Below are 45,846 nucleotides of genomic sequence, written 5' to 3'. Positions count from 1 at the left end.
GGGTGGGGGCTGGGCGCGCCCCGCGGCGGAGCCGCAAATCGACACAGCCCCGCGCCCCTTTGGGGCGCCCCCGTCACCGGCGTTTTTAGCCCTTGGTGCCGCCTGCCGTCAGGCCGGTTACCAGGTTCTTCTGTACCAGGTAGAAGAACGCAGCCACCGGTATCGCGATCAACACTGCCGTCGCGGCCATCAGGTTGCGTTGCGCGTCGTGTTCGCTCACGAACGTCTGCAGGCCGACCGCGAACGTGTACTTCGTGTCGGACAGCATGAACGTCGAGGCGAACGCGACCTCGCCGAAGGCCGTGAGGAAGCTGTAGAACGCGGCGACCGCCAGGCCCGGCTTGGCGAGCGGCAGGATCAGTCGCAGGAACGTGCCGAAGGGGTTCAGCCCGTCGACGCGTCCGGCCTCGTCGATCTCGAACGGGATCGTGTCGAAGTAGCCCTTGAGCAGCCAGGCGCAGTAGGGCACGGCGGTCGAGCAGTAGACGAGGATGAGACCAAGGTAGCTGTCGATGAGCTGCAGGTCGGCCAGAATCTGGTACATCGGCACGATGAGTACCGCTATCGGGAACATCTGGGTGACCAGCAGCACCCACATGAACTTCCGGTAGCCGGGGAAGCGCATGCGCGACACCGCGTAGCCGGTGCTCGCGGCGATGGTCACGCCGATGACCGTGGTGCCCAGCGAGACGATCAGCGAGCTCTTCAACCAGTCGAAGAATCCGGTGTGTTGGAGGACGAACGAGTAGTTGTCGAACGTCATCTTCTTCCAGATGCCGGCCGGGTGGAGATAGTCGTCCGAGTCCGGGCCGAGGGAGAGGAAGACCAGCCAGGCGATCGGGAAGAGCGCGATCAGGCTCGCGACGATCAGGATGCCGTGCGAGCCGAGGGCGCCGGCGCGGCTCAACTCGCCCCGGCGGCGGGTCCGTTGCGGTGGTGTCGTGGTGCTCATGGGGACTCCTGCCTCAGATCGCGAGCTGTTGGTCATTGCGGTTCAGCCAGCGGCGGTAGAAGGAGGTGAAGACGATCAGGATGGCCAGCAGCAGGATGCCGTAGGCGGCCGACTGGGCGAATTCGCGCGGCTGTTGGCCGAAGCCGAGGAAGTACGACCAGGTGACCAGGATCTGGGCGTCGGGCGCGGTGTTGCCGAACAGCAGGAAGATCACGGCGAATTGGTTGAAGGTCCAGATCACACCGAGGAGTACGACGGTGGAGCTGACCGATCTGAGGCCCGGGAGCGTGACGTAGCGGAAGCGCTGCCAGGGGCTCGCGCCGTCCATCTCGGCGGCCTCGTAGAGCGAGGTGTCGATGGACTGGAGGCCGCCGAGCAGCGAGACCATCATGAACGGCACACCGCACCAGGTGTTGACCATGATGGCGGCGAACCGCTGCCAGAAGGTGTCCTCCAGCCAGTCGGGCTGGGGCAGATGCAGGCTGTGCAGCGCGGAGTTGATGATGCCGCTGTCGGCGAGCATGAAGCGCCAGCCGAAGACCGTGACGAAGGTGGGGACGGCCCACGGCAGGATCAGGATCAGGCGGTACAGGGTGCGGCCGCGCAGTTTCTGGTTCAGCAGCAGCGCCAGCGCGAGGCCCACCGTGTAGTGGAGGGCGACGCAGAGCGCGGTCCAGACGATCGTCCAGATGAAGTGCGACCAGAAGCGGTCGTACGACGTCGGGCCGAACAGGATGTCCTTGTAGTTGTCGAGCCCGATGAACTTGTAGGTGGCGTCGATGTGGTTGACGCCGATCGTGCGCGCGGTGTTGAGGCTGTTGGCGTCCGTGAGCGTCAAGTACAGGCCGTACGCCAGGGGGTAGAGCACGAGGACGCCGAGCACGACGACCACGGGGATGATCATCGCGTACGCGTACCAGTGCTTCTGGTAGGCGAACTTGAGGCGGCTGCCGGGGCCGGGTCGGGGGGCGCGGTCACCGTGGCGCTTGCCGGTCGCGCGGTCGATGGCGACTGTCATGGTTCGTTCGACACCTTCTGGAAGACCTTCTGGAAGTTCAAGCGGGTACGGCGAGTTCGCAAGCGGGTACGGCGAGTTCGCGGGCTACGGCGGCGCGTGCCGATGGCCGTCGGATCCGTCCCCCCAGTTCCTGATCCGGCGGATCCGACGGCCGTGCGGGGCTACTTGCTGAAGTCCGGGACCAGCTTGGCGATCGCCAACTCGGCGTTGCTCAGGCCCTTGTCGAGGGACTCCTTGCCGCCGGCGATCTTGGGCAGTTCGGTGTCCAGCGGGTTCCAGAGGGAGCTGTACTCGGCGAGCGCCTGGCGCGGCTGGGCGGAGCCGAGCACGCTCTGGTAGCCGGCGATGCCCGGGTCGGCCTTGACCGCGGCGGTGTAGGCGTCGTCGCGGGTCGGCAGCGTCGAGTTCTTCAGGGCGATCGTCGTCTGGGAGGCGGCCGAGGTCATGAAGTTCAGGAACTTCAGGGACGCCTTCTGGTGCGCGGAGTCCGAGCCGGCGTAGACCGAGAGGTTGTGACCGCCGGTCGGGGCACCGGACTTGCCGCTGGAACCGGCCGGGACCGTGGCGATGCCGAGGTTGGACTTGTCCTTGAAGGCCGAGCCCTTGTAGAAGTTCGTGATCTCCCACGGGCCCTGGATGATCGCGGCGACCTTGCCGGTGACGAACGCGTCCTGGATGTGGGCGTAGGCGTCCGCGGTGGTGTCGGCCTTGTGCAGGCCGGTGCCGGAGAAGAGGCTCAGCCAGGTGCCGTAGCCCTTCTTCGCGGCGGCGGAGTCCACGGTGATCTTCTTCGCGGAGGAGTCGACGGTGTCGGTGCCCTCGCCGTAGAGGAAGGTCTGCGCGTAGTAGGCCTGGGTGGAGCCCCAGTAGCCGTCGACCTTGGTCTTGGCCTTGACCTTCGCGGCGTCGGCCTTCAACTCGGCCCAGGTGGTGGGCGCTTGGGTGATGCCGGCCTGCTTGAAGAGGGCCTTGTTGTAGACGAGGGCCAGGGTGTCGGTGACCAGCGGCACGCCGTACGTCTTGCCCTCGTACTGGGCCTGCGTGATCAGGTTCGGCTTGAACTTGGCCTGGTCGGCGAGGGCTTCGGTGCCATCGAGCGGCAGGAAGTAGCCCTTCTTCGCGAAGGCGGGGGTCCAGCCGACGTCGGAACGCAGCACGTCCGGGGCGCCCTTGGAGCCGGCGGCGGTGTCGAACTTGTTCTGCGCCTGGTCGAAGGGCACGTTGACGTACTTGACCTTGATGTTCTTGTTGGCCGCCTGGAACTTGGCGATCAGGGCCTTGTACGTGGGTGCCTCATTGGTGGCGTTCGAGGTGTCCCACCAGGTGATGGTGACGGGCCCGTCGGACTTGCCGCTGTCACTGTCACTGCCGCCGCAGGCCGTCGCCGCGAGGGCGATGGACGCCACCAGCGCGGTGGCCGCTATGCCACGCCGCATGAGTTCTCCTTGAGGGTGAAAGCCCGTGAGGTGCAGGGCGGCGGTCCCGTCCGCCACCCTGTCGACTTGCCGACTGCGCCGTTGCGTCCGCCGGGCGTCGCCGAACGTAACAGCGATGCAAGCGCGGCGAAAGTCCTTGCTGCAAAAAACTGCAAGACGGTCTGAGAGTTACCCGTCCGTGACCTCTCCTCGACCCCCGCGAAACCCAGTACTGGTGCGGCTGAGCGGGCAGGGGGACACTTGTGCAAGACTCTGCAAGCTCTTGCCGCATGCCGTACGCCGACCAGAAGCCGGCCAGAACACAAGGGATCGCGATGACGCAGCAACCCGCAGCGCGCCGACGGCCGGTACAGTCCACTCCCGTGACCACACGGCTTGCCGACATCGCCGCCCAGGCGGGGGTGAGCGAAGCGACCGTCAGCCGCGTCCTCAACGGCAAGCCTGGCGTCGCCGCCACCACCCGTCAGTCCGTCCTCGCCGCGCTCGACGTGCTCGGCTACGAACGTCCGGTACGGCTGCGGCAGCGCAGCGAGGGCCTGGTGGGCCTGATAACACCGGAGTTGGAGAACCCGATATTCCCCGCCCTGGCGCAGGTCATCGGCCAGGCGCTGACCCGGCAGGGCTACACCCCGGTGCTCGCCACCCAGACCCCGGGCGGGTCCACGGAGGACGAGCTGACCGAGATGCTCGTCGACCGCGGGGTCGCGGGCATCATCTTCGTCTCCGGACTGCACGCGGACACCTCCGCCGACATGCAGCGCTACGAGCAACTCCGGGCGCAGGGCGTGCCGTTCGTGCTCGTGGACGGCTTCTCGCCGAAGGTGCAGGCGCCGTTCATCTCCCCCGACGACCGCGCGGCGATGATCCTCGCCGTCACGCACCTCGTCTCGCTCGGCCACACCCGCATCGGACTGGCCCTCGGCCCCAAGCGGTTCGTACCCGTACAACGCAAGATCGAGGGCTTCGTCCGCGCGATGCAGGACCAACTGGCCCTGACCGCCGACGATGTGGAGACCCGGCTGGTCCAGCACTCGCTGTACACGCTGGAGGGCGGGCAGGCCGCCGCCGCCGCGCTGATCGACCGCGAGTGCACGGCGGTGGTGTGCGCGAGCGACATGATGGCGCTCGGTGCGATCCGGGCGGCCCGACAGCGCGGTCTCGACGTACCCAAGGACGTCTCGGTGGTCGGTTTCGACGACTCCCCCCTGATCGCGTTCACCGATCCGCCCCTGACGACGATCCGCAAGCCGGTGCCGGCGATGGGACAGGCGGCGGTGCGGACGCTGCTGGAGGAGATCGGCGGGACGCCCGCGCCGCACAGTGAGTTCGTGTTCATGCCGGAGCTGGTGGTGCGTGGTTCGACGGCTTCGGCACCCGGGGACCGGAAGCGTCCCTAAATCATCCCCAAGGGGGAGGAAACGCGACCGCGTCCCGTGCGCTGGTAGTAGTCCGAGGCCTCTTCTCGTCGTAGAACATGCGAGCCGGACCCGACCAAGGGATGATCGGTCGCGGAAGCCTTTTCTGGCAGACTTCATGTCTATGGGTGAGACCACCGTGACGACATTGGAAGGCCGTGAAGAAGCCGTTCCGAGCCCCGTCGCGGACGCCGCGGGGCAGGGTTTTCTGCGCCGGTTGCGCACTCCGCGCCGGCCCCGGCTGTGGTTCGAGATCCTGCTGATCGCGGTGAGTTACTGGACGTACTCACAGATCCGCAACGCGGTTCCGGAACAGCGGGGCCAGGCACTGCGCAACGCCGACTGGATCTGGCGCGTCGAGCACCATCTCGGCATCGCCGTCGAGCAGTCGGTCAACCATGCCGTGAATTCGGTGACTTGGCTGATCGTAGGCATGAACTACTACTACGCCACACTGCACTTCGTGGTCACGCTGGGTGTCCTGGTGTGGCTGTTCCGCAGTCATCCGGGCCGGTACGCGGCGTCCCGCCTCGTCCTCTTCGCGACGACGGCCGTGGCCCTGGTCGGCTACTACTTCTTCCCGCTGGCCCCGCCGCGCCTCATGAACGGCAGCCACTTCGTCGACACGGTCATGGTCCACCAGACCTGGGGTTCGATGGCGTCCGGCGACCTGAAACACATGTCGAACCAGTACGCCGCGATGCCGTCCATGCACATCGGCTGGTCCCTGTGGTGCGGCCTGACGATCTTCACCCTGGCGAAACTCCCCTGGGTCCGCATCCTGGGCCTGTTGTACCCGGCGCTGACCCTGATGGTCATCGTCTCCACGGCCAACCACTTCTGGCTCGACGCGGTCGGCGGCATGCTCTGCCTGAGCTTCGGCTTCACGGTCTCCCGCCTCTGGTACGGCGCGTTCCCGTACGCCTTGCCGAGGACGGTGGGGGTACGGGGGGCGAGGGGGGCGTGAACGCTCCGCCGGCTGCGTGGATATGCGGCTGCGCCGCGGGGCCGCGCTGCGTCGTTCCGGTGCCGCGCCGTCGTGGCTGGTCGCGCCCGCGCGGCGGAGCCGCATATCGACACAGCACCGCGCCCCTTTGGGGCGCGGGGAACTGCGCGACCAGCCCCCACCGGCCCGTCAGCCGAAAAGCAACTCTCAGGCCCCGTAGAACAGCACGTCCACCACACCCCGCGCCCTACGAGTAGTACGCCGATAGTCATCCAGCATGTCCCCCACATGCCCGGGCCCATACCCCAAGTACCGCCCCACGGCAGCCAGTTCACGCGGATCGGACGGAAACGTGTCGCCCGCCCGCCCCCGCACCAACATCACCGCATTACGAACCCGCGTGGCCAACACCCAAGCCTCATCCAGTATCGAAGCGTCCTCAACGGAAATCAGCTCAGCCGCACAAGCCGCCGCAAGCCCCGCCCGCGTACGCGTCGTACGCAACCCCGGCTCAGCCCACCCGTGCTGCAACTGCATGAGCTGCACGGTCCACTCGACGTCGGAGAGCCCCCCACGCCCCAGCTTGGTGTGCAGAGTCGGATCCGCGCCACGAGGCAACCGCTCCGACTCCATCCGAGCCTTCAGCCGCCGAATCTCACGGACCGCGTCATCACCGAGCCCCTCCGCCGGATACCGCAGAGGATCGATCAGCTCGATGAACCGTCGCCCCAACTCCTCGTCCCCGGCGACAGGTTCGGCCCGCAGCAACGCCTGCGACTCCCAGACCAGCGACCACCGGCGGTAGTACGCCTCGTAGGAGTTCAACGACCGTACAAGCGGGCCCGACTTGCCCTCCGGACGGAGATCCGCGTCGATCAGCAGCGGCGGATCCGAGCTGGCCACCTGAAGCAGTCGGCGCATCTCGGAGACGACCTTGTTCGCCGCCTCGGAGGCCTCGCGCTCGGGCACACCCTCGCGGGGTTCGTGCACGAACAGGACATCCGCGTCGGAGCCGTAGCCCAGTTCGTGGCCGCCGAAGCGGCCCATGCCGATGACGGCGAAGCGGGTGGGGAGGGTGTCGCCCCAGCCCGCGCGGACCACCGCGCGCAACGTGCCGGCGAGGGTCGCGGCGGTCAGGTCGGAGACGGCGCCCCCGACCCGGTCGACGAGGGCGCCCTGGTCGGCCTCGACGGGCTGGGTCTCGGTGCCGTAGGAGCCGACGATGTCGAAGGCGGCCGTACGGAAGAGTTCACGGCGGCGGACGCCCCGGGCGAAGGTGACCGCCTGGTCGGCGTCGTCGGCGCGGCCGACCGCGGCCAGGATCTCCTGGTCCAAGTGGGCGCGTTCGCGGGGTTCGAGGCCGCTGCCACCGTCGCCGTCACCGAGGAGGGCGACCGCTTCGGGGGCGCGCATGAGGAGGTCGGGGGCGAGCCGGCCGGCGGAGAGGACGCGGGCGAGGTTCTCGGCGGCGGCGCCCTCGTCCCTCAACAGCCGTAGGTACCAAGGGGTTTTGCCGAGCGCGTCGGACACCTTGCGGAAGTTGAGGAGGCCCGCGTCCGGGTCTGCGGAATCCGCGAACCAACCCAACAGGACGGGCAGCAGGGTGCGTTGGATGGCGGCCTTGCGGGTGACGCCGGAGGCGAGGGCCTCGATGTGACGGAGGGCCGCCGCCGGGTCGATGTAGCCGAGGGCGACCAGCCGTTCGCGGGCCGCCTGCGGGCTCAACCTGGTCTCGCCGGGGGCGAGTTGGGCGACCGCGTCGAGGAGCGGGCGGTAGAAGAGTTTCTCGTGCAGGCGTCGTACGACGGTCGCGTGCCGCTTCCACTCGCGGTTCAACTCGGCGACCGGGTCGGTGCGCAGGCCCATCGAGCGGCCGAGGCGGCGCAGGTCGGCCTCCTCGACGGGGACCAGGTGGGTGCGGCGCAAGCGGTAGAGCTGGATGCGGTGTTCCATCGTGCGCAGGAAGCGGTAGGCGTCGTCGAGGCGGGCGGCGTCCTCGCGGCCGACATAACCGCCGGCGGCGAGGGCCTCAAGGGCGACGAGCGTGGTGCCGCTGCGCAACGAGGTGTCGGCGCGGCCGTGCACCAACTGGAGGAGCTGGACGGCGAATTCGACGTCCCGGAGTCCGCCGGGGGCGAGTTTCAGTTCGCGGTCGATCTCGGTGACGGGGATGTTCTCGACGACCCGGCGGCGCATCTTCTGCACGTCGGTGACGAAGTTCTCGCGCTCGGCCACCTTCCACACGAGGGGTTCGAGCGCGTCGACGTACTCCGCGCCGAGCGCGAGGTCGCCGGCCACCGGGCGGGCCTTGAGCAGGGCCTGGAACTCCCAGGTCTTGGCCCAGCGTTGGTAGTAGGCGAGGTGGCTGGCGAGGGTGCGGACCAGCGGACCGTTGCGGCCCTCGGGGCGGAGGTTGGCGTCGACGGGCCAGATGGAGCCCTCGACGGTGGTCTCGGAGCAGATCCGCATCATGTGCGCGGCGAGCTTGGTGGCCGCGCGGACCGCCTTGCCCTCGTCCGCGCCCTCGGCGGCTTCACCGACGAAGATGACGTCGACGTCGGAGACGTAATTCAGCTCGTGGCCACCGCACTTGCCCATCGCGATCACCGCGAGCCGGCACAGCGCGGCGTCGTCGGGTGCGGCGGCGCTCGCGATGGCAAGGGCTGCGCGGAGGGTGGCGGTCGCGAGGTCGGCGAGTTCGGCGGCGGTCTGCGCGAGGTCGGTGGTGCCGCACACGTCACGGGCGGCGATGGACAGCAGGCAGCGGCGGTAGGCGACGCGCAGGGCGACCGGGTCGGTGGCCTCGGCGAGCCCGCGCTCGAACTCCTCCACCCCGGGGTGGAGGTCACGCGGCTCGTACATCACGAGGGCGTGCCAGTCGCGCGGATGCCGGGCGAGGTGATCCCCCAGGGCGGCGGAGGCACCGAGGACGCCGAGCAGCCGGTCGCGCAAGGGCTTCGCCGCGATCAGGGTGTCCAGCAGCTCGCGGCGGGGAGTGTCCTCGGGCTGCGCCTCCAGCAGCCGTACCAGACCCTGAAGGGCCAGGTCGGGGTCGGCGGTGGCGCCCAGGGCCTCCAGCAGGACCGGGTCGTTCCTTATCGGCGCCAGCTCCGCACTCTCCAGGAGCCGCTCGGCGGCCGAGGGATCGGTGAAGCCGTGCCGCAGCAGTCGCGTGAAGGTGCTGCTCCTGCGCCCCAGCGTCGTCATCCTCGGCCTCCCTCGGATCAAGGTCGTTTGGCCGAGCCTAACCGGAGACGCTGACAGAAGCGCCGGGGCGGGAGAGGGGTTTCAGCGGGCCACCACCAGGGTGGCGGGGCGGGCCGGATCCACCAGCACCGTGTCGCCCGGCCCGCCGGGGCCGCCGTCCGACGGCAGCACCACCGCGGAGTCCGGGCGTCCGGCAAGCGGAATCAGGGCGCGGGAGACCGTGCCGCGCCGCCCGGTGCCGGGCAGGGAGGCGTACTGGACGTCGAGGCACTGCTTCCGGAGCCTGGCGAGTGCGGTCCCGACAGTCGTGCCTGCCTCCACCGCCGGGAGGACCACGCTGCGGTCGGTCCAGCGGTCGAGCCGTGCGCAGGCCCCGTCGTCGGGCGGCGGCGTGGGCTGTCCGGGCCGACCCCCGTGCGGTCCGGACAGGGTGAGCCGGGCGAGGTCTCCGGCGGCGGTGTTCGTGGTGTCGATCCGGAGCGTGGCGCGGCGCAGCCACTGCAACGGATGTCCGTCGAGCTCGGCCCGCACCCAGTCCTCGGTGTCGACGAGGAACCCGGTCTCGACCGCGGCCTCCTCCAGGGGCGGCATCCGGCGTGCCCGCCCGCGCGAGACCCGCTCCGTCCCGGTGTCCGGCCAGTGCCGCAGCACCACCAGCAGCGAGCCGGCGGGCCGGGTGAAGGGGTGGGCGCGGCCCGCGGTGACCGGGTAGGACCCGGCCGGCGTGATCGCCGTACGGGAGGGTCCGGAGAGCTGGACATCGCCGCGGGGGCCGAGCCGGAAGGCGACGGCGTCGAAGGTGGTGTCCTGCGCCGCTGTGGTGGCGGCCGGGCCGGAACAGCCGGTGGCGAGCAGGGTGGTGGTGAGGGCGGCGGCGCCCGCGACGAGGGCCGCGGCGCGATAGGGGCGTGGGTGGGCGCGTCCGTCATGGATGCGTGGATGGCGTGGGTGGCGTGGGTGGCGTGGATGGGAACGCATGAGCTGCCTCCGTGTCCTGCGCGGCCGGAGCGGCCGCCTGAGTCGACAGTGCGCGCATCAACGGGCGTAACCCATTCGGCATTTGACGAATCTCCGGCGCTCCGCGACCCGGCCGGGCGTAGATTCGCGACAGGCGAGAACCGGCCACCGGGAGGCTGCCATGACCCCACCGTTCACGACAGCCGAGGTCCATCTGCGGCGGATGGCGGACCTCCTGGACGAGGCCAGGCAGGACACCTCCGACGCCGTACCGCCGGAGTCCCTGCTGCTCGGTCTGCAACGTCTGGTGCCCTGCGACTGCGCCTGCTTCTCCGAGCTGGACGTCCCGACCCGCATCCACGTCAACGAGCAGGAGACGCCGTACGACGACTGGGGCGACGTGGGCGGCGACGCGACGCTGGAGGGCTACTGGCGCTGGCGGCACCAGCATCTTCAGTGTGTGGAGGTCGCGCGGGTGCACACCAGCCCCCAGGTCACGCAGATGACCGACTTCATGTCCCTGCGCGAGCTGGTGCGCCTGCCGATCTACACGGAGCACCTGCGCCCGTTCAAGTGCATCGCCGCCGTCGCGCTGCCCACCGCCCCGGGCCGTACCCGCGTCTACCAGTTCTTCCGCAAGGACCCGAAGCCGTTCAACGACCACGAGATGACCACGCTCGGTCTGCTGGCCCCGCACCTGTACGCCCTCTACCAGGAAGCCGCCCTCCGACACCGTTCCCCGGTGCGGCTGACCCGTCGCGAACTCGACGTCCTGCGCTGCGTCGCCCGCGGTATGAGCACCCCGCAGATCGCCGAGCAGCTCGTCGTGTCGACCAGCACCGTCCGCAAGCATCTGGAGAACGCCTTCAACCGGCTCGGCGTCTCCAGCCGCGTCGCCGCGGTGGCTCGCGTGTTCCCGGAGGCGGAGGCGGTCTGACCGGGCGGCCGACGGGTTCCCGCGCCGGGCGCGGTCCCTGGCCGGCGGTTCGGCGCTTTCGTGTTCTCTGTGGCGCCGCGCACGGTTTTCGGCTTCGGTAAGGGGGAGCCGTTCAGCCAGACGCGGTGGCGGTTCGAGCGACCCGCCTGACAAAGGAGTCAAACCATGGACATGACCCTCGAAGTGATCGTGCTGCCCGTCTCGGACGTGGACCGGGCCAAGGAGTTCTACCGCGACAAGGTCGGCTTCCATGTCGATCTCGACGGCGAGGTGATGGAGGGTGTGCGGATCGTGCAGCTCACACCGCCGGGGTCCGGGTGTTCGATCGCGCTGGTCGACGGGTTGCAGATCCCGACCGGGGCGCCACAGCCGGGGACGTACCACGGCATGCAGCTGTGCGTGCAGGACGCGAAGGCGGCCTACGACGAGCTGACCGCGCGCGGGCTCGAGGTGAGCGAGCCTGTGCAGTTCGCGCCGCAGGACGGGGCGACGTTCATGTACTTCAAGGACCCGGACGGGAACGGCTGGGCGATCCAGGAGTACCGCAAGCGGGCCGCCGAGCCGCTGCACCAGGTGCTGGCTCAACTGGCGGCGCTGCAGGAGTAGTTCACCAGCTGCAGCAGGAGTTCACCATCTGCAGCAGTAGTGGTTCACCACCAGCAGTAGTTCATCACTTCTTCATCCTCCGGGTTGGGAACGGTGGGGCGCGGGCATCTTGGCGTGTGCATGCTCAATTCGCACCGTCACCCCCGTCATCCCCCCACCCGGAGGTAGATGTGTCCGACAGTGAAGAAGTGTCCGGCGGTCCCAGCAGTTCCGGTAGTCCCAGCAGTTCCGGTAGTCCCGGCGGTTCCGTGTACCGCCGCAGCCGCGCCCTCGTGGCGTCCGCGCTCGCCTTCTCGGCAGCCGCCGTCGGGGTCTGGACCGGGTTCGGCACCGCTGCCACCGCGCATGCCGCGACCGGGGTGCCGACCCCGGACCACGTCGTCGTGGTCGTGATGGAGAACCACGCCTACAGCCAGGTCATCGGCTCCTCCAGTGCCCCCTACATCAACTCGCTCGCGTCCGGCGGCGCCGCCCTCACCCAGTCGTACGGGATCACCCACCCGAGCCAGCCGAACTACTTCGCGCTGTTCTCCGGCTCCACCCAGGGCATCACCGGCGACAGTTGCTACACGGCGGGCTTCTCCTCGGCCGCGAACCTCGCCTCCGAGGTGACCGCGGCGGGCGGCACCTGGGCGAGCTACAACGAGACGCTGCCGAGCCAGGGTTCGACGACGTGCAGCAGCGGCAACTACGCGCGTAAGCACAACCCTTGGTTCGGATTCTCCAACGTCGCGACGTCCACGGCGAAGACGTTCACGCAGTTCCCGACGGACTACACGGCCCTCCCCGACATCTCCTTCGTCACCCCCAACCTGTGCAGCGACATGCACGACTGCTCGGTGGCGACCGGTGACACCTGGATCAAGAACAACCTTGGCGCGTACGCCACTTGGGCCAAGACCCACAACAGCCTGCTCGTCGTCACCTTCGACGAGGACAACCTGCTCAGCGGCAACCGCATCCCGACGGTCTTCTACGGCCAGCCGGTGACCGCGGGCGCCACGTCCTCGACCACGTACAACCACTACAACCTGCTGCGGACCCTGGAGGACTCCCAGGGCCTGACCACCCACGCGGGCAACGCGGCCTCGGCCGCCGACATCACCGGCATCTGGGCGCCCTGAGATGTACGTGGCGGACAGCCGCGCCGACGCCGACCCAAGTGCCGGGAGTACTACGGGTATTGCCGGAGGTACTACGGGTATTGCCCGTAGTACCTCGCGGGTGTCCGCCGCCGTGACCCCCACCGTCTTCGCCCTCGGCGCGGTCAGCCTGATCACCGACGTGTCGTCCGAGATGGTGACCGCGGTCCTCCCCCTGTACCTGGTGACGGGCCTCGGCCTGTCCCCCCTGGGCTTCGGTCTCCTGGACGGCATCTACAACGGCTTCTCGGCACTCGTCCGGCTGGCCGGCGGCCACCTCGCCGACCGGGGCGGCGGCCGGCACAAGTGGGTCGCGGGCATCGGTTACGCCGTCTCGGCGGCCTGCAAACCGCTCCTCCTCCTGGCCCACACCCTCACCCCCATCGGCCTGATCCTCGCCGCCGACCGCACGGGCAAGGGCCTGCGCACCGCACCGCGCGACGCGCTGATCTCCCTCTCCTCCACCCCGGAGAACCGAGGTCGTGCCTTCGGGGTACACCGCGCGATGGACACGGCGGGCGCGCTGCTCGGCCCGCTGGTGGCGTTCCTGATCCTCCGGGCGACGGTGGACGGCTACGACGCGGTGTTCACGGTGAGCTTCTGTGTGGCGGTGGTCGGCGTCCTGGTGCTGGTGCTGTTCGTACCGGGGTCGTCGTCAACTGCCGCGCCCCGCACGGAGAAAGCCGTACGGGAGAGGGTCGTAGGGGAACGGGCCGTAGGGGAACAGGCCGTGGGTGAGAAGGCCGTAGGAGAGAAGACCGTACGCCCCACCCTCCGCGCGGCCTTCGCCCTCCTCTCCCGCCGCGACCTCCGCCGTATCACCGTCTGCGCGCTCCTTCTCGGCCTCGCGACGGTCAGCGACTCCTTCGTCTACCTACTCCTGCAACGGCGGCTCGGCGTCCCCGACCGCTGGTTCGCGCTGCTGCCGGTGGGCACGGCGGCGGCGTTCCTGCTCCTGGCCGTACCGCTGGGCCGGCTCGCGGACCGTGTCGGCCGCTGGCGGGTGTTCCTCGGCGGCCACGGAGCCCTACTCCTGGCGTACGCCTTGTTGCTGACCTCCTGGCACGGCACGGCCCTCCCCTACGCCGTCCTCCTCCTGCACGGCGCCTTCTACGCGGCGACCGACGGCGTGCTGATGGCGGCGGCCTCGGACAGCGTGCCGGAGCAACTGCGGTCGTCGGGGCTCGCGTTGGTGCAGACGGGCCAGGCGGCGGCACGGTTCGTGTGCTCGCTGGGCTTCGGTGCGGCGTGGACGCTGTGGGGCGACCGTACGGCGCTCATGGCGTCGGCGGTGGCGCTGGCGGTCTGCGCGGCGTTCGCGTTCACACTCCGCCCGGGCCGATCAGTTCTGGAGCCTGCCCCATGACCCTGCGCAACCGCATCCTGGTCCTCGTCGCCGCCGTAGCCGCACTCGCCGTAGTGGCGGTGGCCTCGGTCCTGCACGCGTCGGCCCGGTCCGAGCGACGGAACGAGACCCAGCCCGGCGGCCCGAAGATCACCGCGGGCAGGATCACGCTCACCGCGCCCGGCACCATGGTGTTCCGCAACATGGCCTGGGGCCCGCACCGCGACGAACTCACCACGGTCCCCGCCGCCACCCCCTCCGGTCCCCGCACCGCCTCCGGCCTCAAGTGCCTCCGTTTCTACGCCAGTTCGGGCACCGGGGTCTGCCTCCAGGCGGTCCACGGCACGGTCACGGACACGTACCGCGCGCTGATCCTCGACGCCCACCTCAAGGAGACGGCCCGTTACGACGTCCCCGGCATCCCCTCCCGCGCCCGCGTCTCCCCCACGGGCCACTTCGCGGCATGGACCGCCTTTGTGGGCGGCGACTCTTACGCGGGGACGAACTTCTCGACGCGGGCGGCGATCGTGAACACGAGGACGGGGAAGCTGATCCCGACGTTGGAGTCGTTCCGCATCCTCAAGGACGGCCACGCCTACCGGTCCGCCGACGTCAACTTCTGGGGTGTGACCTTCGCGGCGGACGACCGCACGTTCTACGCGACGCTGGCGACGAAGGGCAGCACGTATCTGGTGCGGGGCGACCTGCGCACGCGGACGGTCACCACGCTCCACACCAACGTCGAATGCCCGTCCCTCTCCCCCGACGGCACGCGCATCGCGTACAAGAAACGCGTGAAGGGCCTTCCGAAGGACGCCCCTTGGCATCTGTACGTCCTCGACCTCCGCACGATGCGCGAGACATCACTGGCGGAGCCGAGGAGCGTCGACGACCAGGCCGTCTGGCGCGACGACCACACGATCGTCTACGCCATGCCCGGTGACTACGGCGCCGATCTGTACAGCGTGCCGGCGGACGGCTCGGGCAGGGCGCGGCGGATCAGCGGCGCGGCGGTGTCTCCGGCGTTCCTGAGGTAGCGCTCGACAGCTGTGCGACGGCGCTGTGACGGGCGGGTGAACTATGCCGCAGCCGCAGGTCAGGCAATTGATTGGCCCCGGGAGGCGGGTGTCCGAACAACTCCCCGGCGTCGAATCTCGGTGTCAGACGCCCGGCGTTCGCTGCCGGCGCACGACGCAGAGGAGACAAGGGTGACGGTCAACGCCGGCACGCGCCGTAGTGGGGATTCCGTGGTCGCACGGAAGAAGACAAGCAAGAAGTGGATGGGGCTGGCGACGCTGGCGCTGGCACCGATGGTGCTGCTCGTGTCCCCCGGGGTCGCCTCGGCGGCGGGCCAGGAGTGCCTGCAGAACTCGGAGAACTCGTCGCACGACATGGCCGGCAACTGGTCCACCGACCACCAGACGCAGTCGGTGAGCGTGCAGCAGGCCAACAACACCTGGCAGGACTGGATATGGCGGGGCCCGACGTTCCAGTGCCCGTGGAACGTCCCGAGCTGCTCCTACGCCTGGCAGCAGTCGAAGACGACGGGCTGGCAGGCGTCGGTCGGTCTCAGCATCAAGATCCCGATCCCCAAGGTCGGCTCGTTCCTCGATGAGATCACCCCCTCCTACACCCGCAGCGGCTCCACCACCACCTCGTACACCTTCACGACCAACCTGAGCCCGGGACAGTTCGCCCAGCCGATCCAGGTCGTGCAGCGCCGCTGGACACAGGGCGTCTACCAGGGCATCTACCACTCGACCGGCGCGAAGTGCCTGCCGAGCCCGAGCAACCCGAACGGCAAGGCGTTCGAGTACACCTGGTCCCCGAACGAGCGCTGGGGCAGTTGGGCGACCAACCTCAAGGTCAGCGACTACGGGACGTACAACGTCTGGAAGTGATCAGTCGGCTTCCGCTTCCACTGAGGCACCTGGCCGTTCGGCGAGGTGCCTCGGCTGTCTCAACGTTTCTCGCTCCGCCCGACCCATAGGACCTGATCCCCATGATCGTGCGTCGTCGTCTCTTCCGTGCTGCCGCCGGTTCGCTCACCGTGCTCGCCTGCGGTCTGCTCGCCGCGTGCGACAGCACCGCCCGCTCCACCCAGTCGGCCGCGGCTACGACTGTCACCACCACCGCGCCCAGCCCCACACCTTCGGTGAGGACGCTGCCGCCGTCGCAGCTGTGCACCGTCCTGACCACGGGCGTCGCCCAGCGGATCGTCCCCGACGCCCGGTTCGCGGCCCGGGTCGGCCCCAACAAGGGCGCCGCCCCGGACGTCTGCGACTACACCTCCGCCGACGGCCGCTCGACGCTGAACCTCACCCCGGCGTCCCGCACCTACGCCGCCGAACTGTCCGCCGCCCACAATCTGAGCGCGAACCCGTCCTCGGCCGGCATGCGCGACGTACAGGTCGACACGGTGGACGCCCTGGGCCGACAGGCGTTCCGCGAAACCGCCTACCAGACCCAGTCGAAGCAGCAGCTCACCTTCGTCGTGTGGAACGCGGGGTCCCGGACCTGGGTGTTGACCTACGCGACCGCCACGAGCACGCCGTCGGCCCCGGCCACCGTGTCGGACGACAAGGTGGCCGGGGCCGCCCGATCGATCACCGCGAAGCTGCCGACCGACAAGTGAGCCTGCGGAAATGAAGCCCCCGGCTACAGCACCGGCAGGTTCTTCCGCAGCTCAAACGCCGTGACCTCGGAGCGGTACTCCTCCCACTCCTGCCGCTTGTTGCGCAGGAAGAAGTCGAAGACGTGCTCGCCCAGGGTCTCGGCGACGAGGTCGCTGCGCTCCATCAGGGTCAGGGCCTCGCCCAGGTTCTGGGGCAGGGGCTCGATGCCCATCGCGCGGCGTTCCGCGTCGGAGAGGGCCCAGACGTCGTCCTCGGCGCCCGGGGGGAGTTCGTAGCCCTCTTCGATGCCCTTGAGGCCGGAGGCCAGGAGGAGGGCGTAGGCCAGGTACGGGTTCGCGCCCGAGTCCAGGGAGCGGACCTCCACGCGCGCGGAGCCGGTCTTGCCGGGCTTGTACATCGGGACGCGGACCAGGGCGCTGCGGTTGTTGTGGCCCCAGCAGATGTACGAGGGGGCCTCACCACCGGCGCCCGCGGTGCGCTCGGAGCCGCCCCAGATGCGCTTGTAGGAGTTGACCCACTGGTTGGTGATGGCGGAGATCTCGCCCGCGTGCTTCAGCAGGCCCGCGATGAAGGAGCGGCCGACCTTGGAGAGCTGGTACTCCGAGCCGGACTCGTAGAACGCGTTCCGGTCGCCCTCGAACAACGACAGGTGGGTGTGCATTCCGCTGCCCGGGTGTTCCGAGAACGGCTTCGGCATGAACGTCGCCTGCACGCCCTGCTCCAGCGCCACCTGCTTCATGACCAGGCGGAACGTCATGATGTTGTCCGCGGTCGACAGTGCGTCCGCGTACCTCAGATCAATTTCCTGCTGGCCCGGGGCGCCCTCGTGGTGGGAGAACTCGACCGAGATGCCCATCGACTCCAGCATGGTGATCGCCTGGCGGCGGAAGTCCATGCCCACGTTCTGCGGGGTGTGGTCGAAGTAGCCGGAGTTGTCGGCCGGCGTCGGGCGGGAGCCGTCCAGGGGGCGGTCCTTCAGGAGGAAGAACTCGATCTCCGGGTGGGTGTAGAAGGTGAAGCCCAGGTCGGAGGTCTTGGCGAGGGCTCGCTTCAGCACGTAGCGCGGGTCCGCGAAGGACGGGGAGCCGTCCGGCATGAGGATGTCGCAGAACATGCGGGCCGTGCCGGGGGCCTCCGCGCGCCACGGCAGGACCTGGAAGGTGGAGGGGTCCGGCTTGGCGATCATGTCCGACTCGTAGACCCGGGCGAAGCCCTCGATCGCGGAGCCGTCGAAGCCGATGCCCTCGTCGAAGGCCTGTTCCAGCTCGGCGGGGGCCACGGCGACGGACTTGAGGAAGCCCAGCACGTCCGTGAACCACAGCCGTACGAACCGGATGTCGCGCTCCTCCAACGTCCGGAGCACGAACTCCTGCTGCTTGTCCATCTTCCGCTTCCCCATCCTTGCTGGTCAGGCCGCCTGTCCTCGTACCGCAGGAGGCGGTCGGGCACCTGAGCATCCCACCACAACACCATTTCGTGCGCGTTGCCGACCTTGATCGGCAGGCCGTCCTCGGGCTGAACGGCTCGCGTACGGCGGGTGTCCTGCGCTGTTGCCCCTCTGGTGACCATATTGCCTGCTCGGACTGACATTCGTAATGCCTGGTCCGGGGGTGACCCTGGTGTTCCCCTGACTTTGCTGTGGGCGGCCTACGAGAACGTGTTCCTCCCCACTACGATCAGTAGGTCCCGACCGTCCCGTCCCCTCCCTCAAGTCCCGTCCCTTCCCCCAAAAGGACACACATCGCATGGGTTCCGCCAAGAACACCGGTACCGCGGCGCGCAAGGCCCGCATCGAGGAGATGCGGCGCGCCGAGCAGTCCCGCGAGCGACGCACCCGGATCGTGAAGATCGCGGCGAGCGCGGTGGTCGTCGCCGGTCTCGTCGTCGGCGGGGTCGCGGTCGTGCACGCGCAGTCCGGCAAGAAGGACGGTTCGGCGAGCGACTCGAAGAACTCCGCTTCGGGGCACTTCGTCGCGGGCTCGGACGGCGTGAACACGTGGAAGGGCACGCTGGGCCGCACCCACGTCACCAGCACGGTGAACTACCCGATGCACCCGCCGGTCGGCGGCAACCACAACCCGGTCTGGCTGAACTGCAACGGCGACGTCTACACCAAGTCCGTCAAGGACGAGAACGCGGTGCACGCGCTGGAGCACGGCGCGGTCTGGGTGACGTACAACAAGAAGGCCTCGGCGGCCGACGTGAAGGCGCTCGCGACGAAGGTGAAGTCGACGCCGTACTCGCTGATGAGCCCGTACGACAGCCAGAAGGACCCGATCATGCTGTCGGCGTGGGGGCACCAGCGGACCGTGAAGAGCGCGAGCGACCCGGCCGTGAACTCGTTCTTCGAGAAGTTCGTGCAGGGCAGTCAGACACCGGAGCCGGGCGCCGCGTGCACGGGCGGGCTGTCGCAGTGAGGTCCGCGGCTCTGATCGCGGGGGCCGCGGCGACGGCGCTCGTCGCGGCCGGCGCGATCACGTACGCGGTCGCCGAGGACGGTGGCGGGTCGAGCAACTCCCCTGCTCCTACGGCCGATTCGGCGGACGCGGGCTTCGCGCGGGACATGGCGGTCCATCACCAGCAGGCCGTCGAGATGTCGTACATCGTGCGGGACCGTACGAAGAACGTCGAGGTGCGGCGCCTTGCATACGACATCGCGCAGACGCAGGCCAATCAACGGGGCATGCTGCTGGGCTGGTTGGACCTGTGGGGGCTGCCGAAGGTGTCCGCGGACCCGCCGATGACCTGGATGGGCATGGGTGACATGGCGTCCGGCAAGGACGGCGCGCTGATGCCGGGGATGGCGACCAACACCGAGCTGAAGAAGCTGAACACGCTGAGCGGCAAGCCCGCCGAGGTGCTCTTCCTGCAGCTCATGACGGACCACCACAAGGGCGGTATCCACATGGCCGAGGGGTGCGTGGAGAAGTGCCGGGTGGGGGTGGAGAAGCGGCTGGCGCAGGGGATGGTGGACGCGCAGCAGTCGGAGATCCAGTTGATGGCCGACATGCTCAAGGCGCGTGGCGCAAAAGCGCGTTCGTAAAGCATCCCCGGTCGTTCGTTACACGGCCGTAAGGAAAAAAGCCCCCAATTCGCCCTGGGTGACGGTTCCTTGGGCTTCTCTTGACTTTTGCGTTCCCCTGGCATGAACGGTTCATCGAAAGAGTGGCCCCACGTGTGATCCATCCCGGACCCTCCCGCCGCGGGTTCCGCACGGATCGACGACGACCAACCACTCCATGCGTCGAACCGCATAGCAGGGGGTTTTATGAGATCCAATCGCGCCACCAGGCGCGCCGGCGTGAGCATGGCAGCGACACTGCCCATGATCGCCGGGGCGCTGGCGCTCGGCATACCCGCGGCGCACGCCGCGGACAGCCCGGGCCGGGACACGCTCGCGGGCACCAAGCCCGCGTGGGCGACGGCCAAGGCGGACAAGGGAGCGACCTCCGACAGCTCCAAGGTCTCCGCCCGGGTCTACCTCGCCGGCCGGGATGCCTCCGGCCTCGCGGCGTACGCCAAGTCCGTCTCGGACCCGAGTTCGGCCCTGTACGGCAAGTACCTGAGCGCCGCTCAGGTGCAGCAGCGCTTCGGCGCCACGACGGCCCAGGTGACCGCCGTCAAGTCCTGGCTGAAGTCCGCCGGGCTGAAGGTCACCGGCACCACGCAGCACTACGTCACGGTCTCCGGTGACGTGGCCGCGGTCGAGAAGGCGTTCAGCACCTCGCTGCACAACTACTCGAAGGGCGCGAAGACCTACCGCGCCCCGTCGAAGACGGCCTCCGCGCCGGACAGCCTCAACGGTGCCGTCCTGACCGTGACCGGTCTGGACAACGCGCCGCACACGGCGAGCCACGACGACACGCTGCCGGGGCCGGGGGCGGCGTTCAAGAACGCCGGTCCGTTCTCCTCGTACTACGGCTCGAACACGGCGACCACCCTGCCGTCGGCGTACGGCAAGAAGATCCCGTACGCCGTCCAGGGCTACACCGGCAAGCAGCTGCGTGCGGCCTACGGTGCGGGCAAGTACACGGGCAAGGGCGTGCGCGTCGCCATCACCGACGCCTACGCCTCGCCGACGATCGCCTTCGACGCGGCCACCTACGCGAAGAACCACGGCGACCAGAAGTACTCCACCAGTCAGTTGAAGCAGGTGCTGCCCTCGGACTACACGCAGACCGAGGCCTGTGACGCGTCCGGCTGGTACGGCGAGGAGACCCTCGACGTCGAGGCCGTGCACGCGGTGGCGCCGGACGCGAACATCACGTACGTGGGTGCCGCGTCCTGCTTCGACGACGATCTGCTCGACTCGCTCAGCAAGGTCGTCGACAACCACCTGGCCGACATCGTCTCCAACTCGTGGGGCGACATCGAGGCCAACCAGACCCCGGACCTCGCGGCCGCCTACGACCAGGTGTTCCAGCTGGGCGCGGTCGAGGGCATCGGCTTCTACTTCTCCTCCGGTGACAACGGCGACGAGGTCGCCAACACCGGTACGAAGCAGGTCGACACCCCGGCCAACTCGGCGTGGGTGACGGCGGTCGGCGGAACCTCGCTGGCGGTCGGCAAGGGCGACAAGTACCTGTGGGAGACCGGCTGGGGCACCGAGAAGGCCTCGCTGTCCACGGACGGCAAGAGCTGGACCAGCTTCCCCGGCGCCTTCACCTCGGGCGCGGGCGGCGGCACCAGCAAGACGGTGGCCGAGCCCTTCTACCAGAAGGGTGTCGTCCCGGACGCGCTCGCCAAGGCCAACAGCGCCACCGGCAACCGCGTCGTCCCGGACATCTCGGCGATCGCCGACCCGAACACCGGTTTCAAGGTCGGCCAGACGCAGACCTTCCCCGACGGTTCGGTGCAGTACAGCGAGTACCGGATCGGCGGCACCTCGCTCGCCTCCCCGGTGATCGCGGCGGTCCAGGCCCTGGCCCAGGAGGCGCGCGGCGGCAAGGCGATCGGTTTCGCCAACCCGTCGATCTACTCCAAGTACGGCACGAAGGCCTACCACGACGTGACCGACAACCCGACGGGCTCCGGCCTGGCGGTGGCGCGCGTGGACTTCGCCAACAGCGTCGACGCCACCGACGGCCTGCTGACCTCGGTCCGCAGCCTCGGCAAGGACAGCTCGCTGTCCGCGGTGAAGGGCTACGACGACGTGACCGGCGTGGGCACGCCCGCGAACGGCTACGTCCAGTCGTTCACCCGCTCGCAGGGTCACCACTGACCTCGTAGCGGTAGCAAGTAGTCACCTGTAATGGGGTGGCGTGGGGTGCACCACACCTCACGCCACCCCATTGCGTCGCCCTGACGATTACAGGCGATTACAGTGGACCCCGTGCCTCCACTGAACTTCTGGTCGATCTATCAGCACGGCTTCGCCCGCGTCGCCGCCTGCACGGGCCACACCGTGATCGCGGACCCGCACGCCAACGCCGAGGCCGTCCTGCGCCACGCCCGCCGCTGCTCCGAGGAGGGCGTCGCGGTCGCCGTCTTCGCGGAGCTGGGCCTGTGCGGCTACTCCATCGAGGACCTGCTCCTCCAGGACGCCCTGCTCGACGAGGTGGAGACGGCCCTACGGGACGTGGTGACGGGCTCGGCGGACCTCCTCCCGGTACTGGTCGTCGGCGCCCCGCTGCGACACCGCAACCGGATCTACAACTGCGCGGTGCTGGTGCACCGGGGCCGGATCCTGGGCGTCGTACCGAAGTCGTACCCCCCGAACTACCGGGAGTTCTACGAGCGCCGCCAGATCGCCGACGGCGCGGACGAGCGCGGCGGTTCGATCCAAGTGGGCGGCGAGAACGTGCCGTTCGGGGTGGATCTGCTGTTCGCGGCGCAGGACGTACCGTCCCTGGTCCTGCACGCGGAGATCTGCGAGGACATGTGGGTGCCGGTGCCGCCGAGCGCGGAGGCGGCCCTCGCCGGCGCGACGGTCCTCGTCAACCTCTCCGGCAGCCCGATCACGGTAGGCCGCGCAGAGGACCGCAAACTCCTCTGCCGCTCGGCGTCCGCCCGCTGTCTCGCCGCGTACGTCTACGCGGCGGCCGGCCTCGGCGAGTCGACCACGGACCTGTCGTGGGACGGCCAGGCCATGGTCTACGAGAACGGCGCACTGCTGGCCGAGACGGAACGCTTCCCGCTGGGCGACGAGTACGCGGTGGCCGACGTGGACCTGGACCTGTTGCGGCAGGAGCGCCAGCGGATGGGCACGTTCGACGACAACCGCCGTACCCACCGGGCGAGGACGGCCGACTTCCGCACGGTTTCCTTCGAACTCGCCCCGCCGCTCACGGACTTGGGACTGCGCCGGAGTCTGGAGCGCTTCCCCTTCGTACCGGCCGACGCGGAGCGCCTCGCGCAGGACTGCTACGAGGCGTACAACATCCAGGTCGAGGGGTTGCAACAACGCCTCGCCGCGATCGGCGGCCCGAAGGTCGTCATCGGAGTCTCCGGCGGCCTCGACTCCACACACGCGCTGATCGTCGCCGCGCGCGCGATGGACCGCGCGGGGCGCCCGCGCAGCGACATCCTGGCGTGGACGCTGCCCGGTTTCGCGACCAGCGACCACACGAAGGACAACGCCCACGCGCTGATGCGGGCGATCGGCGTCACGGCGGCCGAGCTGGACATCACGCCGACGGCACGCCTGATGCTGAAGGAGATGGACCACCCCTTCGCCTCCGGCGAGCCGGTGTACGACATCACCTTCGAGAACGTCCAGGCGGGCCTGCGCACGGACTACTTGTTCCGCCTCGCCAACCAGCGCAACGGCATCGTGCTCGGCACCGGCGACCTCTCGGAGCTGGCGCTCGGCTGGTCGACGTACGGCGTGGGTGACCAGATGAGCCACTACAACGTCAACTCCGGCGTCCCGAAGACCCTGATCCAGCACCTGATCCGCTGGGTCGTCAGCAGCGACCAGTTCGACGAGGAGACCGGCAAGATCCTCACCGCGATCCTCGACACGGAGATCAGTCCGGAGCTGGTACCGGGCGAGGAGATGCAGTCGACGGAGTCGAAGATCGGGCCGTACGCGCTGCACGACTTCACGCTGTTCCATGTGCTGCGGTACGGGTTCCGGCCGTCGAAGATCGCGTTCTTGGCGTGGCATGCGTGGCACGACGTGGAGGGCGGGGCCTGGCCTCCCGGCTTCCCGGAAGCCAAGCGGGTCGCGTACGACCTGCCCGAGATCCGGTCGTGGCTGGAGGTGTTCTGTCGGCGGTTCTTCGGGTTCGCACAGTTCAAGCGGTCGGCCATGCCCAATGGGCCGAAGGTTTCGGCGGGGGGGTCGTTGTCGCCTCGGGGGGACTGGCGGGCGCCTTCGGATGGGTCGGCGGCGGTTTGGCTGCGGGATTTGGGGCGATTCGACTAGTGGGCGAAGCCGTGGTTCAGGGAGACGCAGTGGTCAGAGCCCTGCTGACGGCGGTGGCGACCTTGGAGGATCTCGTCGAGGTGGGGCATGACTCGCATGCGGCGTTGAGCACCCTGGAAGACGTCGCCCATGAGCTCGGCGGGATGAATTCGGGTGAGCGTCGGCGGTTCAGCGAGGTGCTGGAGCGCATCGCCGCGGAAGAACCGGGTCGGGCCGCTTGGGTCCGGGGCGTTCCTCATGCACTGGGCCTTGATCGTTGAGGCATGGGGCTGAAGGTCACGCGGCTTCAGGGACGGGGAACGTGCCATCCCGTACGGCCCGGTGAGGTGGGCAAGGGACCGAGGTCCGAGAGGGGAGAGCCCCTTCATCGGAAGGAGCTCTCGCTCATGTCTGTCGGGCTATGTCGCCGCGCTTCGGATTCAGTTCAGGGCTTTGCCCACCTCGTAGATGGTGGGTCGGTCCTCTGGTGCAGGGCTGAGCATCGCGTCGACCAGTTCGCCTAGTTCACCACGTACCTTCACCGGCCGTCGCCGACCATTCGCCACGGCTTCTCTCTGCACCGTGCGGGGAGCGTCGTCCGGGTACGCCATGGCCCGCCAGCCGGTGGCGGAGATGAGCAGGGAGGCGCCGAGCGCGTAGATGTCGGCCTCCTCGGTCGGCTCGGCTTCTCCGGTGGAGAGCACGCTGCGGGCGATCTCCGGTGCCTCGTAGTGGACGAGGCAGCCGCGGAACGGGAAGTCGTACCCCTTGGGCACGTCTCCGCCTCGGGCAAGAGCGAGGTCGATGAGGTGGGTTTGCTCCGGTCCGACGATGAAGTGGGCGGGCTGCACATCACCGTGTACCCAGCCCTTGGCGTGGAGTTCGGCCAACGCCTGGACGCAACTCGCCGCCACGGTGGTACTCGGTGCGATGGACGAGCCAGGTCGTCGGCACGGCTCCCACAGTTGGTACAGATCCGGCCCTTCGCGCCACGGCTGGAAGTTCCAAGTCCCTTGCTCCCACTCGCCGTACGCGAAGTCGACGGCGCCGAGGCGATGCAGCACGGCCCCCTCGCGCGCGGGTGCGAGGGCGGTCCAGGGCTGGGCGGGCCAGTCGGCGGTGGCCTCGATCGGATAGCCGACCTTCACGGCGTAGTGGCCCCGATGGCTCTGAACCTCCCAGACCATGGAGCCCCGGCGGTTGAGTACGAGGCGCTGGGCCGAGGGCATGAGCGCGTCGAGCACCACGATCGGCAGTTCAGGGGGTGACGCGGACAACGTCTGTTCTCCTTCCAGGCGAACGGCCGACACCACGAGTGAGGTCGGCCGCGTCGCTGATGTGGTGGGTGCTACGCCTGACCGTACGGTCGGCCGCAGTCCGAGTCGCACTGCGCGAGGTTCCTGCCGCCTACGATCCACAGGTCGTCGAAGACCATGAACCCGGCCGCCTTCATGGCGCGTGCCGAGGTGACTACCTTCTCCGGGTCGCGGCCTCCGCCGCCCGGCTTCGGGTTGTGGTGCAGGAAGCGGCCCGCGTACCGCTCGCACAGCTTCGCGTACTCCCTCGTGTGCAGGATGAGCGCGTGCAGGCCGAGGTCGACGTCGTCCGACGGGACCATGGGGACGGTGGCCGTGGCTGCGGTGACCAGGAAGGCGACCGCCTGGTCCGCGATCCGTTCGGCGCGCTGGGGCGACTGTCCGTTGTGGACGACCACGAAGTGGGCGAGGCTCTCGAACAGCTCCTCACCAGCCACCGCGCGACCGGTCTTCCGATCGTTCGCCGTTGTCGTCATGCGAGTACTCCTTGTGTGTGACGGTGCGTGGGTTGGATGGCCGGCCCCGAACGGGCAAGGCGGAGGCGGGAGTTGGAGTCCATTCGGGAGCGGCCGGTCTACTGGTCCTTGGCGAGAGTCGTGCCGATCACCAGGCCGCACGAGCCGCTGATCGCGATGGTGAACAGGGCTCCTGCTTATCGGCTGATCGCGCATCACAGCCCATCCCGGCTGTTGGCGTTCTTGATGGCCAGGCGTGCGCTGAGTTCCTCTCGTGGACTGAGCGCCACCACGTTGTCCGGCATGGCATCCCATTCGGTGCCGCCGCCGATGGGCCTTATCTGCACTCGGCCGCCGACCTCACCCATGACGATGCCGATCCGGTCGCGGGCGCTGTCCTTCGCCAGTTCACCGATGCCTGGTCTGGTCTGCTGGTTGCTCGCCATGTGAAGGAGCATCGCGATCGGGGGACCCGTGCCAAAAGGTCAGGCTGATTACCCAACTTGGGTAATATTGCGGTAAGTAGATAATCAGCGACGTTGCGTAGCCCTCGCAGTGTGGGAGCTTGCCAATGCCCGACGCAGACCGGCCGCAGGAACTTCCTGCCAGGCTGCTCACCGATCCCGAGATGATCAGCGCCTGTCGGTCACGGGACTTCGCCAAGGTCTTCCGACTGGTGAAGACGAAGGCAGGCATCTACCCGTCGATGATCGCCAGGCGCTGCGAGCTGACGCCCAGCCGTGTCGGCGAAGTGATCGCAGGGCAACGCCAGTTGCAGCACATGGACGTCGTCGAGCGCATCGCGGACGGCTTGCGCATCCCGGGGCACATGCTGGGGCTTGCACGTCGCGATTGGGAGACGCCTCAAGCCCTCGTGGTCACGGAGCGAGAGCCCCCCCAAGCACCGGAGCCCGAGCAGCAGACCCCCGCGTCTCTACCTGGCCCTGATGTGGACAGCATCTTGGCGCTGGCTACGCGAACGAGCTTGAGCGCGGCCACACTTGAAGCTTTTCGCTCGTCCATCGAGGACTACTGGCGACGGGACGATCAGCACGGAGGCCAGGCTCTGAGGCCAGCCATCGTCGGCCAACTCCGCCATGTGGTGGGACTCTTGAAGGAGAACCGTCCGCCGTCCATTCAGCAGGGCTTGTACGGAATCGCGGCCGAGCTGGCCCGCCTCACCGGCTGGACCTACTTCGACGCCCGCCAGTACAACCAGGCTCGCGCGTACTTCACCGAGGCACTGCAACTGGCCAAGGAGATTGACGACCGTCAGTTCATGGCCAACGTCCTTGCCTGTATGAGCTTGCAGGGCACCTACCAGGACAAGCCTGCGGACTCTCTGGCCCTCGTGACTGCCGCCCAGGACCAGGCCCGCTCGGCACTCGACACCACTCCACGGGGCCAGTCCATGCTGTCGATGCGTGAAGCCTTCGCTCACGCCATGCTCGGCAACCGGGACTCCACTCACCGGGCGATCGGGGAAGCGCACCACCATTTCGAGGAGATCCGGCCGAGCAACCCGGACCCGTCATGGGTGACGTACTTCGACGAGACAAAGCTGATCGTGGACACGGGCATCGCTCACGGCCGGCTGGGCGAGGCCGCGACCGCGGAACCCCTGATCGCGGACGCATTGCGGCGCGAGGCCCACACCAACCAACGCGGCCGGGCGTTTCACTCGTTCTGGCTGGCTCGCACGCAACTGGACCAGGGCAAGCTTGAGCAGGCGTGCCACACCGCAACACAAGCACTGGAGCCAGCGTCGGCAGTGGGCTCCGAGAGAGTCTCGGGCCATCTCAGGGAGTTCTACGACCAGTTGGCCCCACACAGGCAGGAGCCCGTAGCCCTGGCCTTCGAGGCACGGCTACGGGCGCTTCTCCCACCGGTCAGCGGATCGCTTCGTCCATGAGCAGGTAGAGCAGGCCGACGAGCGAGCCGCTGCTCACGACCTCGCGACGGTCGATCATGCCGCGCACCTCCGAGAGGGGGATCCACTCGATGCGGTCGGACTCGTTCTTCTCAGTGGGCGGTCCAGCGTAAGTCGCACCGTCCGCACGGAAGACGTGGTGCTGCGAGTCGGTGATGCCATTGGCCGGCTCGGCGTAGATCAGGGGCTTGATGGCTCCAGGGCGCCAGCCGGTCTCTTCCAGGACTTCGCGGGCCGCCGCCTCCTCCGGAGTCTCGTTCTCCTCGACCAGGCCCATGGGCAACTCCCAGGCCCACGAGTCCGTGATGAAACGGTGCCGCCACATCATCAGGACCTCTTGGCGGTCGTTGACCACGGCGGCCACGGCCAGGTGCCGCAGGCGAACGACGTGGTACTCCCACCTGCGCCCGTCAGGCTGCTGGACGTCGACCAAACACAGATTCACCCACTTGTTCGTGTAGATCTGCCGCTCACCATGCGTCTTCCACTCCATACCTGCGACCCCTCTCGATCGGTCTCCAGGATCTCAGACCGATCCCTTCAAAGAGGCGAGTTCACCAGATTAGCGTCAGGTTGACGAGATACTGGTCACGTGGGGCACCGTGAGGCTGACGGCGTGATTTAGCTGCCAGGTGGGTTGCGAGCACGGTTGCCCAGCCAATACGGCACCGCGTTGACACCCGTTGTCCATACGGCTTTGCAGCAGCCGGTCACGAGAGAGAGCCCTACATACCTGCAAAAAAACTTAAGAAAAGTCGCGCCGCACCACTTCAAGAGCGCGTTCCAGTCGGGGCTTATACCAGATTATTGCATATGAATCCGCCTTGGCTCGAAGAATTTCAGATTCGACTCCGCACTCCAGAAGCATGCAGACCCGGACGACTGAAATTACGGACTCGGTGAGGAATGCGAGCTCTGCTCCTCCGAATGACCGTGCGACTTCTCCCATGTGAGTCAATTCGTTACGGACTCGCGAGAGGAGGCCAGCCCATTGCCCTTTGTTTTTGATCAGGCCACGCGTTGCTGGTGCGGAACGCCCGGCAAGCTGACGGAGTCGTTTAACAAGGGGTAGGTCGTTTCCGTAGGAAATCCTTCCGAGCAGCCAAGGGTGATGTTCCTCCGGAGTGCTGTCAATATATGATTGCAGAAGGGCCTTGAACTCCCCGTCATCCATATAGGAGCCACCCTGAGTGATGCGATGGAACGCTTCCGCTGCGAAGGTTACATTCAGAAATCTATTTTCGGCAAACATTTGTTTGGCCCGCCAGACACTCATGAGCGAGTTGAGCGCAGAGTGAAATCGCGGCGCAATGTCAAGCCAATTTGCAACGGTTGAAATTCCGCCGATCTCGTCATAAGTGAGAAGCATGCGGTGTCGCTGGATGGGCTTACGGTCGAGAGGATCGCTATACCTCAAGGGTTGGGCGAAGAATTCGATCTCTTGTTCCGCAGGGCCCTCTTCGCCGGAAAGCATGGTAACTCGAATATCTGGACGGCGTAGCAGTAGCCTGTCAATGCTCGTTGGGGCGCCAGCGCATAGAGTCAAAAAGCTCTCCAGAAGGCCGATGTCCTTCTGGATTTCATCTAGAGTCCGCCTTTCATCGTATGTGATTTTCAGTACAGGCCACTGCTTTAGTGTAACGCTGTGGAATTCATCACTGTTCGTGTTCCATGCAAAACGCAGCGCGATCTCCCCGCGGGAGAACCTGCACACCTCACCATCGAGGGACTTCAGGCGATAGGTAAAATCATATCGCGTTTTCTCGTCCTCATCGCTTGAAGTCGACTCTTGAGTGATGGCGTTGCGGCCAATCCAGTTGTCCAGGTTACTCAGCGAAACGGAAGCTGATTGGAATTCTGGTGAAGGTTCAGATACGTGATGGCCTAGAAGCAGCGCGTTCGCTCGGTAGTTGCTTTCTGGGACTCCCGGAGATCTGTGAAAGGTGCCTCCAGAAAAGCAACGCTCCAGGGTGACTTTGTCTTTCCCAATCCACCCTAGGATACGGATTAGCTCGCCGTTCTCATTCGGGGGAACGGAATTGAAGGTTCCGATGAGGGAGAGCGTGATTCCGTCTTCTTCTGGATCGAATAGGAGGCGGCCCTGCAACTCGTCATCCTCGTGGTCTTCTACCCAGAAGACGCCCAACTCGTCGATCTTCCTCATGGCTGCCCCAGACTGTTGCCGCGTCTCTGTGTTCCTCATCTGCGAAATTTGATGTTAGGCGCGCGGAGGTGACCCGCGCAGTTAGTTTTTGCGTTCGAGTAGGTCCCACGAGTGACGGTAACGGCGGTACACAGAAACCGTTGTTCGCGATGGCCAGATATCACTCTGGGACAAGGCCGAGCCCCTGGCCAACAGGCTGCCCGATCCTTGGGACCAGAGGAGGCTGCCGGTACCACACGCTCTCACTGTTAGGAGGCCATGGTGGGGGCACGGCGCAACATGCTGGTGGAGCCCTCTCCGTTCTGGGGGCGCTGACGCGGCCCTGGGCTTCCACTCGCACTGTGGTGCGTGGGCCACTACGGGCCGGAGTAGATGCTGTTGGCTGTGGAGCAGAGCCAGTGGACCGCGTGTGGACCACGGCCCCCGAGTAAGGGGCCCGAGCCCGGTACTCTGCACCCGCTCCGTCCCGGAGGGCGTGTGTGCAGATGGGTTGCCTGGCGGCCTAGGGGAACGGTCTTGACAGTCGTCGGCAGTCCGCGCGACGAGGTACCCAACCCTGTCGACCAAGAGGCGAACCTCTCAACCAACCGAGACGGGTGGGAGGGTGGGCAGAGGTCAGGGGTGCAGCGCCGGTGCCTGTTCGGGGACGTGAGCCGCGACCACGCGCTCCCGCCCCGGTACCGCCCGGCGCCGGTCCACCGTCGCCGCCGTAGCCGCGACTCCCAGCCCCAGTACCGCCAACACCGCACCGGCCAGTGCGGGCGACGTGGCGCCGAAGCCCGCCGCCAAGGCGAGGCCGCCGATCCAAGCGCCGCCCGCGTTGGCCAAGTTGAAGGCCGCCTGGTTGGCGGAGGAGGCCAACGACGGGCCTGCCGAGGCCTTTTCCATCACCATCAGTTGGAGTGGGGAGCCGGTCACGAACGCCGCCACGCCCAGGAGGATCACCGCCAGTGCCGCCGTCCACTCCGTCGTCATCAGGAGCGGGAACAGGGCCAGGACCCCGGCCAGGGACAGCAGGCCGCCGAACAGGGTGCCCCGCAGGGAGTGGTCCGCCAGGCGGCCGCCCATCAGGTTGCCGGCCGTCGCGCCCACGCCGAACAGGGCCAGCAGCAGCGTCACGCTGCCGTCGGCGAAGCCCGCCGCGTCCGTGAGCATCGGGGTGATGTAGCTGTACGCCGAGAAGAGTGCGCCGAAGCCGGCCACTGTGGTGCCCAACGCCAGCCATACCGGGAGGGACTTCAGCGCCGCCAGCTCGCGGCGCAGGCCCACCGCGGGCGCGTGTGCGTGGTCGTGCGGGATCAGGAACGCCAGGGACGCTATCGCCGCGACACCGATCGCGCTCACGCCGAGGAATGTGGCCCGCCAGCCCAGGTGTTGGCCCATCAGCGTGGCCGCCGGTACGCCCACGACGTTGGCGACCGTGAGGCCCAGGAACATCAGGGAGACGGAGCGGGCCTTGCGTTCGGGCGCGACCATGGTCGTAGCTACGACCGCTCCTACGCCGAAGAAGGCGCCGTGCGGCAGGCCGCTCAGGAAGCGGGCCGCGAGGAGGTAGTCGTAGTTCGCGGCGAAGGCCGAGAGGACGTTGCCCACCACGAACAGGACCATCAGGCCGATCAGGACCGTGCGGCGGGACAGGCGGGCGGTGACCGCCGCGAGGAGCGGGGCGCCGATGACGACGCCCAGCGCGTACGCCGAGACCAGGTGGCCCGCCGTGGGGATCGAGACGTGCAGGTCGTCCGCGACCTCGGGCAGCAGGCCCATGATCACGAATTCGGTGGTGCCGATACCAAAAGCGCCGACGGCCAGAGCGAGCAGGGCCAGGGGCATGGAAGTGCCTGTGCCTTTCGAGGGAGAGCGGAGTTCCGTGTTACCGAGCTTAAGTTCAGTTACGGAACAAAGACTCCCAGGCCCGCTATTCCACGAGGTTAAGAGCTCGTGTCGAGGTTCACACGGGCGGCGATCGGGAGATGGTCGCTGCCCGTCTTCGGGAGGGTCCACGACGTCACCGGTTCGACGCCCTGGACCATGATTTGGTCGATCCGTGCCATCGGGAACGACGCCGGCCAGCTGAAGCCGAAGCCGCTGCCCGCCGCGCCCTGCGTGGAGCGCATCTGGGCGGTGACGGCGTTCAGCGAGCGGTCGTTCATCGTGCCGTTCAGGTCGCCGAGGAGGATCTTCCGCTTCAGCGGCTCGGCGGCGATGGCCTCGCCCAGCGCGTCGGCGCTCTTGTCGCGCTGCCGGGCCGTGAACCCGGCCTCGATCTTCACCCGCACCGAGGGGAGGTGGGCGACGTAGACCGCGATCTGTCCCTCGGGGGTGGCGACGGTGGCGCGCATCGCGCGCGTCCAGCCCAGCTTTATGTCCACGGCCTTGATCCCGCTCATCGGGTACTTGCTCCACAGCCCGACCGTGCCCTCGACCGAGTGGTACTTGTAGGTCGACGCGAGTGCCTTCTCGTACGTCGGGACCGCCGAGGCCGTCAGCTCCTCCAGGGCGACGATGTCCGCGCCGGACGCGGCGACGTCACGGGCCGTACCGGACGGGTCGGGGTTCTCGGCGTTGACGTTGTGCGTGGCCACCGTCAGGTCGCCGCCGGTGCCGGTCTTGTCGCTGAGCAGCAGCCCGCCGAAGAGGTTCAGCCAGACGATCGTCGGGAGGACGACGGCGATGAGCGCGGTCGCCGACTTACGGACCAGGCCGAGGATCAGGAGCACCGGGATCATCAGCCCGAACCACGGCAGGAACGTCTCCGTGAGACTGCCGAGGTTGCCGATCCGGTTCGGGATGCGGGAATGCAGCAGCATGACCAGGGCGAGGAGGATCGCGAGCGCGGCGAGGATCAGGCCCCGGCGCCAGATCCTCGGGTCGCCGCGCCAACCGTCGAGCAGTCTGTTCCACAGGCGCCGAAGCCGGGATCCGCGCGGCTGATCCCCCGAGCCGCCGTCGTCCGTCTCCGCCACATACGCCTGCTGTGCCATACCGTCGCCTCACTACCTGCCGTGCACACCATCGTCCCCGCGCCTACGACCCTAGGGGATGATCGGTTCCGATCCGCCGTCCCATGACGGCCCGTACGGGCACGAGGACGAACAAGTCGGTGTCCGAAGTTCCGAACACGCGCGACGACAGCGGCTTCTGTGACGGAACGCGCACATTCGGACGCGTGCTCAGATCTCGGTCCTGACGGGCCGTAGGGCCACCAGCACGGTGTCGACGAGGAGTTCCGACAGGCCCTCGGGGAGGTCCGCGTCGGCGCGCATGACGGTGCGCAGGAGCATCGGGCCGACCAGCATGTCGTTCATCAGCTCGGCGTCGATGTCGGTGCGGAGTTCGCCGTTCTCCTGGGCCCGGCGCAGGATGTCCACCTGCTTGCGGCGCCGGGGGTCCACGACGGTCGCGTGGTAGGCGGCCCACACCTTCGGGCTGCTCTTCATCTGTGCGAACACGTTGTGCAGGAGCGCCGAGGACCGGGTCATGAGGCCGCGCTGGCGCAGCTGTTCCATCATCGCCACGAGGTCGTCGCGCAGGGAGGTGCCGGGCAGTTCGGGGTCCTGCGGCTCGGCCTCGCGGACGACGTCGACGAAGAGTTCCTCCTTGCCCGGCCAGCGGCGGTAGATGGTGGCCTTGCCGACTCCGGCGGTACGGGCGATGCGCTCGATGGAGAGTTCGGCCAACGGCACGCCGTCCTCCAGGAGCTTCATCACGCCCTCCGTAATGGCCCGTTCGACGGCCTCGCTGCGCGGGCGTCCCCTGGTGGGCGCGCACGACGGCCGAGTCCCGCTGTCGCTGCCGTCGCCGGTGCCATTGTCGGTACCGGTGGCGGTGGCGGTGCCGTTGTCGGTACCGGTGCCGTTGTCGGCAAGGCTCACTTCACTCCGTCCCTTCCGCTGTTCCCCCGTTCCCGTTCTCGGGTGATTGTCCTCGCTATTCCCCTACGACGACCAACTCCGGCTCCTCCTTGCCCTCCTGAGGGACCGGAGGCTTGCCGGGCAGGAAGAGGAACGCCACCACGGCGCCGATGAGCGCGACGCCCGTGCCGCACAGCGCGGTGACGTGCATGGCGTGCAGGAAGGCGTCGTTGGCCGGGGTGACCAGGGCCTTGCCCTGCGGGCCGAGCTTCGCGGCGACGCCGAGGGTGGCCTCGATGGACTCGCCGGCGGTGTCGCGCAGGGCGGCCGGTACCGAGCCGAGCTTGCCCTCGATGCCGTTGCGGTACGCCGTGGACAGCACCGAGCCGAGGACGGCGATGCCGAGGGCGCCGCCGACCTGGCGGAAGGTGTTGCTCAGCGCGGACGCGGAGCCCGCCTTCTCGCGCGGCAGGGCCTGCATGATGACGACGCTGGTCGGGGTCATGACGTGCGCCATGCCGGTGCCCATGAGGAAGAAGATGACCTCCAGGATCCAGATCGGCGTGTCCGCCTTGAGGGTCGCGAAGGCGGCGAGCATCCCGGCGAGCAGCAGCAGGCCGACGCCGGTCGTGATCCTGTTGCCGAACCGGTCGACGACCAGCCGGGCCCGCGGCGCGAAGATCATCTGCGCGGCGGCCAGCGGCAGCATCAGCAGGCCGGTCTGGAGCGGCGAGTAGCCGCGCACGCTCTGGGTGTAGAAGACCGAGAAGAAGGTCACGCCCATCAGCGCGAAGAAGACCAGCGCGATGGCGGCGATCGCGGCCGAGAACACCTTGTTCTTGAAGTACGTGACGTCGATGGACGGGTGGTCGCTGCGCTTCTCGAACCAGACGAACCCGGCGAGGACCACGACCCCGGCGATGATCGTCGACAGCACCTTGGGCGCCGTGAAGTCGGCCAGCTCGCCGCCCTCGATGATGCCGTAGACCAGCAGGACGAGGCCTACGACGGACAGGACGACGCCGACCGGGTCGAGGCGGCCGGGCTTCGGGTCGCGGGAGTCGGGGACCAGCCAGATCATCAGGGCGAGGGCGACCAGCACGATGGGCACGTTGATCAGGAAGACCGAGCCCCACCAGAAGTGGTCGAGGAGCACGCCGCCGGTGATCGGGCCGATGGCGATGGCGAGGCCGACGCCGCCGGCCCAGATGCCGATGGCCTTGGGCTGCTCGTCGCGCTCGAAGACGTTCATGAGGACGGCGAGGGTGGCGGGCATCACGAAGGCGGCGCCGAGCGCCATCAGGGCGCGGTAGCCGATGAGTTGGTCCGGCGAACCGGACTCGGCGGCGAGCGCGGAGCCGATGCCGAACACGACGAGCCCGCCGAGCAGGACCTTCTTGCGGCCGATCCGGTCACCGAGCAGGCCCGCGGTGAACAGCAGGCCCGCGAAAACGAGGGTGTAGGCGTTGATCGCCCACTCCAGCTCGCTCTGTGTCGCGCCCAGGCCGGTCGGGGCCGGGGTGGAGATGGTCTTGATGGCGACGTTGAGGATCGAGTTGTCGAGCACCACGATCAGCAGGCTCAGCATCAGCACGCCGAGGATGGCCCAGCGGCGGCGGTGCACTGCTTCGGGTATCCGGGTGCCAGGGACGGGTGGAGTGGTCATGCGGTCCAGACTAGGGAACGCCGGGCGAATTCCGATACGAGACGTTACCGTATCGTAAATATTTTACTCAGACCTTACGCACACCGCGTCGAGTGCGGGGCGTGAGCGGCGTGATGCGGGTGACAGGGGTCCCTCTGGCCCTCCGTGGCACGAGGTGCCACCATGGAGGGGATCTGGGGACGCCGTGAGGGTGCCTCAAGATGACTGAAGGAGCCGTTGCAATGACGCAGCTTTCGGCTGCCCAGGCTGGGAAGAACAGCTCCTCCGACGGCGGCAAGACGCTGTACGGAGGCAAGGGCACACGCCGTATCACCGTTCGCGACATCGCCCTCGCCAAGGAACGCGGCGAGAAGTGGCCCATGCTCACCGCCTACGACGCGATGACCGCGTCCGTCTTCGACGAGGCCGGCATCCCGGTCATGCTCGTCGGCGACTCGGCGGGCAACTGCCACCTCGGGTACGAGTCGACCGTGCCCGTCACGCTGGACGAGATGACCATGCTCTCCGCGGCCGTCGTACGGGGCACGAGCCGCGCCCTGATCGTGGCCGACCTGCCCTTCGGCTCCTACCAGGAGGGTCCGGTGCAGGCGCTGCGCTCGGCGACCCGGCTGGTGAAGGAGGCCGGGGTGGGCGCCGTGAAGCTGGAGGGCGGCGAGCGGTCGCACGAACAGATCCGGCTGCTGGTCGAGTCCGGGATCCCGGTCATGGCCCACATCGGGCTCACCCCGCAGTCCGTGAACTCGATGGGGTACCGGGTGCAGGGGCGGGGCGAGGAGGCGGCTCAGCAGTTGCTGCGGGACGCGAAGTCCGTGCAGGACGCGGGGGCGTTCGCGGTCGTACTGGAGCTGGTTCCGGCGGAGTTGGCGGCCGAGGTGACTCGGGTGCTGCACATTCCCACGGTCGGGATCGGGGCGGGGGTCGAGACCGACGCCCAAGTCCTGGTGTGGACCGACATGTTGGGGCTGACCGGGGGGAAGATGCCGAAGTTCGTGAAGCAGTACGCCGATCTGCGTTCCGTCATGGGGGACGCTGCGAAGGCGTTCGCGGAGGATGTGGTGGGCGGGGCGTTCCCGCTTGAGGAGCACTCGGTCCACTGACGTCCTGAACTCATAGAGCCACTGCGGCACATAGGCAGCCCGCCGATCTTCCCCCGTCGGCGGGCTGCCCCTTTTCCGCCTGCCGCCCGCCCCTGAGGGCTCCGCCCCAGACCCCCATCGACCCTGAAGGGGCCTCGTCCTCAGACGCCGGACGGGCTGGGATGGGGCGTGCCTCCTGAGGGACCGCGTCAGGCGGGCAGGCGGGCAAAGGGCTGGACTGAACGGGCCTCGCCGCCAAACCCCGGACGCGTTGGGGTGGGCAAGCGGTGTCGGTCGGTTGTCGGGGGCTGTCGGTGGGATGTAGGTGTTCTGTCGGCAGGCCCTGGCACTGTCATCGGCATGACGCGAATCGACATGAATTCCGGCGGCACGGCCGTGTCCGTGCGGGGGCTGGTCAAGCACTACGGCGAGACCAAGGCGCTGGACGGCGTCGACCTGGACGTCCGGGAGGGCACCGTGATGGGTGTGCTCGGGCCGAACGGTGCCGGTAAGACCACCCTCGTACGGATCCTGTCCACGCTGCTCGCCCCGACCTCCGGCGAGGCCACCGTCGCCGGCTACGACGTCCTGCGCCAGCCCCGCCAGCTGCGCCGGGTGATAGGCCTCACCGGCCAGTACGCCTCCGTGGACGAGAAGCTCCCGGGCTGGGAGAACCTGTACATGATCGGGCGGCTGCTCGACCTGTCCCGCAAGGACTCCCGGGCCCGCGCCGACGAACTGCTGGAGCGGTTCTCGCTGACGGACGCGGCCAAGCGGCCCGCCAGCACCTACTCCGGCGGTATGCGGCGGCGGCTCGACCTCGCGGCCTCGATGATCGGGCATCCGCAGGTGCTGTTCCTGGACGAGCCGACCACCGGGCTCGACCCGCGCACCCGCATGGAGGTGTGGGACGAGGTGAAGTCCATGGTCGGTGGTGGCGTGACCGTGCTGCTCACCACCCAGTACATGGAGGAGGCCGAGGCGCTCGCCTCCGAGTTGACCGTCGTCGACCACGGCAAGGTCGTAGCGGGTGGTGCCATTGACGAGTTGAAGGCCAGGGTCGGGGGGCGTGCGTTGCGGATTCGGCCCGCCGATCCGTTGCAACTGCGGCCGCTCGCACGGGCGTTGGACGATTTGGGCATCACCGGACTCGCCACCGTCACCGTCGACGTGGAGAGCGGAACCGTCCTGGTGCCGATCCTCAGCGACGAGCAACTGACCGCTGTCGTCGGCGCGGTGAGCGCGCGTGGCATCGTCATCGCCTCCATCACCACCGAACTCCCCAGCCTGGACGAGGTGTTCCTGTCCCTCACCGGACACCGCGCCGGCGCCCCGCAGGACTCCGTGCCCACCCACGACCGCGAGGAGGTCGCCGTATGAGCGCCGTCACCGTGAATTCCGCCGGCGTATCCGCGGCGGACCCCCGTATCCCGCTGCGCAACCATCTGCGCCACACCGGCGCGCTGATCCGCCGCAATCTGCTGTGGATCCGGCAGGACCCGGAGTCGATGTTCGACGCCATCCTGTTCCCGGTCATCTTCACGCTGCTGTTCGTGTACGTCTTCGGCGGCTCGATCGGGCAGTCGCTCGGCGGCGGGCAGGAGGCATACGTGCAGTACGTCGTGCCCGGTCTGCTCGCCATGATGGGCATGAACATGGCCCAGGGGGTGGGTACCGGCTTCAACACCGACTTCCACACCGGGGTCATGGACCGGTTCCGGTCGCTGCCCATCGGGCGTGCCTCGGTGCTGATCGCCAAGATCTCGGTCGAGATGATGCGGATGCTGGTCGCGTCCGCCGTGCTGATGGTCGTCGGTGTCCTGGTCGGCTTCCACATCCACCACTGGCTCGGCATGCTCGCCGCGATCGGACTGTCCGCGGTGTTCGGCTCGGCCCTGATGTGGGTGTTCCTCACCCTCGGCGTGACCATGAAGAGCGCACAGTCCGTGCAGGCCATGGGCTTCCTGGTGCTGATGCCGCTCCAGTTCGGCTCGTCGATCTTCGCGCCGACCCAGTCGATGCCGGGCTGGCTGCAGAACTTCACCGACTACAACCCGCTCTCCGCCCTGGCCGACGCGGCCCGCGGGCTGATGGTGGGCGGCCCGGTCGCCCACGGCACGCTGCTGACGCTGGCCTGGTCGGTGGGGCTCACCGCGGTGATGGCCCCGATCTCGATCTACAAGTTCCGCACCAAGACCTGACCGGGCCGGACCGGTACGTTCCACAGTCGCGTCCCACCGGTACGCGTCAGCTTCGCACCAGGGCGGCGGCCTCCTCCACGGAGAGGCCGCCGCCTTCGGCGTACTCCGCCTCGTACGTCTCGAAGGTCTCGTCGCCGAGTGCGGCGCGCGCGTGCCGCTCGGCCCGGAGGTACACCTCGCGTTCCAGGGACGTGCTGACGTGTCCGGGCGGCAGCAACTCCCGTGCCGCGACGATGCAGCGGACGCTGTCCCGGGCCCGGCTGCCGCCGTCGGCCCCGGCGAGGCCGACCGCGGCGATGGCCAGGTACAGCGGCCTCATGTGCGGGGCGATGGCCTCGGAGAGTGGGTCGCCGGCCCGTTGCAGCGCCTGCCCTACCTTGTCCAGGCACTCCTCGTAGTTGCCGTCGAGCGCCTCCACCCAGGCCTCCGAGCCGAGGATGAACGCGTCGAAGACGACGAAGTGGGCGATCGAGAACTCCTCGCGCAGCAGCCGCAGTTCCTCGCGCGCCTCGACGGCCCGGCCGGTCAGGCCGAGGTAACCCGCGAGGAACATCCGGGCGGCGGGCATCGCCTCGTTGCTCGCCGGACCGTACGGCCTCTCAATCACCTCGCGCAGCATGTGCTCGCCCCGTTCGGACTCTCCCCCCTCGATGAGCGCGCTGCCGAGCCGGGCGCGGAGCACGGCCGTCTGGCCGCGGGCGCCGAGCTGTTCGGCGTGTTCGATCGCGGCCTCGTAGTCGACGGCGGCGAGACGGTACTCGCCGGTGCGTTCCCGGGCCTCGGCGCGTGCGGAGAGCGCCTCGGCGGTGCCCCAGTCGTCGCCGAGCCGGCAGAAGATCGCCAGCGACTCGTCGGCGTCCCGGGCCGCGTCGCCCGCCCAGTCGCTGCGGTTGGCGAGCATGTTGGCGCGCATCTGGAGGGTGGTGGCGAGTTCCCACTCCATGCCGGGGGTGGAGCGGCAGGTCTGGACGGCGGCTTCGAGGATCACGGGCAGCCGCTCCACGCTGCCGCTGAGCATCACGGCGAAGAACCAGAACATGCCGGGCGCACGGCAGGTCTGCGGGTAGCCGGGTTCGTAGACCTCGGTGATCAGGCGCAGTTTCTCCTTCGCCCCCGGTGCCTCCCAGGCCTCCAACTCCGTGTCCATCCAGGACAGATGGGCGAGATGGACACCGCGCCGGGCCTCGGCGAGGAGTTCTCCGGTCAGCGGGGGCGGGATGTCGGTGCAGCGCTGCCAGACGGGTTCGGCGCGGCGGAGGGGGGTGGCGAAGGGGTCGGGGCCCAGGGCCATGACCTCGACGCACCAGTTGCGGGCCTCGATGCGGACGTCGCGCATCTGCCAGTACCAGATCAGCGACAGGACCAGGCAGATGGCCTCCTGCTCGTCGCGCTCGGCGACGGCGTGCCGCAGGGCGGTGCGGAGGTTCTCGTACTCGAGCTCCAGCCGTCCTACGGCGGCGAGTTGGCCGGGGCCGCGCAGCAACGGGTCGGTGGTGCGGGCGAGTTCGCGGTAGTACGTCAGGTGGGCGCGCTCGGCGCGGGGGCGGCGGCCGGACTCGTCGAGCCGTTCGGCCGCGTACTCGGCGACGGTCTCCAGGAGCCGGTAGCGCATCTCCCCGTCGCCCGAAGGGGCGGCCACCACAAGGGACTTGTCGACGAGGGAGCCGAGCGTCTCGAACGCGACCGGCCCGCACACGGCCTCGGCGGCGGCGAGGTCGCAGCCGCCGGCGAAGACGGACAGGGTGGTCAGCACGTCCCGTTCGTCCGCGTCGAGCAGGTCCCAGGACCAGTCGACGACGGCCCGCAGGGTCTGCTGGCGGGGCAGCAGCGTACGGCTGCCCGAAGTGAGCAGCCGGAAGCGGTCGTCGAGCCGGTCGGCGATCTGACGCGGCGTCAACATCCTCAGCCTGGCCGCTGCCAGCTCGATGGCGAGGGGCAGTCCGTCGAGGCGGCGGCAGATCTCGGCACAGGCCTCGGGGTCGTCCTCGACGCTGAACCCCGGCCGGGCGGCGGCCCCGCGGTCGGCGAGCAGCCGTAGCGCGACGGGGTCGGGCAACGGCTCCACCGGGCGCAGCAACTCGCCCGGTACGCCCAGGGGTTCGCGGCTGGTGGCGAGCACGGTGAGCTCGGGGCAGCGCTCCAGCAAGGCCTCCACAAGGCGGGCGGCGGCGTCCACGACGTGCTCGCAGTTGTCGAGGACGATCAGCATCCTGCGCCTGCCGCAGTGCTCCGCGAGCCGGTCGAGCGGCTCGTCGTGCCGGTCTCCCCCGGCGGCCCGGATCGCCTCGGCGCCGGCGCCGTACATCACCGTCTCGCGCGCGCCCACGGCGGTGAGGACGGCCGTCGGTACGGCGTCCGGGTCGTCGACGGGGGCGAGTTCGGCCAGCCACACCCCGTCCCGCGCCACGTACCGCACCCCCTCGGCGACCTCCTGCGACAAGCGCGTCTTCCCGGCCCCACCGGGCCCGAGCAGCGTCACGAGGCGGGCCGAGGCGAGATCACCCCGGATGACGTCGATGTCGGCTTCTCGGCCGACGAAGGAGGTGAGACGGGCGCGGAGGTTGCCGGGGAGCGGGGCGTCCGCGGGGGTGGGGGTGGGGACGTCGGGGGTGACGGCGAGCAACTCCCCGTGCAGCGCCCGCAGTTCGGGCCCCGGGTCGGAGCCCAGCCGGTCCGCCAGCAGTTGTCGTACGTCCTCGTAGGCGGCCAGTGCCTCCGCCGTGCGGCCCGTCGCGCGCAGGGCCCTCAGGCGGAGGGACTGGAGGGGTTCGTCGAGGGGGTGGGTGTCGCAGAGGGCGGTCAGTTCGGGGAGGGCGGTGTCCGCTTCGCCGACGGCGAGGGACGCCGTCAGGCGGGCACGGCGGGCATCCAGCCGACGGGTCTCCCAGCGGGCCGCCTCCGCCGTGCGGTCGGGGAGGTCGGCCAGGGCCGGGCCGACCCACAGGGCCAGCGCGTCGTCCAGCGCCTCGGCCGCCTTCGCGGGGTTGCCGTCGGCCAGCGCCCGCAGCCCCTCCCCCGTCAACCGCTCGAAACGGTGCAGGTCGATGTCGTCGGGGGCGGCGGCGAGCCGGTACCCGCTCTCCGACGAGGTGATCGCGTCGGCGCCGAGCGCCCGGCGCAACCTGCCCACCAGCGCCTGGAGCGCGCCGGTCGCGTCGGCCGGCGGGTCACCGGCCCACACCTCGTCCACCAGCAGGCTCGCGGGCACGGCCCTGCCGGGGCGCAGGGCGAGCACGGTGAGCAGGGCGCGCAGCCGCGCCCCGCCGACCGGGACGGGCGTGCCGTCGGGGCGGAGTGCCTGGGTGGTGCCGAGGATGCGATAGCGCACGGGGTCCATTGTCTCCGGTGGCGTGGAAAGCGGTCACGGGGTTGCGGCGGCGCGGCGCCGGACTACGACGGCGCGGCGCCGGGCGCGGTACGACGCGCCACCTGAGGAAGCTCCCGAGGGGTGACGGGGTCGTAGAACGCGTGCCAGAGTCCCATGTCCCCACCTTCCCCCGTCCCCGGCCCCTTCCCCTACCTTCCCTGGAACCGATGGCCGCTCGCGAGACGTTTTCCCCTAGTGCCCGGTACCGTCGGGCATCGCGCGTCCACCGACCCAGCAGGGAGCCCGACCCCATGACCGCCACCACCACCCGCCCCAGTGACCGGCGGATCAGTCCCGTCTTCCTCGGGATCCTGGCTGTCACGGCGGTGACCGGCTGGGCCACCTGGACCGGGTTCGCCGAGCAGCCGGGCGTCGCCGTGTTCCTGTTCGTGACGGCGGCCTGGATCGTCTCGCTGTGTCTGCACGAGTACGCGCACGCGCGCACCGCCCTGCACAGCGGTGACATCTCGGTCGGCTCGAAGGGCTATCTCACCCTCAACCCGCTGAAGTACACGCATGCGCTGCTCAGCATCGTGCTCCCCGTGATCTTCGTCATCATGGGCGGCATCGGTCTGCCCGGCGGCGCGGTGTTCATCGAGCGCAACCGGATCCAGGGCCGCTGGAAGCACAGCCTGATCTCGGCGGCCGGTCCGCTGACGAACGTGCTGTTCGCGGCCGTCTGCACCGCGCCGTTCTGGCTGCACTCGCTGGACGGGGTACCGCGGGACTTCCGGTTCGCGCTGGCGTTCCTCGCGCTGCTCCAGGTCACGGCCGCGCTGCTGAACTTCCTGCCGGTGCCGGGCCTGGACGGCTACGGCGTGATCGAGCCCTGGCTGTCGCACAACATCAAGCGGCAGGTGGAGCCGTTCGCGCCGTTCGGCCTGCTGTTCGTGTTCGCGCTGCTGTGGGTGCCGTCGATCAACACGTACTTCTTCGATGTGATCGACGCGATCCTGCGGGGCCTCGGCATCAGCGACTTGGAGACCTACTGCGGTCAGAACCTGTACCGCTTCTGGCAGGGCACCAACGAGTACTGCTCGATCAGCCAGTGACGGACTTGCGCTCCGCGCGCTCCCGGCGCAGGTAGTACCAGCTCATGTTGGACGACAGGCCCACGACCATCACCCACACGATCCCGATCCAGTTGCCCTGGAGGAACGAGAGGACCGCTGCGGCCGTGGCCAGCACGCACGCGATGGCGGCGAGGAGGGAGAGGCGGGGCATGGGGTCGGCTCCTGTCGGGGGGACACTGCGCTTGTCTGCGTCGACCAGTGTCCCCCATCGACTTCCCCGGCTCACACGTCGGTGACGCGCAGCCCCGCGTGTGCCTTGTAGCGGCGGTTGACCGAGATCAGGTTCGCGACCAGGGACTCCACCTGATGGGCGTTGCGCAGCCGGCCGGCGAAGACACCGCGCATGCCGGGGATACGGCCGGCCAGCGCCTGCACGATCTCGACGTCGGCGCGCTCCTCGCCCAGCACCATCACGTCCGTGTCGATCTCGGCGATCTCCGTGTCCATGAGCAGCACCGCCGACAGGTGGTGGAAGGCGGCGGCGACGCGTGAGTCGGGCAGCAGGACGGCGGCCTGTTCGGCGGCGCTGCCCTCCTCCGGCTTCAGCGCGTAGGCGCCCTTCTTGTCGAAGCCGAGCGGGTTGACGCAGTCGACGACGAGCTTGCCGGCCAGTTCCTCGCGCAACGACTCAAGGGTCTTGCCGTGGCCGTCCCAGGGCACGGCGACGATCACGACGTCGCTGCGGCGCGCGGTCTCCGCGTTGTCGGCGCCCTCGACCCCGTGGCCGAGTTCCTCGGCGGCGGCCTGCGCGCGGTCGGCGGCGCGGGAACCGATGATCACCTTCTGGCCGGCCTTGGCGAGCCGGTAGGCGAGGCCCTTGCCCTGCGGCCCGGTCCCGCCGAGCACGCCGACGACCAGTCCGGAGACGTCGGGGAGGTCCCAAGGGTCCTTGGCGGGGGCCTTCGCGGGGGCGGTCTCGGCGGCCGTCGCGGGGGTCTGTGCAGCACTGTCGGTAGAGGTCATGGGCCGACTTTACGTCCGGCTCGGCACCCGGATCGGCTCAGGTGAGGTCCGTCACGGGGACCCTCCTGAACGTGATCGTCTCGTACGCCCCGAAGTCCCCGGTCTCGTAGAGGAGTCCGACCGCGTCGTCGTCGATCCGTACGAGGTCGGAGTAGGCGGCGGGCAGACCGTCGGCCGTGTACGCCGGGCGCCAGGTGGTGCCGGCGTCGGTGGAGGCGCGCAGGGTCATCAGGGCGCGGGCGGCCGGGTCGCCGGGGCCGGAGTACAACAGCAGGTCGGGGGCGCGGAGTTGGAGGACGCTGCCCTCGCAGATCGGGGCGATGAGGCCGGCCTGCGGGCGGAAGGGCTTGACGAGGGTCTGCCCGCCGTCCCGCGAATACGCGTCGGCGCGGTTGCCTGGGGACGTCGAGTCGTTGCGGGTGTTGAAGTAGACGCGTCCGTCCGGGAGTTCGGCGGCGGTGGTCTCGTTGCAGTTGATGTAGCCGTCCGGGTTCTCGTCGATGTATCCGAGGGACCAGGTCTCGCCCTTGTCGTCGCTGAGCAGACAGTGGCCGCTGTTGTACTTCGCCTCGTTTCCTACGTCGGTGCCGGTGGGCGGGACGGTGTGGTTGCCGGGGACGACCACACGGCCGGTGCTCAGCTGGATCGCGTGCCCGGGTGTGGTGGCGTACCAGCGCCACTCGGGCTTCTTCACCTGCTCGGTGATCTCCTTCGGGCTCGACCAGGTGACACCGTCGTCGTCGCTGTACCGCACCCACACCCGGCGCCCGTCGGCCGGTTTCACCTTGCCGCGCAGGATGGCGTCCTCGGTGGCGGTCGCGGCCGAGCGGACGTGGACGAGCAGGACGCGGCCGGTGTCGAGGACGACGGGGGCGGGGTTGCCCGCGAGGTCGGTGCCGTTGTCGGCGGCGACGGTCTGCGGGCCCCAGGTGCGGCCGCCGTCCGTGGAGCGGCGTAGGACGATGTCGATGTGGCCGTGGTCGCTCGCGGAGTCGACGCGGCCCTCGCAGAACGCGAGGAGGGTGCCGGCGGCGGTGACCACGACTGCCGGGATCCGGTAACTCGCGTAGCCTCCCTGGCCGGCGACGAAGGGGACGGATACTTCTGCGGTTTCTGTCATGAGGTGACTCCTTGTGCGGCGTGCGGGACCGATGAGTCCGATGAGCCCGCACCATCCCCAAGTCGGGCGAATTCGTGGTGAACTCCACGTCACGAGTGGCCGGTTGGGGCAGGATGCTCGGCCATGGACGCCGTACGGGTCGCGCTGCTGCGTGAAGTGCTCGCCGGGACCGAGTGGTTGGGGGCCACGCGACGGTTCGCGGGGGTGTTGCGCGGGTCGGTGGTGTCGCACGGGGGTGGGCTGCTGCTGGTGGGCACGCCCGCGTACGAGCCGTGGCATCTCGCGGCGCATCTGGTCGACGAGGCGGCGTGGTCCGGTACGCCGGAGCTGGCTCCGACTCTTGTACGGCATGACGCGCGCCCTTCCGATCCTGCCCACCTGGCCGTCGGGCTGGGGCGGATCGAGGCGGCCCGGCGTGGTGAGACGCTGTTGGTGGTGTCGCCGGAGGGGCCAGGTGATCCGCTGCTGGAGCGGGTCTCCGATGCGCGGCGGGCCGGGGCGACCGTCCTCGCGCTGGGCTCCGGTGACCGCGAACTCGCCTCCCTGGCCCACGAGTCGCTCGCCGTACCGGAGGGGACTGACCTGGACCTGGACACCGTGCAGCACCTGGTGAGCGCGGCGGCCGGGGAGAATGTGTTGCCGGCGGTGCGGGGGCGACGGCGTTTCCGTGACCGGTTGTCGAGGCTGACGGAACAGTTGACGGCACCGCCGCCTGCCCG

General features: G+C 68.7%; 39 protein-coding genes and 1 pseudogene. 21 read left to right on the top strand and 19 right to left on the bottom strand.

The features are described 5' to 3' along the window. Positions 1-85 precede the first annotated feature (85 nt). The 3 genes from SPR02S_RS51225 to SPR02S_RS51215 form a co-directional block, all read right to left on the bottom strand. Positions 86-952, bottom strand: a complete 867-nt coding sequence (locus SPR02S_RS51225; protein WP_019064833.1) for a sugar ABC transporter permease — start codon at positions 950-952, stop codon at positions 86-88. Between the two features lie 13 nt (positions 953-965). After that, complete coding sequence (locus SPR02S_RS51220; RefSeq protein ID WP_019064832.1) at positions 966-1,970, bottom strand: carbohydrate ABC transporter permease; 1,005 nt, start codon at positions 1,968-1,970, stop codon at positions 966-968. Between the two features lie 161 nt (positions 1,971-2,131). Beyond that, a complete protein-coding gene (locus SPR02S_RS51215) occupies positions 2,132-3,406 on the bottom strand; it encodes an extracellular solute-binding protein (RefSeq protein WP_019064831.1) in 1,275 nt (424 codons plus the stop codon). 362 nt (positions 3,407-3,768) lie between these two features. Here SPR02S_RS51215 and SPR02S_RS51210 point away from each other — a divergent pair, with 362 nt between their 5' ends. Together SPR02S_RS51210 and SPR02S_RS51205 are read left to right on the top strand one after the other, a co-directional pair. Beyond that, entirely contained in the window at positions 3,769-4,803 is a 1,035-nt protein-coding gene (locus SPR02S_RS51210; RefSeq protein WP_019064830.1) for a LacI family DNA-binding transcriptional regulator, read from the top strand. Between the two features lie 142 nt (positions 4,804-4,945). After that, positions 4,946-5,788: a phosphatase PAP2 family protein gene (locus SPR02S_RS51205; RefSeq protein WP_019064829.1), complete on the top strand. Its 843-nt coding sequence runs from the start codon at positions 4,946-4,948 to the stop codon at positions 5,786-5,788. Positions 5,789-5,974: 186 nt separating this feature from the next. Here the strand turns inward: SPR02S_RS51205 and SPR02S_RS51200 are convergent, their stop codons facing one another. Next, positions 5,975-8,974 carry a bifunctional [glutamine synthetase] adenylyltransferase/[glutamine synthetase]-adenylyl-L-tyrosine phosphorylase gene (locus tag SPR02S_RS51200; protein WP_019064828.1) on the bottom strand — a complete coding sequence of 1,000 codons (3,000 nt, stop codon included), beginning with the start codon at positions 8,972-8,974 and terminating at the stop codon, positions 5,975-5,977. Between the two features lie 81 nt (positions 8,975-9,055). After that, complete coding sequence (locus tag SPR02S_RS51195; protein ID WP_019064827.1) at positions 9,056-9,952, bottom strand: hypothetical protein; 897 nt, start codon at positions 9,950-9,952, stop codon at positions 9,056-9,058. A 160-nt stretch (positions 9,953-10,112) separates the two neighbouring features. Here SPR02S_RS51195 and SPR02S_RS51190 point away from each other — a divergent pair, with 160 nt between their 5' ends. The 8 genes and pseudogenes from SPR02S_RS51190 to SPR02S_RS51160 all read left to right on the top strand — a co-directional run bounded on the left by SPR02S_RS51190 (position 10,113) and on the right by SPR02S_RS51160 (position 16,596). Next, positions 10,113-10,868, top strand: a complete 756-nt coding sequence (locus tag SPR02S_RS51190) for a helix-turn-helix domain-containing protein (protein ID WP_026151659.1) — start codon at positions 10,113-10,115, stop codon at positions 10,866-10,868. A gap of 54 nt (positions 10,869-10,922) precedes the next feature. After that, a pseudogene (locus SPR02S_RS65470) lies at positions 10,923-11,018 on the top strand (pyridoxamine 5'-phosphate oxidase family protein); the annotation flags it as partial. A gap of 15 nt (positions 11,019-11,033) precedes the next feature. Further along, on the top strand, positions 11,034-11,474 hold the full coding sequence (locus SPR02S_RS51185; protein WP_019064826.1) for a VOC family protein: 441 nt from the start codon (positions 11,034-11,036) through the stop codon (positions 11,472-11,474). A 248-nt stretch (positions 11,475-11,722) separates the two neighbouring features. Beyond that, a complete protein-coding gene (locus SPR02S_RS51180; RefSeq protein ID WP_019064825.1) occupies positions 11,723-12,598 on the top strand; it encodes an alkaline phosphatase family protein in 876 nt (291 codons plus the stop codon). A gap of 1 nt (position 12,599) precedes the next feature. After that, the gene (locus SPR02S_RS51175) at positions 12,600-13,982 is read left to right on the top strand and encodes an MFS transporter (RefSeq protein WP_078623265.1); all 1,383 of its coding nucleotides are present in this window, start codon (positions 12,600-12,602) and stop codon (positions 13,980-13,982) included. Continuing rightward, complete coding sequence (locus SPR02S_RS51170; protein ID WP_019064823.1) at positions 13,979-14,998, top strand: TolB family protein; 1,020 nt, start codon at positions 13,979-13,981, stop codon at positions 14,996-14,998. Before SPR02S_RS51175 ends, SPR02S_RS51170 begins: the two co-directional genes overlap by 4 nt. Before the next feature lie 171 nt (positions 14,999-15,169). Further along, a complete protein-coding gene (locus SPR02S_RS51165) occupies positions 15,170-15,862 on the top strand; it encodes a hypothetical protein (protein ID WP_019064822.1) in 693 nt (230 codons plus the stop codon). Between the two features lie 101 nt (positions 15,863-15,963). Continuing rightward, positions 15,964-16,596, top strand: a complete 633-nt coding sequence (locus SPR02S_RS51160; RefSeq protein WP_019064821.1) for a hypothetical protein — start codon at positions 15,964-15,966, stop codon at positions 16,594-16,596. A 23-nt stretch (positions 16,597-16,619) separates the two neighbouring features. Here SPR02S_RS51160 and glnA2 read toward each other — a convergent pair whose 3' ends face one another. Then, positions 16,620-17,981: a gamma-glutamylpolyamine synthetase GlnA2 gene (gene glnA2, locus SPR02S_RS51155; protein ID WP_019064820.1), complete on the bottom strand. Its 1,362-nt coding sequence runs from the start codon at positions 17,979-17,981 to the stop codon at positions 16,620-16,622. A gap of 361 nt (positions 17,982-18,342) precedes the next feature. Between glnA2 and SPR02S_RS51150 the strand changes: the two genes are divergently transcribed. The 5 genes from SPR02S_RS51150 to SPR02S_RS63715 all read left to right on the top strand — a co-directional run bounded on the left by SPR02S_RS51150 (position 18,343) and on the right by SPR02S_RS63715 (position 24,226). Further along, complete coding sequence (locus SPR02S_RS51150; protein ID WP_019064819.1) at positions 18,343-19,014, top strand: thioredoxin-like domain-containing protein; 672 nt, start codon at positions 18,343-18,345, stop codon at positions 19,012-19,014. Further along, a complete protein-coding gene (locus tag SPR02S_RS51145) occupies positions 19,011-19,640 on the top strand; it encodes a DUF305 domain-containing protein (protein ID WP_026151658.1) in 630 nt (209 codons plus the stop codon). Before SPR02S_RS51150 ends, SPR02S_RS51145 begins: the two co-directional genes overlap by 4 nt. A 264-nt stretch (positions 19,641-19,904) precedes the next feature. Next, positions 19,905-21,818, top strand: coding sequence for a S53 family peptidase (locus SPR02S_RS51140; protein ID WP_019064817.1), 1,914 nt, complete (start codon positions 19,905-19,907; stop codon positions 21,816-21,818). 111 nt (positions 21,819-21,929) lie between these two features. Further along, the gene (locus SPR02S_RS51135; protein WP_174447618.1) at positions 21,930-23,966 is read left to right on the top strand and encodes an NAD(+) synthase; all 2,037 of its coding nucleotides are present in this window, start codon (positions 21,930-21,932) and stop codon (positions 23,964-23,966) included. 29 nt (positions 23,967-23,995) lie between these two features. Further along, the gene (locus SPR02S_RS63715; RefSeq protein WP_158698017.1) at positions 23,996-24,226 is read left to right on the top strand and encodes a hypothetical protein; all 231 of its coding nucleotides are present in this window, start codon (positions 23,996-23,998) and stop codon (positions 24,224-24,226) included. Positions 24,227-24,385: 159 nt separating this feature from the next. Here the strand turns inward: SPR02S_RS63715 and SPR02S_RS51125 are convergent, their stop codons facing one another. The 3 genes from SPR02S_RS51125 to SPR02S_RS51115 form a co-directional block, all read right to left on the bottom strand. Beyond that, a complete protein-coding gene (locus tag SPR02S_RS51125; protein WP_019064814.1) occupies positions 24,386-25,222 on the bottom strand; it encodes a protein kinase domain-containing protein in 837 nt (278 codons plus the stop codon). Positions 25,223-25,293: 71 nt separating this feature from the next. Then, a complete protein-coding gene (locus SPR02S_RS51120) occupies positions 25,294-25,737 on the bottom strand; it encodes a glycine-rich domain-containing protein (RefSeq protein ID WP_019064813.1) in 444 nt (147 codons plus the stop codon). A 194-nt stretch (positions 25,738-25,931) separates the two neighbouring features. After that, entirely contained in the window at positions 25,932-26,174 is a 243-nt protein-coding gene (locus tag SPR02S_RS51115; RefSeq protein WP_019064812.1) for a hypothetical protein, read from the bottom strand. A gap of 113 nt (positions 26,175-26,287) precedes the next feature. Here SPR02S_RS51115 and SPR02S_RS51110 point away from each other — a divergent pair, with 113 nt between their 5' ends. Continuing rightward, a complete protein-coding gene (locus SPR02S_RS51110) occupies positions 26,288-27,628 on the top strand; it encodes an NsdA family TPR-like regulatory protein (RefSeq protein ID WP_019064811.1) in 1,341 nt (446 codons plus the stop codon). Here SPR02S_RS51110 and SPR02S_RS51105 read toward each other — a convergent pair. The 6 genes from SPR02S_RS51105 to SPR02S_RS51085 form a co-directional block, all read right to left on the bottom strand. Further along, positions 27,606-28,139: an NUDIX hydrolase gene (locus SPR02S_RS51105; protein WP_019064810.1), complete on the bottom strand. Its 534-nt coding sequence runs from the start codon at positions 28,137-28,139 to the stop codon at positions 27,606-27,608. The two genes, SPR02S_RS51110 and SPR02S_RS51105, sit on opposite strands and share 23 nt — an antisense overlap. Before the next feature lie 252 nt (positions 28,140-28,391). Further along, positions 28,392-29,810, bottom strand: coding sequence for an ApeA N-terminal domain 1-containing protein (locus tag SPR02S_RS63710; RefSeq protein WP_158698016.1), 1,419 nt, complete (start codon positions 29,808-29,810; stop codon positions 28,392-28,394). Positions 29,811-30,425: 615 nt separating this feature from the next. After that, entirely contained in the window at positions 30,426-31,640 is a 1,215-nt protein-coding gene (locus SPR02S_RS51100; protein WP_019064809.1) for an MFS transporter, read from the bottom strand. Positions 31,641-31,738: 98 nt separating this feature from the next. Beyond that, complete coding sequence (locus SPR02S_RS51095; protein WP_019064808.1) at positions 31,739-32,791, bottom strand: endonuclease/exonuclease/phosphatase family protein; 1,053 nt, start codon at positions 32,789-32,791, stop codon at positions 31,739-31,741. Between the two features lie 189 nt (positions 32,792-32,980). Next, positions 32,981-33,682 (bottom strand): TetR/AcrR family transcriptional regulator, encoded by a 702-nt coding sequence (locus SPR02S_RS51090; RefSeq protein ID WP_019064807.1) that lies wholly within the window; start codon positions 33,680-33,682, stop codon positions 32,981-32,983. 55 nt (positions 33,683-33,737) lie between these two features. Then, a complete protein-coding gene (locus SPR02S_RS51085; protein ID WP_174447617.1) occupies positions 33,738-35,327 on the bottom strand; it encodes an MFS transporter in 1,590 nt (529 codons plus the stop codon). Positions 35,328-35,548: 221 nt separating this feature from the next. Here SPR02S_RS51085 and panB point away from each other — a divergent pair, with 221 nt between their 5' ends. The 3 genes from panB (at position 35,549) to SPR02S_RS51070 (ending at position 38,604) form a co-directional block, all read left to right on the top strand. Beyond that, complete coding sequence (panB, locus tag SPR02S_RS51080; protein WP_019064805.1) at positions 35,549-36,424, top strand: 3-methyl-2-oxobutanoate hydroxymethyltransferase; 876 nt, start codon at positions 35,549-35,551, stop codon at positions 36,422-36,424. Positions 36,425-36,763: 339 nt separating this feature from the next. After that, complete coding sequence (locus SPR02S_RS51075; RefSeq protein ID WP_020684306.1) at positions 36,764-37,783, top strand: ATP-binding cassette domain-containing protein; 1,020 nt, start codon at positions 36,764-36,766, stop codon at positions 37,781-37,783. Continuing rightward, on the top strand, positions 37,780-38,604 hold the full coding sequence (locus SPR02S_RS51070; protein WP_019064803.1) for an ABC transporter permease: 825 nt from the start codon (positions 37,780-37,782) through the stop codon (positions 38,602-38,604). Before SPR02S_RS51075 ends, SPR02S_RS51070 begins: the two co-directional genes overlap by 4 nt. 46 nt (positions 38,605-38,650) lie before the next feature. Here SPR02S_RS51070 and SPR02S_RS51065 read toward each other — a convergent pair whose 3' ends face one another. Beyond that, on the bottom strand, positions 38,651-41,941 hold the full coding sequence (locus SPR02S_RS51065) for an ATP-binding protein (RefSeq protein WP_019064802.1): 3,291 nt from the start codon (positions 41,939-41,941) through the stop codon (positions 38,651-38,653). A gap of 281 nt (positions 41,942-42,222) precedes the next feature. Here SPR02S_RS51065 and SPR02S_RS51060 point away from each other — a divergent pair, with 281 nt between their 5' ends. Then, positions 42,223-43,023 carry a site-2 protease family protein gene (locus SPR02S_RS51060; RefSeq protein ID WP_019064801.1) on the top strand — a complete coding sequence of 267 codons (801 nt, stop codon included), beginning with the start codon at positions 42,223-42,225 and terminating at the stop codon, positions 43,021-43,023. On the opposite strand, the gene SPR02S_RS51055 is transcribed toward SPR02S_RS51060, so the two are convergent. From SPR02S_RS51055 to SPR02S_RS51045, 3 genes are all read right to left on the bottom strand, one after another. Further along, positions 43,013-43,195, bottom strand: a complete 183-nt coding sequence (locus SPR02S_RS51055; RefSeq protein WP_019064800.1) for a hypothetical protein — start codon at positions 43,193-43,195, stop codon at positions 43,013-43,015. The genes SPR02S_RS51060 and SPR02S_RS51055 overlap by 11 nt on opposite strands. 71 nt (positions 43,196-43,266) lie before the next feature. Beyond that, the gene (gene npdG, locus SPR02S_RS51050) at positions 43,267-44,007 is read right to left on the bottom strand and encodes an NADPH-dependent F420 reductase (RefSeq protein ID WP_019064799.1); all 741 of its coding nucleotides are present in this window, start codon (positions 44,005-44,007) and stop codon (positions 43,267-43,269) included. Between the two features lie 37 nt (positions 44,008-44,044). Next, the gene (locus tag SPR02S_RS51045) at positions 44,045-45,127 is read right to left on the bottom strand and encodes a sialidase family protein (protein ID WP_019064798.1); all 1,083 of its coding nucleotides are present in this window, start codon (positions 45,125-45,127) and stop codon (positions 44,045-44,047) included. Between the two features lie 123 nt (positions 45,128-45,250). On the opposite strand from SPR02S_RS51045, the gene SPR02S_RS51040 reads away from it, so the two are divergent. Next, positions 45,251-45,846: hypothetical protein (locus SPR02S_RS51040; RefSeq protein ID WP_019064797.1), on the top strand; the 596-nt coding region annotated here is incomplete at its 3' end.

This window comes from Streptomyces prunicolor NBRC 13075, assembly GCF_000367365.1.
In the GTDB taxonomy this organism is placed as follows: Bacteria; Actinomycetota; Actinomycetes; order Streptomycetales; family Streptomycetaceae; genus Streptomyces; species Streptomyces prunicolor.
The sequence above is the reverse complement of the archived record's forward strand: the minus strand, read 5'-3'. Positions and strand labels throughout refer to the sequence as shown.

Coding starts and splice junctions, on each gene's coding strand:
- SPR02S_RS51055 (WP_019064800.1), bottom strand. CDS start 43,195: ATGCCCCGCCTCTCCCTCCTCGCCGCCATCGCGTGCGTGCTGGCCACG.
- SPR02S_RS51075 (WP_020684306.1), top strand. CDS start 36,764: ATGACGCGAATCGACATGAATTCCGGCGGCACGGCCGTGTCCGTGCGG.
- SPR02S_RS51160 (WP_019064821.1), top strand. CDS start 15,964: ATGATCGTGCGTCGTCGTCTCTTCCGTGCTGCCGCCGGTTCGCTCACC.
- SPR02S_RS51060 (WP_019064801.1), top strand. CDS start 42,223: ATGACCGCCACCACCACCCGCCCCAGTGACCGGCGGATCAGTCCCGTC.
- panB (WP_019064805.1), top strand. CDS start 35,549: ATGACGCAGCTTTCGGCTGCCCAGGCTGGGAAGAACAGCTCCTCCGAC.
- SPR02S_RS51105 (WP_019064810.1), bottom strand. CDS start 28,139: ATGGAGTGGAAGACGCATGGTGAGCGGCAGATCTACACGAACAAGTGG.
- SPR02S_RS51175 (WP_078623265.1), top strand. CDS start 12,600: ATGTACGTGGCGGACAGCCGCGCCGACGCCGACCCAAGTGCCGGGAGT.
- SPR02S_RS51045 (WP_019064798.1), bottom strand. CDS start 45,127: ATGACAGAAACCGCAGAAGTATCCGTCCCCTTCGTCGCCGGCCAGGGA.
- SPR02S_RS51150 (WP_019064819.1), top strand. CDS start 18,343: ATGGGTTCCGCCAAGAACACCGGTACCGCGGCGCGCAAGGCCCGCATC.
- SPR02S_RS51225 (WP_019064833.1), bottom strand. CDS start 952: ATGAGCACCACGACACCACCGCAACGGACCCGCCGCCGGGGCGAGTTG.
- SPR02S_RS51200 (WP_019064828.1), bottom strand. CDS start 8,974: ATGACGACGCTGGGGCGCAGGAGCAGCACCTTCACGCGACTGCTGCGG.
- SPR02S_RS51195 (WP_019064827.1), bottom strand. CDS start 9,952: ATGCGTTCCCATCCACGCCACCCACGCCACCCACGCCATCCACGCATC.
- SPR02S_RS51205 (WP_019064829.1), top strand. CDS start 4,946: ATGGGTGAGACCACCGTGACGACATTGGAAGGCCGTGAAGAAGCCGTT.
- SPR02S_RS63710 (WP_158698016.1), bottom strand. CDS start 29,810: ATGAGGAAGATCGACGAGTTGGGCGTCTTCTGGGTAGAAGACCACGAG.
- SPR02S_RS51115 (WP_019064812.1), bottom strand. CDS start 26,174: ATGCTCCTTCACATGGCGAGCAACCAGCAGACCAGACCAGGCATCGGT.
- glnA2 (WP_019064820.1), bottom strand. CDS start 17,981: ATGGACAAGCAGCAGGAGTTCGTGCTCCGGACGTTGGAGGAGCGCGAC.
- SPR02S_RS51185 (WP_019064826.1), top strand. CDS start 11,034: ATGGACATGACCCTCGAAGTGATCGTGCTGCCCGTCTCGGACGTGGAC.
- SPR02S_RS51190 (WP_026151659.1), top strand. CDS start 10,113: ATGACCCCACCGTTCACGACAGCCGAGGTCCATCTGCGGCGGATGGCG.
- SPR02S_RS51070 (WP_019064803.1), top strand. CDS start 37,780: ATGAGCGCCGTCACCGTGAATTCCGCCGGCGTATCCGCGGCGGACCCC.
- SPR02S_RS51140 (WP_019064817.1), top strand. CDS start 19,905: ATGGCAGCGACACTGCCCATGATCGCCGGGGCGCTGGCGCTCGGCATA.
- SPR02S_RS51215 (WP_019064831.1), bottom strand. CDS start 3,406: ATGCGGCGTGGCATAGCGGCCACCGCGCTGGTGGCGTCCATCGCCCTC.
- SPR02S_RS51110 (WP_019064811.1), top strand. CDS start 26,288: ATGCCCGACGCAGACCGGCCGCAGGAACTTCCTGCCAGGCTGCTCACC.
- SPR02S_RS51120 (WP_019064813.1), bottom strand. CDS start 25,737: ATGACGACAACGGCGAACGATCGGAAGACCGGTCGCGCGGTGGCTGGT.
- npdG (WP_019064799.1), bottom strand. CDS start 44,007: ATGACCTCTACCGACAGTGCTGCACAGACCCCCGCGACGGCCGCCGAG.
- SPR02S_RS51170 (WP_019064823.1), top strand. CDS start 13,979: ATGACCCTGCGCAACCGCATCCTGGTCCTCGTCGCCGCCGTAGCCGCA.
- SPR02S_RS51220 (WP_019064832.1), bottom strand. CDS start 1,970: ATGACAGTCGCCATCGACCGCGCGACCGGCAAGCGCCACGGTGACCGC.
- SPR02S_RS51085 (WP_174447617.1), bottom strand. CDS start 35,327: ATGACCACTCCACCCGTCCCTGGCACCCGGATACCCGAAGCAGTGCAC.
- SPR02S_RS51100 (WP_019064809.1), bottom strand. CDS start 31,640: ATGCCCCTGGCCCTGCTCGCTCTGGCCGTCGGCGCTTTTGGTATCGGC.
- SPR02S_RS51065 (WP_019064802.1), bottom strand. CDS start 41,941: ATGGACCCCGTGCGCTATCGCATCCTCGGCACCACCCAGGCACTCCGC.
- SPR02S_RS51095 (WP_019064808.1), bottom strand. CDS start 32,791: ATGGCACAGCAGGCGTATGTGGCGGAGACGGACGACGGCGGCTCGGGG.